Here is a 49,975-nt window from a genome sequence, read left to right on the forward strand (position 1 = left end):
GCCGCACCTGATCTGCCGACAGAAATTGCGCTTCATCCACCAGCACACAACTGACCTTGGGTGTTTCTGCCAAAAAATCAAAATGGCTATCAAAGACGTCAGCCTGTCTTTGTGGCCCCAGTCGCGAAGTCACTTTGCCTGCGCCGTAACGGTTGTCGATGGCAGCTGTGTAGAGAAGAACTTTTTGTCCCTGCTCTTCATAATTGTGTGCCACTTGTAAAAGCGCTGTGGATTTCCCTGCGTTCATTGCTGAATATCTGAAGTAAAGCTTGGCCATGCCTGTTTCCTGTTGGTTCCTGATGACTGTTGCCGACCTGGCATATGTTGCTGGTGAGAACAGTCGCTGTTATTAATTTTATTGAAGTAAAAAAAATTTTATTTTTGGGTCTTGAAACTCTTTGAGCCAGTACCATTTTCTACTCAGCAGATGCTCAAACGTGAGGTCTGCGAAAGAAGGTAAAAAGCAATAGTTTTAAAAAATAGTTTCTAAACATTTAATTTATATCGCTTCAATTTATAAGGATATTATCATGCGTAATTTTGACTTCGCTCCTCTGTACCGTTCCGCTATCGGTTTTGACCGTCTCGCACAATTGTTCGATGATGCACAACGTACAGAAAATGCACCCAGCTATCCCCCTTACAATATTGAGTTGATCGCCGAAGATAAATATGCGATCACCATGGCAGTTGCCGGTTTTGACCGCAGCGAAATCGACATCGAAACCGAACGCGATACACTGAAAATTGTAGGTCGCCGCCAAAAGGCTGAAGGCACACGCAATTTCCTGCACCGTGGTATTGCCTCACGTGATTTTGAACACCGTTTCCGTCTGGCAGATCATGTCAAAGTCGTCAGCGCCCGTCTCGATAACGGCTTGCTGAATATCGAACTGGTACGTGAAATTCCAGAAGCACACAAACCACGCCGCATCCTGATTGATGGCGATAATCTGCAACTGGTAGAGTCACAAAACCAGGCGCAAAATCAATTGCAACGTCAGGTCGCTTAAGCAATATCAAGCAGTATCAAGCAATAAGTTTTGCCCATGCGTACACATGGGCCAGTCATCCAAAAATGAAGTAAAAAAGCATGGGTTTGCCCATGCTTTTTTTATTGCCAAAAAACTGCTGGCTTGCAAAAGAGCTTTTCAATATTTATAAAATTTTTATGTGGCAAGTCTACTCTTTTTGGGTAAAATAGCGCCAAAAATCAGTGACTTAACTCATTTCAGCAGCAATAATCATTCACGAGTTTATTACTTGCTGATGACCCGCTGATGCCCTGAATAATTTTATAGAGCTGCCTATGAGAAAGACCCTGAAGTCTGGCATTTTCTCGATGGGACTGCTGCTATGTCTGAACTGTGCCATGCATATACCCGCTCATGCAGCGGAAGACGGCACCGACTTGAATCTGACTACCCTCACCGGCGACTGGAATGGCCAGCGCCAGGCCTGGCTGGACCAGGGTATCAGTCTGGATTTCACGCATCGTAGCGACATCGTACGCAATCAAGATGGTGGTATCGCCACCGGCACCAGATGGCTATCTTATACCGATGCCAGGATACGCCTCGACCTGAACAAGTTAGCGGGATGGGAAGGCTGGACTGCCTATACCCAATACCATAGCGAACTCGGCGGCAAACCAAACCTGCAAAAAACCGGCAGTTTAATCGGCGTTGATAATATTGAAGTCAGGACCAATACCGCTCAGTTTTCGGCATTATGGCTGGAAAAGAGCATGCTTGATGACAGGCTGGCTATGCTGGTCGGCCTGTACGCCATCGATTCAGAATTTTATGTGACCGACAGTTCTGGCGTATTTCTGCAACCTGCCATGGGCATGAATATTTCTGTTGGGCAGACTGGCAAGAATGGGCCGCCCATCTACCCCATGGCGTCTTTTGGTACGCGCCTGCGCTACAAATCGGCGGACAAAAATACTTATGTCCAAATGGCCTTGCTCGACGGTGTGCCGGGTGACCCGGCCAACCCACGTGGCAGCCATATCAAGTTTGATAAAGGTGATGGCGTCTTGCTCATGGCCGAGGCCGGGCATTATGGCGAAAAACCTGGTGGCGATGAAAAGGCCATCAACAAAACTGCCATAGGCATGTGGCGCTACAGCGCCAGCTTTGATGACCTCATCAGCCTGGATGCCAATGGCAAGCCAGTGCAACGCAAGAATTTTGGCTGGTATATCCTGACAGAACGTACGTTGCTGCCAAAAGCCGGGCATCCTGGCCAGGGCTTGCAAGGCTTCTTGCGTTTTGGTACGGCGCAGAAAGATATCAACCAGTCTGACTGGTCAGTGAACATGGGCTTGAATTATGTTGGGCTTTTCGATGGACGTGGCGAGGATCAACTGGCGCTGGGGATGACCTATGCCCATGCCAGTGAAAAATATCGCAAGCTCAACAAGGCCGATAATTTTGAATCTGTAGTCGAGGCGACTTATAAAATGCAAATACGCCCCTGGCTGGTGATACAGCCAGTGGTGCAATGCGTGTTCAATCCGAATATGGATACGAAGCTGAAAAAAAGCCTGGGTGCTAAGTTTGAGAACGGAAGTGGCGTTTTAAGAATTTAGGAAAATTTAGGGCAAGATGATGCTGGACTTGTTCACTTCACGTATATCCTTAGTCCCCGTCAAAGCCATGCTGACATCCAGTTCACTCTGTAAGATTTCCAGCATTTTAGTGACGCCTGCTTCACCCATGGCACCCAGGCTATACAAAAAGGCACGCCCTATCATGCTGCCCTTTGCACCCAGGGCAGTGGCCTTGAGTATGTCTTGTCCTGTGCGTATACCACCGTCAAACCAGACTTCGGTCTGGTGACCCACCGCATCGACGATTGCTGGCAAAGCCTGTATCGATGACATCGCACCATCAAGCTGGCGGCCACCGTGGTTGCTGACGACAATGGCGTCAGCACCGGCGGCCACCGCCAGCCTGGCATCCTCGACATCGAGTATGCCTTTGAGTATCAGCTTGCCGCCCCATTCTTTCTTGATCCAGGCGACATCGTCCCAGCTCAGCGTAGGGTCAAACTGGCTGGCCGTCCATTGACTCAGCGTGACTATGCCATCGCCACCTTTGACGTGGCCGACGAGATTGCCGAAAGTCTTGCGGCCAGTCAAAGCGCGCAGTGCCCAGGCTGGTTTGGTAGCGAGATCAATGACATTCGCCAGGGTCAGCTTGGGCGGCACCGACATGCCGTTTTTCAAGTCTTTATGGCGCTGCCCCAAAATTTGCAAATCCAGGGTGAGTACCAGGGCCGAGCATTTGGCATTCTTTGCCCTTTGTATAAGTTCTTTGACAAAGCCGCGGTCACGCATGACATATAGCTGGAACCAGAAAGGCTTGCTGGTGACGCTGGCCACATCTTCTATCGAACAGATGCTCATGGTCGATAAGGTAAAGGGGATGCCGAATTTTTCTGCCGCAATCGCCCCCAGCATTTCACCATTGGCCCATTGCATGCCAGTCAGGCCGGTAGGTGCTATCGCCACTGGCATGGCAACTTCCTGGCCTATCATGGTAGTGCGGGTAGTGCGGTGCTCTACATTGATGGCAACCCGCTGTCTCAGTTTGATGGATGCCAGGTCGTTAGTATTGGCCTTGTAAGTCGCTTCTGTGTAAGAGCCGCTGTCCGCATAATCATAAAATGCTTTTGGTACGCGTTTTTTCGCCAGCAGGCGCAAATCTTCTACACAGGTGATCACAGGCATGAGGGATTACTCCAGCTAGTTAAATAATATAGGTCTAGTGTAGGGGATAAGCACACTTGCATGGCAGAAAAGCTTTCAGACTTTGCATGAAGGATTTTCAGCAGTGCGGGATATTATTCAAGGAAGCGTGCAGAGATCAGACCACGCAGCCACTGATTACCGGCATCCTGGTTGTAGCGTCTGTGCCAGAACATATTGGTTTGCAGAGCAGGCAGGCGCAAAGGCGGTTTGACATAGCGCAAGCCAAAGGGCGCGGCGGCACGCTCGGCCAGCTTTTGCGGCACGGTCACCAGCAAATCATTGCAACTGACTATGTAGGGAACGGCAACAAAATGGGGGACGCGCAAATGGGCGGCTGCGATGATGCCCGCTTTTTCCAGGCTTTGGTTGACTTTCGCATAAGGGTTTTCATTTGAAGCAACAATCAAATGACGTGCCGCCAGAAAATCCTTCATCTCCAGTCTGTCTGCCGCCAGCGGGTGGCTTTGCCTGAACATACAGACATAGTTTTGCCGGAACAGGCGGCGCTGGTACCAGGCATCTGATAAATGATCAAACGCACCTATGGCCAGATCAACCCTGCCTGATTCCATTTCTGTTTTCAAATCAATATCACTGGCACGTACGGTCGATAATTGCACCTGTGGTGCCTGGGTATGCAGAAATTCTGCCAGTATGGGCATGAAATACACTTCCCCCACATCCGTCATGGCGATCGTGAAATGGCGCTTGCTGCTGGCGGGGTCAAAGTTTTCCTGACGGTTCAGGGCCTGAGTGATATGGGTCAGTGCCAGTGCCACAGGCTCGGCCAGTTGTTCTGCTAGCGCCGTGGGTTGCATGCCCGTTGCTGTACGTACAAATAATTCATCATCAAAACTGCGCCGCAAGCGCGCCAGAGCGTTGCTGACTGCTGGCTGAGACAAGCCCAGCTTGCGGGCGACAGAGGATATCTGGCGGTCTTGATACACTTCCTGGAAGACCACCAGCAGGTTTAAGTCTATGTCTTTGGGTTCCAGCATAATATTCCACCATTATTGATCTTATGAATGTAGTACATTTTTGTATTTATATCGTAAAACACAGCACTTTGCATTAAAGTTCAGGTCTGTTCAAACACGAATGGCAGGATCAGCGATGAGCAAGCATGACGCAAGAGAAGTTCAACTTCAGTACCAGACTGGTTTTGCGAATGAATTCGCGACCGAGGCATTGCCAGATGCCTTGCCCAAGAGCCAGAATTCCCCACAGAAATGCGCCTATGGCCTGTATGCCGAGCAAATCTCGGGCACGGCCTTTACCGCCCCGCGCCATGTGAACCGCCGTTCCTGGGTATATCGCATACGCCCGGCTGCCATGCACCAGCCTTTCCAGCAAGCCAGCAATGGCCGCATGACTAACGATTTTGGTGCAACACCAACAACACCAAATCAATTGCGCTGGGACCCCATGCCGATACCGGCAGAAGCAACTGATTTCATCGCTGGCTGGATGACCATGGCAGGCAATGGTTCTGCCGATGCCCAGACCGGCTGTGCCATCCATATCTACACCGCCAACCGTGACATGACGACGCGGTTTTATTACAACGCTGACGCTGAACTGCTCATCATTCCCCAGCAAGGTCGCCTGCATATCCGCACCGAAATGGGTTTGATTGATATAGAGCCGCAAGAAATCGCCGTGATACCGCGTGGTGTACGCTTCCAGGTGCACCTGCCAGATGGTGAAGCCCGTGGCTATGTCTGTGAAAACTTTGGTTCCATTTTGAAGTTGCCAGACCTTGGCGTCATCGGCTCTAACGGTCTGGCCAATCCGCGTGATTTCCAGACCCCGGTTGCCTGGTATGAAGACAAGGAAGGTGATTTTGAATTGCTGGCCAAGTTCAGCGGTAATCTGTGGTCGGCAAAGATAGGTCATTCACCTCTGGATGTGGTGGCATGGCATGGCAATTTCGCGCCTTACAAATATGATTTGCGCCACTTCAATACCATAGGCTCCATCAGCTATGACCATCCTGATCCGTCTATCTTCCTGGTCTTGCAGGCAGCCAGCGATACGCCAGGTGTGGATACCATAGACTTTGTGATTTTCCCGCCACGCTGGCTGGCGGCAGAAAACACTTTCCGCCCACCCTGGTTCCACCGCAATATCGCCAGTGAATTCATGGGCCTTATCCATGGTCAGTATGATGCCAAGTCAACCGGTTTTCGCCCTGGTGGTGCCAGCCTGCATAATTGCATGAGCGGTCATGGCCCCGATGCACCGACCTTTGACAAGGCATCTGCAGCAGATACCAGCAAGCCACATAAAGTCGATGATACGATGGCCTTCATGATAGAAACGCGCAATATCATCAAACCTACCCGCGCTGCCATGGAAGCCACGCAATTGCAGGCTGACTATTTCCAGTGCTGGCAGGGTATCAAGAAAAATTTCAATCCGGAGCAAAAATAAATGACGGTACAACTCAACGAAACCCATGATGCCAGCTTGCGCAGCTGGGTCACCACGGCTAATCAGGCAGGCACCGATTTCCCCCTGCAAAACCTGCCGTATGGCGTGTTCCGTCGCCAGGGCAGTAACCAGGCATTCCGTATCGGTGTTGCCATTGGCGACCAGGTGCTGGACCTGGCGGCAGCCCACGCAGCCCATGCTTTTGCCGGTTATACCGAATTGCAGGGCGGGCATTTCACCAGTGCCGTCAATGCCAGCAACCTGAATGCTCTGATGGGCCTGGGTACACCAGTCTGGTCAGCCCTGCGTCTGGCATTGTCACGCGTTTTGCGTGAAGGTGCGAGCCAGCAAGGTGCATTGCAAGCCTGCCTGCTGGCGCAAACGGTGGCAGAATTTGCCCTGCCTGCACATATTGGTGATTACACCGACTTTTATACTTCTGTTCATCATGCGACAGCGGTTGGCAAATTATTTCGCCCGGATAATCCTTTGCTGCCAAACTACAAATGGGTACCTATTGGCTACCATGGCCGCGCATCTTCGATAGGCGTATCCGGCCAGCAATTCCGCCGTCCGGTAGGTCAGACCAAACCGCCAACATCCGAGACCCCAGTTTTTGGTCCAGCCAAGCGCATGGATTATGAAATGGAAATCGGCATCTTCATCGGGCCCGGCAATGCGCTTGGCGATGTCATTAATATGGACAAGGCAGAATCCCATATCTTTGGTCTGTGCCTGTTGAATGACTGGTCAGCCCGTGATGTGCAGGCATGGGAATACCAGCCTCTGGGCCCTTTCCTGGCGAAGAATTTTGCTTCCACTATTTCCCCCTGGGTAGTGACACTGGAAGCCCTGGCACCTTACCGCCTCGCCTGGACACGCGATGCAGAAGACCCGCAACCCATGGCTTATCTGGATGCACCAGATTTGCGTGAAAGCGGTGCCTTCGATATACAACTGGAAGTCTTGTTGCAGACAGAAAAAATGCGCACTGAAGGTGCGCCGGCAGAACGTTTGTCGCTGTCCAACTTCCGCCATTCTTACTGGACGATAGCGCAACTGGTCACCCATCATACGGTCAATGGCTGCAATCTCAACCCGGGTGATTTGCTGGGCTCAGGTACGCAATCCGGCCCATTGGCAGAAGAGGCAGGTTCACTGCTGGAACTGACTGAGGGTGGCAAGAAGCCACTGACTTTCAGCAATGGCGAACAACGTGTTTTCATGGAAGATGGAGACGCCATCATCATGCGCGGCTGGACGCAAAAAGATGGTTGGGCACGTATCGGCTTTGGTGAGGTTGTGGGCACTTTGTTGCCAGCCAGGACTTGATGCTGGATTCCGCCGACAGGAATCGAAGCTGTATCTTATCAAACGGGACCGATGGTCCCGTTTTTTTTCGTCATATTTCCTCAAACCTGCTGTGATGGCTTTGTATGTTTTTTTACCGCATGATCCGGTCATGCTCAATTCAGTTTTTGAGATCATGCTGCTAAAAGCAAACGAAGAAAATCATCCTCCAAAGTCTGTAGCAATGATGCTGCCATTGCCCACCAGTTTTACCATGAAATCCCCGGCATCGACTGCACTCAAGTTAGTGCCTATGTTTTCAAAAGCATAGTTACCGGCGGCTGTGCCTGAATAAATCGTAATGTAAAGAGCCTGGCTTGCAGCGCTCAAGGGAATGCCAGCGCTGGCAGCCGCGTCAGCAATGAGGCCGGCTAATTGTGCGGTATCGGCTGTAGCGATAGCGATACTGTTCAGGCTGCCAGCCTTGACACCCGTCCAGAATCTATCGGCCCCAACGGCCTTGAAATTGAATATCGTATCTGGTGTGCCATCACCAAATAAGGAACCTTTGGCCATGATTGTTTCTACACCAGCCCCAACGGCAGAGAGTTTGATGGTATCTGCAGACGTGCTGCCCATAATGTTGACATGGCTGCTACCGGTCCCCAGCAGATTAAGGGTTTGTCCACCACTACCGAGCTGGATAACTCTCAAGCTGACATCCTTGTTGAAATTCAGCGTGATTCCGGCACCATCTGCATTGACAAACGAGTCACCACCACCGCCGTTGACGATGATGGTTTCAATATTGCGTACCTTGTTAAGGTTTCTGCTGCCAGTCAATACGCCCAGATCCAGTGTGTCCGCACCAGCGCCGCCATCGATTGTGGTGCTCATGGCATATTGTGCATCTGTAATGTGAAAGACATCGTCCCCTGGACCACCTGCCAGGCTGACATCGCCTTTGAAAAAATGTGTACCCTGAGCGAAATCCAGGCGCAGGACATTAATCAGGTCGCGTCCGTAGCCCCCTGGGACATTGGCTAAATCAGTCACGATGGAATGTGTATATCCACTCAATAAGCTGGCTGTTGCAGGGCTGCTTACCAGGCTCAGAAAATCTCTGCCTATACTTGAGCCGGATATTCCTGCGACATCGTGTTGGTAAACAACCAGTAGTTCAACTGTCGTCAGCTCAGCAGTAAATGACTCTGCCATGCTGTTTTTGCTGGCAAGCGTAATGGCATCAGCGCCGATTGCGCCATTGGCAATGGCCAGTGCGGCCTGACCCAGGCTGACTACGCCGCTACTGATCTTTCCGCTCCAGTAAGCCAGGCCAGCAGCATCGGCATCGTGTGAGAACAGGTTTTTATACATCAGCTTAAGCGTTTCTTCTATGGTGTGGCCTCCAAAATATCTTTGGTATTCAGCTTGCTGCGCAAAGCTATCAGCGATCTGTGTCAGCGAGAAATTTTGCTTCATCCAATAATCCAGACCGATAGGATCTGCTGGCCTGCCGAAGTAGGCAGTGTATATTTTTTGTATATCCGGAGCTGTGTTGGCCATGAATTTTCCTTTTGAAAAAATGCGGTGAGGAAGTCTGCAATAAATGCATAGTCATATCACTTCCAAATTCTGGCCGGATATTAGCACTTGAAATCATGCAGTGTTGTGATGCGTGTCACAACATTTTGATGAACATAAAAAGGAAAATAAATAGGGTGGAACTTCAGCTCAATAACAGCGCGGAAAGAAAATTTTTGGTGAAATATACATGCCATCAACGCTGGCCAAGCACTTGTTTGCCAGCATTAAACAGTGTGAATCTATATCGAAATATGAATGAAGAATTCATTGATTTCAACATGCAGTAATGCAGATTTTTTTGGTGAAAAAGTGGTGTTAGACCAGAACAGAAAATCTTTCGCATGCGCGGCATTTATTTCTGTTTCCACTGCTACAGTCTGTAGCAACATGCCCTGCTAACTCTCCGTTATCAGGGCATGTCATTTCAGATGTGGGATATGCTAAATTTGTACCCAGTTACCTTTGAATATAATCGGTCCGGATGGTTTTTCAGGATTACCCGATCCACCTTTTGGTTCCAGCGTCACTGCCAGCAAAGGTACGCTGTCTGCAGTCATGTCCTTGGGCATAGGCAAAGTGATGATACCTTTGTCGGCGACCAGACCCAGCGATTTGACTTTGCCATCTTTGCCCACTGCCCATAATTCCAGGCTCTTGTCAGCAGCGATGTTTTGCGCTGTCACCATACGTATCTGTAACTGGCCGCGTTTGCTGTCGCCAGTAATCACTGCGATAGCCTGTGCCTTGTCATCCGACAAAGTGGCGACATAATTGGTTTGTGGTGTCGCCTGTTGATCCGCCTGTTTGCTCAGCAAGACAGATACCAGTATCACGGCGGCGGTAGTTGAGAACATGCCCAGGCCACGCCAGAAAGCCAGGTCTTCGCGCAGCTTGCCCCAGTTGCGCCAGTAGGCCCATGGGTCTCTGGTGGTGCTCAGGTTCAGGCGTTTTTCCAGCGCTGGCCAGACTGTTGCCGGTGCTGTGACAGCTGGTGAAAATTCAGCCATCGGGACGAGATGTGCTTCCCATTGGCCTACCACCTGGCGCAAGGCTGCATCCTGTTTCAGCCACGCGTCAAAACGACGGCGTGCGCCACCGCGTAAGGTACCCAGCACATATTCAGAAGCCAGTTTTTCCTGCAAAGCCGGATTGCTTTTGATTTGGTGTAAGTTCATCATGCCTCCAGACGTGTGAGGCAGGTACGCAACTTGTCGAGTCCGCGCCTGATCCAGGTCTTGACCGTCCCTATCGGCAATTTCATGTGATCTGCTACCTCGCTATGTGAGAGATCATGGAAAAATGCCATCGCCATTGCCTGCCTGTGCAAACCTTCCAGGCGTGACATGCAGGAGGCCAGTGCTTTGGCATCCTCAGTCATTTCCAGCGCCCGTGCCGGTGTAGTTTCAGTGCTTTCCATGGCTTGCATGATTCCCATATCAAAATTGTCAGCATCGATTTCCACATCGTGATCCACACGACGCAAGAGATCAAAAGCGCGATTGCGTACGATAGTTGTCATCCAGGTCATGGGTGCTGCCAGACCGGCCTGATAACTGCCCGCGTTATTCCAGATGTTGACAAAACTCTCTTGTAAAACCTCTTCTGCCAACTCACGCTTAACTAATATACGCAGCGCGAAGCCAAACAGTTTCGCTGAAGTAGCGTCATACAGAAATTTAAATGCCTGAGCGTCTTTGCGGGCGACGGCGGCTAGCCAGTTTTGTAACTGGCTGGTATCCAGAGCGGCAGTGGGCAATTGCTTATCCAATCTTGGCTGGGTTATGGAGCTGAATTTGGCAGGGCAAGGCTGATTTTAGTCGATTTTGCATGTATCAATACTTATTGCTTTTCTGTATGCATGAACAGAGAAGGGTGTTGTTCGGCATATTCACGCAAGAGGTTCCAGACCACGCGCACCCTTTGCAGGCGGTACAGGTCGCTCGGTGCGGCCAGCCAGTAGGAACGCTCGGTAAAAAAGCTGTCTTGCAAAACAGGCACCAGGCTGCCGCTGGCCGGGATGGCATAGGGTGGAGCCATGATCAGGCCCATGCCAGCCGCTGCGGCCTCACACTGCGCCATCATGCCTGTACAGCACAAGCGCCGTTTCGGTGTGAAGCCCAGTTTGTCGAGAAAATTGAGTTCGCTGCTGGCCAGGCGGTCTTGTACATAATCGACAAATTCATGATTGGCCAGATCGGCTTCTGTTCGTATCGGCGGGTGGCGTGCCAGATAATCTGGCGACGCATACAGGTTAAGCCTGAAAGTCACCAGACGGGTGAATACATAGCGCCCGGTATTCGGTGGGTCCAGCATGACACCCAGGTCGGCCTCACGGGTTGCCAGATTGGCGAAGCGTGGCTGCACCAGCAAATCTACACTCAGATCGGGGTGGTCTTTTAACAGATGCACCAATAGTGGGGCAATCACCAGAGTGCCCAGCATTTCTGGTACACCCAGGCGCACCACGCCATGGGCTGAGACACTGGCAGCGCCCAGTTGATCGGTGGCTGTCAGGGCCGCGCTTTCCATGGCTTCTGCGTGCGGCAGCAGGGCATGGCCCATTTCGGTCAGCTCATAGCCTTCCCGGCTGCGGTCAAACAGGGTGGAGCCCAGTTGTGTCTCCAGCCGGTCTATGCGACGTGCCACAGTGGTATGTTCCACCGCCAGGCGGCGCGACGCACCAGACAGCGTGCCCGCACGGGCAAGCTCCAGGAAGTAACGCAGGTCAGTCCATTCAGGCATGCTATTCATGGGTCAATTGTGCGGTAAAGCACATATGCCAGCAAGATTTAATCCATTTCTTCTTTGCAAGAATGAAAGAATTGGGGGTTTTGCACAACAACTGAGCAGTTTTAAGCGGTTTCAATTACCACGCCTTCACTCTGATGTGCATTTATGCACAAAGGGTGGGCGTGCATGCGCTTTCTAGGTTTTTTCTTTCCGTGCACACTGCCTGCCATGCGACATACAACATGTAAGAACGTGTTTGCGATCTTACTGCGCAAGCGTGATCGGGGCTCATGCGCTGCTCAAAATGCTCATGTACTTAAGTACATTCCGCTTTTTGCGCTGCGTTTTTGTTACCCTCAACCCCGCTGACGCTGGCTCGCTATAGATCGTAAACGCGTTCTAAAAGGCGCACATAAAAAATACAGGAGACAGAAATGAACCAGAGCAAGAGAAGGCAGAAATTCTTACGTCGGTCCGCCGCAGCATTGCTGGTCGCATCAGGCACAGTGGCAGGCAGCGGCATGAGCCAGGCACAAACCACGGCACCGGCAACGAATGAAGCCGCTAATGCCGAACCGACTACGGTAGTCGTGACTGCCCGCCGCCGTGAAGAATCCCTGCAAGATGTGCCGGTCTCCGTCACTGCCTACTCTGCTGAGCAGCTCTCCAAAACCGCTGTGCCAGACATCATCGGTCTGGTACAGAGTTTACCCAATACCACCATGAAAGCCTCGCGTGCGACCAACTCCACGCTGACGGCCTTTATCCGCGGTGTTGGCCAGCAAGATCCGTTGGCTGGTTTTGAAGCCGGTGTCGGTATTTATCTCGATGATGTCTACATCGCACGCCCGCAAGGTGCCGTGGCTGATATCTACGATGTAGAACGCATAGAAGTCTTGCGTGGTCCGCAGGGCACCTTGTATGGCCGTAATACCATAGGTGGTGCGGTCAAATATGTGACACGCAAACTGCGGCCGGAAACCGATGTACGCCTGAAAGCGACTGTCGGTACTTATGGCCAGACCGATGCGGTACTGACCGCCAGCACACCAGTATCCGATACGGTCAGAGTCGGTGCCAGCCTGGCAAAATTCAAGCGCAATGGCTATGGCAAGAACCTGCTGACGGGTGCTGAGAACTATGACAAGGACGTTGCCGCCGCCCGCCTCAGTGCAGAATTTACGCCAACTTCCAGCCTGTTCATCCGCCTCTCTGCCGATACCAGCCAGGATGATTCCAGCCCCAAGAATGGTCACCGCCTGACCGTGGGTAATGCCAGCAAGGCACCGGTGCTCGACAATGTATTTGATACCCGCGCCAATCTGACGACGGCGCTGGGCCATTTGCAACAGGTGAAGCAGACAGGCGCTTCTGCCCTGGTGGAATGGCAGATCAACAATGAACTGACTTTGAAATCCATCACCGCCAGCCGTCGCGATACATCTTATGCACCTATCGACTTTGACTCTTTGCCTACCGTCGATCTGGAAGCACCAGCCGTTTACAAGAATCGCCAGTTCAGCCAGGAATTGCAACTCAGTTATAGCGGAAAAACCATACAGGGTGTGGCTGGTGTCTACTACATCGATGCCAATGCCTATAATAAATTCGATACGCTCCTGAATGGTGCCCTGCCTTTGTCGGTGTACACCATGGGTGATGTAGATACCAAGGCATGGGCCGTGTTTGCCGATGGCAGCATGAGCCTGACAGACACTGTCAGCGTTTCTGCCGGTGGTCGCTATACCTCGGACACGCGCCAGGCCGCAGTCTTGCGCCAGTTGTATCTGGGCACCAAGGGCTCGCCAGAACTGGGCAACCCTGGCGCGGTATTGTTCCGCACCGATACCAATCTGAGCAAGGCTGATCTTGACCGCACTGATACCAAGTTCACCCCGCGCCTGTCTTTGAACTGGAAAGCCAATGCCGATAACAATGTCTATGCATCCTGGTCGCAAGGTTTCAAGGGCGGTGGCTTTGATCCACGCATGAATGTGGTTGGCACCAAGATCAGTCTGGCCAAGGCAAAAAGTGGTTACGAGCCTGAAGAAATTGAAACCGTGGAACTGGGCCTGAAGTCACAATTCGACAAGGGCCGCATCATGACCAATGCCGCCCTGTTCTTCAGTAACTACAAGAACGTACAGATACCCGGCTCAGTCGCCGTCGATACGGATGGTGACGGCAAGGACGATAATTTCGCCGGTGTGACCACCAATGCAGGCAAGGCCCGCATCAGGGGTTTTGAGCTGGAAGCAACAGCGCGCATCACTGACGCCTTCCGCTTGTCTGGTATGTTCAGCTATATCGATGCCAAGTACACGCAATTCATTGTCGCCGGTGTCGATGTCGCCAGCCAGAAAGTATTCCAGAATACACCCAAGCAATCTGCCAACCTGACTGCCAGCTATGATTGGCCACTGAGCATGATAGGCAAGAACGGCACGCTGTCACTGATCTCCAGCTATTCCTATCGTGGCGCGACCAATCAGTTCGAGACACCAAATGCACTGCTGGATCAGGATGCCTATTCGCTGTGGGATGCCAGCCTGGTCTGGACCAGCACCGACAAGCGTCTGCGTGCTGGCCTGCATAGCAAGAACCTCAGCAATACCAGGTACAAGGTAGCTGGTTATTTGTTCCCGACCTTGGGCCTGGAAGGCAGCACGACAGCTTTCTATGGCAATCCAAGAACAGTCTCGGCTACGGTGGAATACCGTTTCTAGTCCGGTGACAGCGAGAGGATAATGCGTGACTACTTTCACTGACATCAGCTTTACCAGTACAGATGGCCTGCAATTGTATGCGCGGGATTATCCATCGCAAGGTGGGCAGGCCAAATGTGCAGTCATCTGCATCCACGGCCTGACCCGCAATTCTGGCGACTTTGAAGAGCTGGCACCGTGGATAGCAGAACAGGGCAGGCGCGTGATTGCGGTCGATGTCCGGGGGCGCGGACGTTCCCAGCATGACGCTGACCCCGAGCATTACAACACCGTCACTTATGCCAATGATGTCATCAAGCTGGCCCGTGACCTGGGTATAGGCCGGGCGGTATTCATAGGCACTTCCATGGGTGGCCTCATCACCATGACAGTGGCAGCACGCAAATTGAATCTGATTGCGGCTGCTGTCCTCAATGATGTAGGCCCGGCTTTGTCACCCAAGGGATTGGGCAGGATCGCTGGCTTTGCTGGCAAGGCTGTAGAAGTGAATGACTGGGAAGAGGCCACGCTCTACATACGCCAGGTCAACCTGTCTGCCTTCCCGCAAAACAGCATGGAAGAATGGGCCAAGTGGGCCAGGCGGGCTTTTGGTGAAACCATCAATGGCAAACTGGCGCTGCAATATGATCCTAACATTGCCCGCCCATTGCAAACCGGCCAATTGAAAAGCAAATCCTGGGTCGCCAATTTTGCCTTTCGCCGTCTCGCCAGAAACCGGCCCACATTGCTGATACGTGGTGATCTGTCAGACCTGGTTGAGCCTGAACAGCTCGCCTATATGCAAGACCTGGCACCCAATATGCAATATGCAGAGGTAAATGGCGTAGGCCATGCACCCATGCTGATGGAAGCGCAGGCACAAAAAGCCATCAGGGAATTTTTAGCCACAGTAGATTAAGCGAATTGCAGTATGCTTATGCACACAGTCAAAAAGAGCATGGGAAATGCCGCTGACAAAATGCATGCAGTTCCACAACGTAAAATTAGCAGGAGACAAAATGCAAGCAAGAAAAAATTTTAAACTCGTCTGTCTGGCCCTGGCAATGACAGGCGCATTCAGCTCTGCCAGCAGCTTCGCACAGGATCTGAAAATCGCCCTCATTGCAGGCAAGACCGGCGCACTCGAAGCCTACGCCAAGGAAACCGAAACCGGCTTCATGATGGGCCTGGAATACCTGACTGGCGGCAAGATGGAAATCAATGGCCGCAAGGTCAAGGTCATCGTCAAGGACGATCAGGGAAAGCCAGATCTTGGCCGCACCATGCTGGCAGAAGCCTTTGGTGATGACAAGGCAGATATCGCAGTTGGTACCACTTCTTCCGGCTCAGCGGTTGCCATGCTGCCCGTGGCAGAAGAATATAAAAAAGTACTCATCGTTGAGCCCGCAGTGGCAGATGCGATTACTGGCGAAAAATGGAACCGCTACATCTTCCGCACCAGTCGCAATTCTACCCAGGATGGCCTGGCTGGTGCCAGCACCATCAAGGCTGGCGGCAGTATTGCTTTCCTGGCGCAGGATTACGCTTTTGGCCGTGACGGGGTCAAGGCCGCCAAGGATGCACTGGGCACGGTTGGTGCCAAGGCCAAGGTAGTTCATGAGGAATATGCAGCGCAAAACACCACCGACTTTACAGCTGCTGCGCAACGCATTTTTGATGTGCTCAAAGACAAGCCAGAGCCGCGCATATTGCAAATCATCTGGTCTGGTGCCAGTCCCATGAACAAGCTGGCTGACATGAAGCCAGAACGTTTTGGCATTACCCTGGCACCTGGCGGCAATATCCTGCCCATCATGAAAAACTGGAAAACCTATGCAGGTACTCAGGGCGCTATTTATTACTACTACGATTTCCCAAAAAACAAGATAAATGACTGGTTTGTGGCTGAGCATAATAAACGCTACAAGGCACCGCCTGACTTCTTTACTGCCGGCGGCTTCGCTGCTGCCAGTGCCGTCTACACAGCCATCAGCAAAGCTAAATCCACAGATACTGAAAAGCTCATCACGGCCATGGAAGGCATGGAGTTTGATACGCCTAAAGGCAAGATGAATTTCCGCAAGGAAGATCACCAGGCCATGCAATCCATGTACCATTTCAAGATCAAGAAAGATCAAAAAAATGAATGGGATTTGCTGGAACTGGTCAGGGAAATACCGGCCAGTGATTTGCCAGTTCCACTCAAGAACAAGCGCTGATGATGGCAGGCGAAGCTATGAGTGCTGCACCCTCGCTATGTACCCGCGAGCTGAGTATCAGGTTTGGCGGCCATGTGGCCGTCAACCAGGTTACGGCAGACTTTTATCCCGGTACCCTGACTGTCATCGTTGGCCCTAATGGTGCAGGTAAAACTACTTACTTCAACTTGATATCTGGGCAACTGCCTGCCAGTGCGGGTAGCGTGCATTTGTTTGGTGTGGATATTACAGCCAAGGGTGCGGCTGAACGTACGCGCAGGGGCATAGGCCGGGCATTTCAGTTGACCAATCTCTTTCCGAATTTGTCCGTCATGGAAAATGTCAGGCTGGCAGTACAGAGCAGGGCAGGCCTGGGTTTGAATATTTTTTCTCTATGGTCATCCCATGCCAGCCTGTTAAAGCGGGCAGAACATTATCTCGATAAGGTTGCGCTGGCAGACCGTAGGTCAGACAAGGTATCTGCATTGTCACATGGTGACAAGCGTAAATTGGAAGTTGCGATCCTGCTGGCACTGGAACCAGAAATCATGATGTTCGATGAACCCACGGCAGGCATGAGTGTCGATGAAGTGCCGGTAGTGCTGGACCTGATTCATCAGGTCAAGGCAGAGCGCAAGAAAACCATCTTGCTGGTTGAGCACAAGATGGATGTCGTGCGTTCACTGGCTGATCGCATCATCGTCTTGCATAATGGTGCGCTGGTGGCTGATGGTGAACCGGTCAGCGTCATGGCATCAGCCATCGTGCAGGAAGCTTATCTGGGCGTTGCCCCGGAAACCAGGGAAGAGCAACATGTCTGACACCATACTGACATTGGCTGGTGTACACACCCATATCGGTGAATACCATATCCTGCAAGGTGTGGACATGCAGGTGCCACGCGGTGGCCTCTCGGTTTTGCTTGGCCGCAATGGTGCAGGCAAGACCACGACCCTGCGTACCATCATGGGCCTGTGGAAAGCCAGCAAGGGCAAGATACATTTCGATGGCCGCGATATCACTGCCATGGCAACGCCAGATATCGCCCAACTGGGCATTGCCTATGTACCAGAAAGCATGGCGATATTCTCAGACCTGACAGTCAAGGAAAACCTGCTGCTGGCTGCACGCAATGGCCCGCTTGATAATAGCCGCGTTGAATGGATATGCGGCTTTTTTCCGGCATTGAAAAAATTCTGGAACTACCCGGCAGGTAATTTGTCCGGTGGCCAAAAGCAAATGGTTGCGATTGCCCGCGCCATCGTCGAACCGCGCAAATTAATATTGGTGGATGAACCGACCAAGGGTCTGGCACCTGCCATCATCCTTAGCCTCATGGCTGCCTTCAATGAATTGAAAGCCAGCGACACCACCATCTTGCTGGTCGAGCAGAATTTCAATTTCGTGCGCAAGCTGGGCGATACGGTGGCCGTCATGGATGATGGCCGTGTCGTCCATACCGGTGGCATGCAGGCACTGGCCGAAGACAATGACCTGCAACAGCATTTGCTGGGCCTGTCACTGGCAGCGCATCAATAAAGCAAGAGGAAGAATAATGACAGATACTGTTCTGGATAATACCGCCAAGCCAGAAGTCGCCAGCCTGCCGACAGCGCCACGCGATATCTGGCCGCTGATACTCGTGCCAGCCCTGGCCTTGCTGATGCTGCCGCTGGTCGGCAGCTTTCCAACCTGGATCACCCTGACCGTCGCTGGCCTGGCCATGGGCATGATGATCTTTATCATGGCCAGTGGCCTGACCCTGATCTTTGGCTTGATGGATGTATTGAATTTTGGACACGGTGCTTTTGTGTCCGTTGGTGCCTTTGTCGCCACGCTGGTGTTATTACCCATGCATGGCTGGATGGAGGCGGATTCATTGCTCATGAACCTGGCAGCACTGGGCCTGGCTATCCTGCTGGCGATGCTGGCAACCGGCTTACTGGGCTGGGCTTTCGAGCGTGTCATCATCATGCCTGTATATGGCCAGCATCTGAAGCAAATCCTCATCACCATGGGCGGCATGATCGTTGCCGAACAAATGATCAATGTCATCTGGGGTGCAGAGCAAATCCCGCTGCCGCTGCCGACCAGCTTGCGCGGTTCCATCCTGCTCGGTGATGCCGCCATAGAAAAATACCGTCTGATCGCCGTCGTGGTTGGCTTACTGGTATTCATCGCGATGTTCCTGGTGCTGAACCGCAGCAAGCTGGGTTTGCTGATACGTGCCGGGGTAGAAAATGGCGAGATGGTGGAAGCACTCGGTTATCGCATACGCAGACTGTTCGTGCTGGTGTTTGCTGCCGGTTCGGCCCTGGCTGGCCTTGGCGGTGTCATGTGGGGCTTATACAAAGAGAGCCTGACTGCAGCCATGGGCGGTGACATCATGGTCATGGTGTTTATCGTCATCATCATCGGTGGCCTGGGTTCGGTAGGTGGCTGTTTTATCGGTGCCCTGCTGATGGCGCTGGTCGCCAATTACGCCGGTTTCCTGGTGCCAAAACTGGCGCTGGTGTCGAATATCCTGCTGATGATCGCCGTGCTGCTGTGGCGCCCGACGGGCTTGTACACTGTGGTAAGGCGTTAAGACATGAATGCAATGAAACAAATCCTGTCGGATGATTTTCCGCGTAACCGCTGGCTGGGGCTGATCCTGGTGGCGATATTTTTTGGGCTGGCTTTTGCCCCCTTCATCACCAGCGGCGCACGGCCTTTGAACACCGCTGCCACCATTTGTGTTTACATCGTTCTGGTAGCATCGTATGACCTGTTACTCGGTTATACCGGCATAGTCTCATTTGCCCACACCATGTTTTTTGGCATAGGTGCCTATGGTATAGGTCTGGCACTCGCCAGTGGCACGCCATCGTGGGGACTGGCTGCTGTGGGCATGCTGGCAGCATTATTGGTGACGCTGGTACTGGCCCTGATCGTCGGCCTGTTTGCCTTGCGTGTAAGGGCAATTTTCTATGCCATGATCACGCTGGCGGTGGCTTCATCCTTTGCTGTGCTGGCATCGCAATTATCAGATTTTACGGGTGGCGAAGACGGCAAGACTTTCAGCGTGCCTGCTTTGCTGTCACCTGCTTATCGCTTGTTTGAAGCCGAGATATTTGGCCGCGTTGTCGATGGCAAGGTGATTACCTATTACATTGTATTCATAAGCTGCGCCCTGTTATTCCTGTTCTTGCTGCGCGTCGTCAATTCGCCTTTTGGCCGTGTCTTGCAGGCGATACGCGAAAATGATTTTCGTGCCGAGGCCCTGGGTTACCGCACCGTGTATTACCGCATCCTGGCGAATTGCATTGCTGCGCTGGTTGCAGCAATGGCGGGCGCCTTGATGGCCTTGTGGCTGCGTTATGTCGGGCCCAAGACCATGCTGAGTTTTGAAGTCATGACAGACATTTTATTGATCGTCGTGATAGGTGGTATGGGGACCATGTATGGGGCAGTGGTGGGGGCGACCTTGTTCATACTGGCGCAGAATTATCTGAAGAGTTTGATGGCTGTGGCATCGTCGTCTCTGGCGGATGTGCCGTTGCTGGCGAGTGCCTTGCATCCGGATCGGTGGATGTTGTGGTTGGGGGTATTGTTTGTGGTGTCGATTTATTTTTTTCCGGTGGGGATAGTGGGGAAATTGAGAGGTAGTGGGAAGAGGGATTGATTAATCGCGTGGTATGTCGATAAGCGGTAATCAATATGCTGTCGCTCCAGCGCAGGCTGGAGCCTAGTGGCGTTCGTTGCATTGCCGTACTTTGATTCAAACGATTGCCCTTCGTAGAACCAGGCCGGGTCTCGGCCCGGCGGCCGAATCCCTTTCTTTGCTTCGCCAAAGAAAGGAATCAAAGAAAGGCGACCCAGGCGTAGCCGCCCCCTGAAGGGGGTTCCCGTTTGTGCAGTACAAAAAATGGGAAGGCCCGAAACTCGCTTCGCTCAAACAGCGGTCTTTCTTAATCCATTTTCTGTACAGCACAAACGGCGTCTACACATGGGAACTGCGAAAAGTCAAAAGCAACGTCAAACCCAACAGCAACGTCAAACCCAACAGCAACACCACCGCTCTACGTAATTTTATCCCTTAGCTTTTTGCAAGCGGCAGGCCATCTGCGTACTCCCCATACAAAGCCTGGCCTGCCGTCCTTGCAAATCAGCGGCTATCCTGTTTCGAACCAAACTCCCTGTCCAGCAAGGAATAGCATTTAAGATCAATATAGCGTCCATGCTTGTATTCGCACTCACGCAAGACACCTTCGAGCTGGAAACCCAGTTTTTCTATCAAACGCCAGCTTGCTATGTTTTCTGGCTCAACCATGGCTTGCAAGCGGTGCAGGCCGAGGTGTTTAAAGCAGTGATTAATGATGACATTCATGCATTCAGGTATCACAGCCTTGCCCCAGTGGTCGGGCGAAAGCCAGAAGCCGGTTTCGGCACAATGGTGTTCCTGTTCCCATTCATGCAGGCCGCAAGTGCCTATCAATTGTTCAGGTTTCTCTTTGCTGCAAATGCCCCACCACAGGCCTGTGCCGTCCAGCCACACCTGTTCATACCAGTCCATTTGCTCCTGGCTTGATGCCAGGGTGTCATAGCTGATGCCATAATATTCAGTGACGCGCGGGTCGGATAAACCACGAAAAACGGCGGGCATATCGGCAGCGACGATGCGGCGTAGTTGATAGTTTGCGGTCTCAAGCACAGGGAAGGGTTTGGTTTCAGACATATAAGCTTTGCAATAACAGGTAACAATCAGACATTCTAATGCTTGTAGAAGCATGGGGTTGCGCTGTTCTGCAACTCCTTAACTGAGCAAAATCTGGGATAATCCGTCTGCTCGCTATCAGCGAGTGAATTGATTAACAATATTGAAGAAATAATGAGCCCAGAGCAACGCAAAGAAGCTTCCGAACTGGAATTGCATAAACGTGGTATCCGCATCAATGTGCAATTGCATGTGATTGAGTCTGATGAAGAAGTGGAACTGCGCACGCCTGTGGAATTGATGCAGCGCATGCTGGTCTTGTGGGTGGTGACTGCAGTAGCTGCTGGTGGTGATGTTGCACACTATCGCTCGTATCTGGAGACGCATGGTCTGAAGGCCTGTTTGTCAGCGCAGGAGCAGGCATTTTTGTTTGCTGATGACATCACTGAAGAATTGCGTACACAATTTCTGCAAAGGCAGGAAGCACTGTATTTCCTCGCCTGGGCTGCGGGTTTAACCGACAAGCTGGCGGTTCCTACACAAGCAGCTAACCTCAAGCAAATCCTGAAATTATTTCCGCATGCAATGGAAGCACCCGAGCGTTTGCAGGCAGCCCTGAAGCCGCGTCGCAAAGGGCAAGTGCTGGACTGGTCGGATCTATTGTACCGTCTGCACTGGGCAGTTCGTCATGCGCATATTACTGGCCGCGATGCACCGGGTAATCTGAATGCAGATGCGGTGCGCGAATGGCATCAGGCAGCCAACTGGCTGTGTCAGTATGAAGAAGAAAATGACTGGGACAAGGTCAGTACCGAAACTTGAATCAGCTCAGTGAAAAAATAGTCAGAAAGACTTGATACTTATACGTCCAGTCTTGCAATCATTGACTTCTTCCAGCATCTTCTGGCAGCGCGGGCCTGAGAATTCAGCCTGCAGGGCGTCGAGAAAAACCCGTGTTCTGGCTGGCATCAGACGGCGTCCCGGGAATACTGCCCAGACAGTGACTTCAGGTAGTTTCCAGTCTTCCAGCAAGGGTACCAGTTCACCCTTGTGCACATGCTGACCGGCAAAGTGGTCCGCCAGCATGGTGATGCCTTTGCCGCGTACTGCCAGGCGCGTCAGCAATTCCGGTGAGTTGGCACTGGCCCGGCCAGGGGGTATGCCTTCCCAGACTGCGCCATCTTTTTCCATGCGCCAGACCGAGGCTTCGCCATTGCGGGTATTCAGTCGCAGGCAGTCGTGTTCCATCAAGGCTTCTGGCTCTGCTGGCGCACCATGCAGTTTCAGGTAGGCAGGTGACGCGTACAAACCCACACTGAAACGTACCAGCCCACGGGCCGCGAGTGAGGCATCGTCCGGCAAGTCGCCAACGCGTATGGCCACATCAAAATTCTCACCGATCAAATCCACCCGGCGCGGTGACAGATCCAGTTCCAGGTTCACCGCAGGGTATTTGCTGATAAAATCAGATAACAACTCACCCATCTGATGATTACCAAAATCGCCAGGCATGGATACTTTCAGCTTGCCATTCGGTTCCACCTGCCTGTGCTGGGTCAGGGCCAGCGTGGCATTCACTTCTTCCTGCACATGTTGGGCATGCAGCAAGACATTCTGACCCAGGTCAGTCACCGTCAGCTTGCGGGTAGTGCGCAAGATCAGGCGTTCGCCTAGCTGGGCTTCAAGGGCAGATATACGGCGTGACAAGGTCGATTTGGGTACGCCCAGCTTCTCTGCCGCCTTGCTGAAGCTGCCTTCTTCAACCACGCGGGCAAATAGCAAAAGGTCATTGGCTTCGAGGGTCATGATCCTGCCTCCATACTATTTTCCTATTTTTGGAACAATGATATCCATTTTAACGCCTTCCGGATTGTTTTTGGAACGATTAAAGTACGTCCATCAAACTTTATCTGAAAGGAACACAAAATGAACATCCTGCAAATCAACTCCAGCGCCCGTGCCCAAGCTTCTCATTCCACTCAACTGGCAAATAGCCTGGTTGAGGCTTTACTGGAAACATCTTCCGGTGCCACCGTGAATGTACGTGATCTGGGTAGCAATCCTCACCCCATACTTGATGAAACAGCACTGCAAGCCCTGTTCACCCCGGCAGACCAGCGCACGACAGAACAGCAAGCACGTGTTGCCCTGGATGATGCCCTGATTGCAGAAATCCAGTCCGCAGATGTAGTCGTACTCGGCGCACCGATGTACAACTTTGGTATCTCGGCCCAATTGAAAAACTGGATAGATGCGATTTCCCGCGCCCAGGTGACTTTCCGCTATACCGCCAATGGCCCTGAAGGCCTGTTGACTGGCAAGAAAGTGTATGTGGTACTGACACGTGGCGGCCTGTATCGCAATACGCCAAACGACACGCAAATGCCTTACCTGAAAACCTTCTTTGGCTTCCTGGGCATGACCGATGTAGAGTTTGTCTACGCAGAAGGTCTGGCCATGGGCCCGGATGCAGAAAAAGCATCTCTGGCTTCAGCACACCAGCAAATTAATGATTTACTGCCTGCTTAATCGACAACTAACCGACAACATTAACGGGCCAATTACGAGGACGACGGATCATGGAAACGACAGATGTAGTTGCAAGCAACACAGTTCAACAGGCTGAAAGCGTGAGCAAATCGCGCACGGTGGAACAACTGGTCGCCGGGCAACCTACTTCAGATGGTGCCGGTGTCAAGCTGACACGGGTATTGACGCAGCCACTGCAATACCGGCTGGACCCCTTCCTCATGCTGGATGCGTTCGGCAGTGATGAGGCAGGCGACTACATCGCCGGTTTCCCCAGCCATCCGCATCGTGGTTTTGAAACCATCACCTATATGCTGGCTGGACGTATGCGCCACCGTGACAGTGCCGGTAATGAAGGCTTGTTGCAAAACGGCGGTGTGCAATGGATGACAGCAGGTCGTGGCGTGATTCACTCCGAAATGCCTGAGCAGGAAGAAGGCCGCATGGCAGGCTTCCAGTTATGGCTGAACCTGCCAGCAAAAGACAAGATGATCGCGCCCTGGTACCGCGATATACAGAGCGACACCATCCCTGAATTGCTGACAACAACCGGTGTCAAAGTGCGCATCATCGCCGGTAGCAGCCATGGCGTGGCAGGTGCCGTGCAGCGTGAAGTGACCCAGCCCTTGTATCTGGATATACATATGCCAGCCGGTAGCAGTTTCAGCCACAGCCTGCCTGCCAGTTTCAATGCCTTTGTGTACGTCTATGAAGGTGAAGTACAGATAGGCGAACGTGAAGTGCCTGTGCAACGCATGGCGATATTGAAAAAATCAGCGGATGCAGATGGGGTGGCGATTGATGCCAAGGTGGATAGCCGCTTGTTGTTGATTGCCGGTCAGCCTTTGGGTGAAACGATAGTTCAGTATGGGCCGTTTGTGATGAATAGTCAGGCGGAAATTTTTAAAGCGATAAGTGATTTTCGCGAAGGCAAGTTGGTGAGCACTGATTGAGCTACTGCGCGGCGCGATTTTGAGCCTGCGATGCTCGTCGTACTAAGGTACGACTGCGCGTCCGAGTTTCAACTTCGTCAAACTAGCGCCGCTCGCTACGCTCATTCAGCACTCACGAAGCATTTGGTTTTCGAGAACAAAAAATCAGTTGTAGGTTGGGCTACGTCTTATCAGCCCAACACTGGGCCTCTGCAAACGTGTACGTCATTTAAACGCCGAGTGTTGGGCTGATGAAGCGTAGCCCAACCTACGAAGCCAGGCTCTCACTACAGATAATCAAAATCTACATGTAAGGAAAACAAAATGAAACAAACAGAAACCATAGGACCCGTCTTCGGCTCTTTCATCGCCCGCGTCCTGATCGCCCTGATCTTCGTGGCATCCGGTGCCAGCAAGATATCCGGGTTTGAACAAACCGTAGGTTATATCGCCAGCAAGGGCCTGCCTTTGCCAGCGCTGGGCGCAATTGCCGCCATCGTGGTTGAACTGGGTGGTGGCCTCATGGTCATCGTTGGCTGGCGTGCACGCTGGGCCGCGGCAGCAATGATCCTTTTCACATTGGCAGCAGCTTTCATCTTCCATAATTTCTGGGGTGTGCCAGCAGATGCAGCGCAAAACCAGATGATACATTTCATGAAAAATATCTCCATGGCAGGTGGCTTGCTGTATGTCCTGATACATGGCAGTGGTGGCTGGAGTCTGGATGGCCGCAAAGCTTAGCCTGATCAGGAATATCTTGCCCGGCTACAATAGATGAAAACAGCGGATTTGTCTGACGGCAAATCCGTTATTTTTTTGTGTGGGAATGTCGTCGTTTCATCGTCCTGTAATCTTGCCTTCATACGCCTGACATATTTTTGTCCAATACTCCCGTGGATTAGCTCAATTGTCCAGCCGGGGTAAATGCGATGAAGATAGAAATCAATGGTATTTCCAAAACCTTTAAAGGTGGCTATCAGGCGCTGGATAATATAGAGCTGACTTTCAAGCCAGGTGAAATGGTTGCGCTCATCGGTGCATCCGGTTCTGGCAAGTCAACTTTATTGCGCCATATCTCTGGCCTGATCACGGCCAATGCAGACAAGAATGATATCCGCCTTGGCGAGCAAGTCTTGCAGGCGAATGGCGTGGTTGGCAAACAGATACGTCACCTGCGTTCGCAAATTGGTTTTGTCTTCCAGCAATTCAACCTGGTCGGACGTTTGCCTGTACTGACCAATGTACTCACTGGTGGTATCGCCCGCATCCCGCTGTGGCGTAGTTGTTTCCGTATTTTTACCCAGGAAGAAAAAGCCCTGGGCCTGGCTGCACTGGCACGTGTGGGTATTGCTGAACATGCTTATAAACGTGCATCCGCTTTATCTGGCGGCCAGCAACAGCGCGCGGCAATTGCTCGCACCATCGTGCAACAAGCCAAGGTCATCCTGGCTGATGAACCGATAGCCTCGCTGGATCCTGAATCTGCCCGCCGCGTCATGCAGACCCTGGCTGATTTGAATCGTCAGGATGGTACGACGGTAGTGGTATCCCTGCACCAGGTCGACGTAGCTTTTCGTTTTTGCCCGCGCACTGTTGCACTCTCGCGTGGGCGTGTCGTCTATGACGGCCCTTCCAGCGAACTGACAGTCGCCATGTTGCGCGACCTGTATGGTGCAGAGGCAGAAGAATTGCTCAATCCCGCGCCAGTCAATACGGCAAATGCCACACCTGCTGCCGACACCCTCTCTTTACCCACTCTCGCGGCTGCCGCCTGAGTCTTTTTACCCTTCAGGAGTATTTCCATGTTTCGTCAATTCGCGCGCAGTCTGACCCTGGGCCTGGTGATGGCCGCAACTGCCACTGCTGTCATGGCAGAAGATGCAGTCAAGACTTTAAACTTTGGCATCATCTCTACCGAGTCTTCACAAAACCTGAAACAGGACTGGCAGCCAGTGCTGGATGACATGAGCAAAAAACTGGGCATCAAGATCACTGCCTTTTTCGCGCCTGACTACGCAGGTGTGATTGAAGGCATGCGCTTCAATAAAGTGCAGTTTGCCTGGGTGGGAAATAAATCAGCAATTGAAGCTGTAGACCGCGCCAACTCTGAAGTGTTTGCACAGATTGTCAATGCAGATAATACCCTTGGTTACTACAGCATGATCAGTGTACACAAAGACAGTCCTTACCAGACTGTAGAAGATGTCTTGAAAAATGCCAAGAACCTCAATTTCGGCATAGGTGACCCTAATTCCACTTCCGGCTTCCTGGTGCCTAGCTACTATGTGTTCGCACAAAACAATGTGAACCCGAAAACGGCGTTCAAGACTGTGCGTGGTGCCAACCATGAAACCAATATCCTGGCCGTTGCCAACAAACAGGTTGATGCAGCCGTGCATAGCTCTGATGTGCTTGACCGCGTCAAGGCACGTCAGCCAGAAACCGCCAGCCAGTTGCGTCAGGTATGGAAATCACCCCTGATCGCTTCTGATCCCCTGGTATGGCGTAAAGACTTGCCAGCTGATGTCAAAACCAAGATCAAGGATTTCTTTATCAGCTATGGCAAGACTGGCCCGGACGTGGCACGTGAAAAAGCACAGCTGAACAAGCTGACCTTGAGTGGCTTCCAGGATTCTACCAATGCACAGTTGAAACCAATACGCCAACTGGAATTGTTCAAGGAAAAAGTCAAGATAGAAGCAGACGTGGCCCTGAATGCCGATGAAAAGAAAATCAAGCTGGACGACATCAACCGCAAACTGAACGATATCGCCAAGTCTTGATAGCATGAACACTACACCAACAGCCCGCCCGCAAGTCGTCCTGAATTTGCCGGAAGCACCCAAGCGTGATACCGGCAAATTATTGGTCTGGGGCATAGTCCTCGCCATCCTTGCCATGTCATGGAAGGGGGCAGATATGCGCCCCCTGGAATTGCTGCGCGACAGTGGCAATATGCTGACTTATGCTGCCAGTTTTTTTCCGCCAGATTTTCATGAGTGGCGCATCTACTTGCAAGAGCTGTTGGTGACTTTACAGATCGCTGCCTGGGGCACTGCCCTGGCGGTAGTCTGCTCCATTCCCCTGGGCTTGCTGAGCTCGTCGAATATCGCACCCGCCTGGGTCAGCCAGCCTGTGCGTCGATTGATGGATGCTGCACGCGCCATCAATGAGATGGTGTTTGCCATGCTGTTTGTAGTAGCAGTTGGCCTTGGCCCTTTTGCCGGTGTGCTGGCCCTGTTTGTACATACGACCGGTATCTTGTCCAAGCTGTTTTCTGAAGCGGTGGAGGCGATAGACCCGCAACCGGTAGAAGGTATACGTGCCACTGGCGCGCATGCGCTGGAAGAAATAGTCTACGGTGTCCTGCCGCAAGTCATGCCGCTGTGGGTATCGTTCGCCCTGTACCGCTTTGAATCAAATGTGCGTTCTGCCACTGTCGTTGGCATGGTCGGTGCCGGTGGCATAGGAGTGATCCTGTGGGAAGTCATACGTGCCTTCCAGTATGCGCAAACCTGTGCCGTTTTATTGATGATCGTGCTGACAGTCAGCATGATAGATGTGATTTCTTCCCGTCTCAGAAAAGTTTTTATCTGATATGCAAACACAAAAACGTCAAGTTGTTCAAGGGATCAAGCTCCCGCAAGTTATAGACTGGTTGCAAAACCGTGCTGGCGGTCTGTATGGCGGCGAAGCCATCACCCAACTGGAGCATGCCCTGCAATGCGCCAGCCTGGCCATGGAAGAAGGCGCAAGCGATGCCCTGGTCATCGCTGCACTCTTGCATGACCTGGCGCATATGGCTGACGATGAAACGGATGAGACCTTCCCGCATGGCGAGTTGGCGGCACTCTTGTTGGCGGAGTTGTTTGACCGGGATGTGACTGAACCCATACGCATGCATGTCGATGCCAAACGCTATCTGTGTGCGGCAGACCCATTGTACTGGTCAGGCTTGTCCCATGCATCACAACGCAGCCTGATCTGGCAGGGTGGCCCGTTTTCAGTGACGCAAGCGACTGAATTCATAGATCAGGATTACGCTGAAGATGCAGTCAGATTGCGTCAGTGGGATGACGCGGCAAAAGTGGTTGGCGCAAAGACTGTGGACTTGCAAGTCTTTGTCGTGATGATGGAAAAACTGAGTCTGGAATTTGCCCAGGCAGTAACCGTGTAAAGCAAATATGTGCACCCATCTTGGCTGCACATGATGCTGTAACAACAGCATTCTTCTAATCTTTAGCAAATATCTTTAACAGTTTTTGCCCGGCAATGTGTATAGGCCCGCTATTGTCTATGCAGATAATATCCTGGTCCTCAGGCACGGTAAATTTCATACCCCGGTCAAGACGATTCAACAGTGCTGCACCAGACTCACGCTGGCGTTTTTCCATGCGCTGCCTGATTTGCTCCGGGTCAGCCATGATCCAGATGATGCGCGCATCGGGGAATAACTGGCGTAGTTGTGGCAGGTATTCACGCGAGCCATTGACGATGACATCCTGGCCACATTTGAGCTTGGCCTCGATATTCCTGCGTATGCCATAACACAGGCCATTGGCTTGCCACTGCATGCAAAAGTGGCCGGCAGCGGCAGCTTGCCAGTAAGCTTCCTGGTTCAGGACTTCATGCGCTTCACTGTCATGGGCGGGGCGGGTGATGGCCCGTTGCGCAAACTCCAGTGCCGCATTGGCGGGCAGGTTTTCTTTGACCCAATGCAGCAGGGTATCCTTGCCAGCGCCTGAAGGACCGACGACGAAATACAGGCGGCCAGTAGCGGGCAGGGATTTTTGTTGCACTCTGGCCTGGAAAGGGAAACGCATCCAGAAGTTAAAAGGCACACCGGGACGCTCTTCACGGAATATCGTCAGCGCATCTATATTGAGTGGTGTATTGTCCAGCAAGCGCGAGAATTGCTGTTCTGCTGCCTTGCGCAAGGCATACTGCGCATCGGCATCCACGTCCAGCAAATCGTCGCTGAGTGTCAGGTGGAAGCGATATTCTTCTTCTGTGTATGGGTAACCCCATTGCTGTAATAGCGCTTCCTGCCTGGCACTGAGGCCAGCATGACGGCGCTTGGCCAGATAAGTTGCATCAGGCGCGCGGCGCAATAAATCAAAATAACTGACGCAGCGCATGGCCAGGGCATTGATTTCGGCTTCATCACCCTGCGGGCGCAGTGCCAGGAAGTTACCCATCATGCGCACCTGCATTTCCCTGATGCTGATGACAGGCTGCACCTGGGCAAAGGCGCTGGCCATCTGTATCAGGTCTGCTTCCTGAAAACCTTCAAGCAAGTTGAACGGGGCTTTCAGCGTTGCATGAAAACCATAACGACGGGCTTCGCTGGTGAGCTGGCTGAGCAGGATATCTGGCACGCCAGTAATATGGGTTTGCGGTATTTTTCCTGTGTGCATGGGGTCGCGCCCCAGCCAGCTGGCACCGGCCTGCCACCATGGGCTGTCCGGTACTGGGGAAAAGTAGAGGGCATAGCGCATCAGGCTGCCAGTTCCAGGCTTTGCTGATATTGCAGGCGTTGCGGCTCGGCGCAAAATACCAGCTTGCCAGCGGCGATGGTGGCAATGAGGCGCGGGCTGCCATCAGCTTGCTTCTCTATCATGAGAATGTCGGCACGCTGGCCAGCAGCGATATTGCCCCTGTCATGCAAGCCCAGTACACGGGCAGGATTCAGCGACACCAGTTGCCAGGCCTGTGCCAGACTGCAAATATCTTCCTGCTCCAGACGGAAAGGTGCATGCAATAAGGCGGGGTAATAATAATCAGATGCCAGCGTGTCACACAGACCACGGCGCACTGCATCGCTGGCTGACAAACCGCCACAGTGGCTGCCACCGAGCAAGACATTTGGCGCACCCATGACGACATGGTTACCTAATGCCTTGGCTGCCTGCAAGGCTTCTTCCGTCTTGGGGAATTCACTGACATCGACGCCCAGTTCCTGGAAGCGTTCCCTGTCCATACGGGTTTCATCATCATGCGATGCCATGGCGATACCGCGCTGGCGGCACGCTGCAGCCAGCTGGCTGATCGCCTGTGCTACTTTGGGTGAGCGGGATTGCGCCTTATGCAGACGTTCCAGAAAACCGGCAACATCGCAACGTGCACGTTCAGCGTAGGCGACCAGCTTTTCTGGCGATGCACTTTTCTTCAGGATGGAGGGCAGGTGTTCGTTGAAGGCAAAGAAGGCAATCAGACCAGATTCTATCCAGTTCAGTGCATCATGCAAGCCATCGAGATGGTGGTTCTCAAAACGCAAATGTATCAGGTGATCGGCATGTACACGGGATTTTTGTGCCGCTACCTGCTCCAGTGTTGCCAGTGCTGCTTCACGTCCGCGCAAGCCACCTTCCCATGAAAAAGTCAGGCCATGACAGGCTGTAGTAATGCCATTGCTGATCAGTTGCCTGTCGGTATCGGCGAAGGCGATATCGTAGGCAAAACTGGTGGCCGGGCGCGGTTGCAACTGGCGCTCAAAGGCGTCACCATGGATATCAACCAGGCCAGGCAGTATCAGCAAACCTGTAGCATCAAAAAACTGTTGCTTGCCATTGTGCTGGAAGTGATTGCCGCCTGCGCTGGCGATGTGCAGGCCATGCAGATACAGGCTCTCTTCAGACCAGCCAGGATGACCGTTCTGGTCTTGTTGCAGATACTTGCCACCCTGTATTGCGATATGCGTTTCCATCCTGATCCCCTTGGTCGCGATGACAAATCATAAACCTGAAATGTGACTGGAAATTGACAAAAAAATTCTACAGTACATGTCATCAAGACTTCATTTTCGCCTGTTGTAATGTGAGGCTATGAATGCTGATCACACCCCCAACTCTGCCCAGCAAGAGCGTGTCCGCTGGATGTCCATACTGGCGAAAGCGCCTGCATCAGAACTGGCTGTCAGTGTGCGCCAGTTCGGTGAACTGCCTTCCTATTTATGGTTAAGAAAACCCGAGACAGGTCTTGCGATGGTGCGTGCCAGAACCGGTGGCAGTGGCAGCCAGTTCAACCTCGGTGAAATGTCCGTGACACGCTGTGCCTTGCGCCTGGCTACGGGTGAAACTGGCGTGGCCTATGTAGCTGGCCGCGACGAGCGTCATGCAGAATGGGCAGCGATTTTTGATGCGCTGATGCAAGGTGAGCACAGGTCAGTGGTCGAAGAAAATATCATCAGGCCATTGGAGTTGTTGTTGCAACAGAAGCGTGAACAATTACAGGCTGAAGCGCAAGCCACCAGGGTGGAATTCATGACCATGGTCAGAGGAGAAGATGCATGACATATTCACCGGATAATACAGCCGCATCCATGCAGCAACTTTTGCCCGCGTGGGAAGATACGGTACATGATGCGCAGACTGTCTTTCGTAGTTTGCTGAAAGCCTTGTCCGAACCTGGCACTATCCAGCGCATCAGGGTAAACCTGCAGGCACCTGCACCCTTGCATATGGCTACAGCCGCCGCCTGCCTGGCACTGATGGATTATGAAACCACAGCCTGGTTGGCAGATGAATTCGATAATGATGCCGTGCGCACATATCTGCGTTTCCATTGCGGCCTGCCGCTGGTGAGTGAAAAATCCTCTGCAAATTTTGCGGTACTGAGTAGCTCATTGCAGCAACTGGATTTGCAGGGCTTTGCTCAGGGCAGCATGACTTACCCTGACAAGTCTTCCACTTTGCTGATACAAGTCGATGATTTTTCTAGTGGCACTGAATATCAACTTACAGGCCCTGGCATCAAGGACAAGCGCAGCATATACATCAGTGGCTTGCCTGCGGATTTTGTCAGCAAGTGGCAAGTCAATCATACCGCTTTCCCGCAAGGTGTGGATGTGATTTTTTGCAGTGGCGACGCAGTACTCGGCTTACCGCGCACCAGCAAGATAGCAGAAGTGCAGTCTGAGGAGTTGCCATGTACGTAGCCGTCAAAGGTGGCGAGAAAGCCATTGCCCAGTCCTATGACGCGCTGGCAAAAATGCGCCGTGGTGATACTACCGTACCAGAACTCAGCATCGCCCAGATACGCGAGCAAATGTCGCTGGCCGTGGCCCGCGTCATGGGTGAAGCTTCGCTGTATGACAAAGACCTGGCGGCACTCGCCATCAAGCAAGCCAGTGGTGATTTGATAGAAGCTATCTTCCTGCTGCGCGCCTACCGCACCACCTTGCCGCGCCTGATGGCAACCGTGCCGGTAGATACCGCCAATATGCTGATACAAAGACGCATCTCGGCGACCTTCAAGGATGTACCGGGTGGCCAGGTATTGGGGGCGACTTATGATTATACTCAGCGCCTGCTGGATTTTTCACTGGCGGCAGAAGCCATGAGTAGTGGCGATACTGAACCAGTTGCCCATGGTAATACAGAAGCAGAAGCTTGCCCGCGCGTACTCGACTTTTTGAATGCAGAAGGCTTGATCGAGCCTGAACTGATACCTGAAGATGATCCCGAGCCTTTTGACCTGACACGTGAACCTCTGCAATTCCCTGCCAGCCGCGCCCTGCGTCTGCAAAGCCTGGCCCGTGGTGATGAAGGTTTCTTGCTGGCATTGGCCTATTCCACTCAGCGCGGTTATGCCCGCAACCATCCCTTTGCTGGTGAGATACGTTATGGCAGGGTCAGTGTGCAAGTCGTGCCTGAAGAACTTGGTTTTGCCATAGACATAGGCGAGATCGATATCACTGAATGCCAGATGGTGAACCAATTCGTCGGCTCACAAAATGAAGCACCGAAATTTACCCGTGGCTATGGCCTGGGTTTTGGTCATTGCGAGCGCAAGACCATGGCCATGGGTGTCGTGGATCGCGCCTTGCGTGCCAGTGAGTTGAAAGAAGAAATCACTGCACCAGCTCAGATGGAAGAATTCGTGCTCTACCATGCCGACAATGTAGAAGCATCTGGCTTTTTGCAGCATCTCAAGCTGCCTCACTATGTGGATTTCCAGGCTGAACTCAGCCTCTTGCGTGGCATACGTGCAAGCATTGATGCCAAGGCTGCTGAAGCTGGCAAGCTGGAAACAGCAGATGAACAAGCAGATGAAGCAGCCGCTGAAAAATCAGGCAAGAAGGCAGCATGATGATGGAGATGGACACCATGGAAACTCAGGAATATCAAGAGACCACTGCGCAAGCCGCGCCTGCCAGGACTGAGCCTGAAGCTGGCTATAATTTTGCCTATCTCGATGAGCAAACCAAGCGCATGATCAGGCGTGCCATTTTGAAAGCAGTTGCCATACCCGGTTACCAGGTGCCATTCGGTGGGCGCGAAATGCCCCTGCCTTATGGCTGGGGTACAGGTGGCATACAAGTCACTGCCGCCATCATAGGCCAGGATGATGTCCTCAAAGTCATTGATCAGGGATCTGACGATACCACCAATGCAGTCAATATACGTCGCTTCTTCCGTCGCACCACCGGTGTGGCAACAACGGAAAAAACCATTGCAGCGACCGTCATACAAACCCGCCACCGCATCCCGGAAACCCCCTTGGCTGAAGGGCAGATCATGGTGTATCAGGTGCCTATCCCTGAACCCCTGCGCTGGCTGGAACCCAGCGAAACAGAAACACGCAAATACCATGCGATGGCCGATTATGGCCTCATGAGCGTCAAGCTGTATGAAGATATCGCCAGGCTGGGCAAGATAGAAACTGCTTATGATTATCCCGTCATCGTCAATGAGCGCTATCTGATGCGCCCTTCACCGATACCCAAGTTTGATAACCCCAAGATGGATAAAAATCCCGCCCTGCAATTATTTGGTGCCGGACGTGAAAAACGCATCTATGCCGTGCCACCGTATACACCAGTGAAGAGCCTGGATTTTGAAGACTATCCTTTCGAAATAGAACACTGGGATCACCGCTGTGCCATGTGCGATGCGAACGACAGCTTCCTCGATGAAGTCATCGTCGATGACCAGGGTTCACGCATGTTTGTTTGCAGCGATACTGATTATTGCCGCACTCGCAGGGAAGAGCAGGTATGAGCAATAACAATGTCAACAATACTTTGCCTTTGCTACAGGCACGCAATGTCAGCAAGTTTTATGGTGGCAAGACGGCGTGCGAACAAGTCAACCTGAGCCTGTATCCAGGTGAGGTGCTGGGTATAGTCGGCGAATCCGGCTCTGGTAAATCTACTTTATTGAATTGCCTGGCAGGTCAGCTACAGCCAGAGCAGGGCGAAGTCCTGTTCAATACCCGGGATGAAGGCATGGTCGAGTTGTTCACCATCAGCGAGGCACGCCGCCGTTTGCTGGCACGCACGGACTGGGGCTTTGTCCACCAGAGTGCCAGGGATGGCTTGCGGGTAGAAGTCTCTGCCGGTGCCAATGTCGGCGAACGCCTCATGGCCGTTGGTGCCCGTCATTATGGCCAGATACGTGCCGAGGCGCAGGACTGGTTGCACAGGGTGGAAATTGATGCGGCGCGTATTGATGATTTGCCGCGCGATTTCTCTGGTGGCATGCAACAGCGTTTGCAGATTGCCCGTAACCTGGTGACCAAACCGCGCCTGATTTTCATGGATGAGCCTACCGCCAGCCTCGACGTTTCCGTCCAGGCCCGTCTGCTGGACTTATTGCGTCAACTGGTTTCGCAATTACAGGTAGCCGCCGTCATCGTCACCCACGACCTGGCGGTGGCGCGTTTGCTGGCTCACCGCCTCATGGTCATGCGTCAGGGGCAGGTAGTCGAAGAGGGTTTGACTGATCAGGTACTTGATGATCCGCAACATCCCTATACCCAGTTGCTGGTGTCATCTGTCTTGCAGGCTTGAGGAACACATGTTGAAACGTATCGTTGTTGAAGGCTTGTCCAAAGACTTTACCCTGCATCTGCAAGGTGGACAGGAAATGTCCATACTCTCCAAAATAGACATGCAGGTGGATGCTGGTGAATGCGTTGTCATCCATGCACCCTCAGGTGCAGGCAAGAGTACCCTGCTGCGCTGCCTTTATGCCAATTACCGTGCCAGCAGTGGCAGCGTAAATATCTGGCACAAGAGTGATGCAGATGACGGCGGCTGGGTCGATGTGCAATCTGCACCTGCACAGCAGGTGCTGGCAGTCAGGCATAGCACCCTGGGTTTCGTGACCCAGTTCCTGCGTGTGATACCACGTATCAGTACACTGGACCTGGTAGCAGAACCCTTGCTCATGCGCGGCGTGGAAAAGCAGGCAGCTTATGAACAGGCAGAAGAATTATTGTCACGCCTGCGCATACCCAAGCGCCTGTGGCAAATTCCGCCTGCGACTTTTTCTGGCGGTGAACAACAGCGCGTGAATATTGCCCGCACCATGATTTGCGATTACCCCATACTCTTGCTTGATGAGCCCACTGCCTCACTGGATGAAGCCAATCGCGCCACCGTCATCGACATGATCAATGCTGCGCGTGAGCGCGGTGCTGCTGTCGTTGGCATCTTCCATGATGAAGTGGTGCGCCAGGCGCTGGCGACCAGAATTTTTTCCATCCCCGCAGCAGTCTCTTTGGTGGCAGCATGATGAACAGAATCGAAAACGCACAAATTGTTTTGGCCGATGAAGTCATCAGCGGCTCCATGCTGGTAGAGCAGGGCAGGATAGCTGATTTGACAGAAGCCACGCGTGCTTCCAGTGTCACAGGTACAGATGACTGGCAGGGTGATTATCTTTTGCCCGGCATGGTAGAACTGCATACCGACAATCTGGAAAAACACTTGATGCCACGCCCCAAGGTAGTCTGGCCTACGTTACCTGCTATTTTGGCGCATGATGCCCAGATCGCTGCGTCCGGCATCACGACTGTGCTTGATGCAATTTCGGTCGGTGATATCGATTCTGACAGCCTGCGCAATGACAGCCTCGAATCATGCACCCAAGGTTTGCGCATGGCCGCAGACTCAGGCATCTTGCGGGCAGATCACTTCCTGCACATGCGCCTGGAACTGGCAGAAGAAGGCTTGCTGGACATGTTCGCCCCTTATCTGCATGACGAGCGCCTGAAGCTGGTTTCGCTGATGGACCATACGCCCGGCCAAAGACAGTGGACAGACCTGACGCATTACCGTGTCTATGTATCCGGCAAGCGCGGCTGGAGTGAAGAAAAAGTCGATTCCATGCTGGAGCGTTTGCTGCTCAGGCAAGTTGCCTATGCCGCCTCCAACCGCCGCGCCATTGTCGCCAGTTGCCGTGAACTGGATGTGCCAGTCCCACTGGCTACGCATGATGATACGACAGTAGAACATGTGGCTGAGGGTGTCGATGATGGAGTGACAATATCTGAATTCCCCACCACCGTTGCTGCTGCCAGGGCTGCCCGTGAACAGGGCCTGGGCATCATCATGGGTGCACCGAATATGGTGCGCGGTGGTTCACATTCCGGCAATGTCTCTGCAGCAGAACTGGCCAGACTGGATTTGCTGGATGTGCTGTCGTCAGACTATGTACCTGCCAGCCTTTTGCATGCGGCTTTCCTGTTGCAAAATGAAGGCTTTAACTTGCCCAAGGCAGTGGCGACCGTGACGCGTAATCCGGCGCACATGATAGGTCTGCATGACAGAGGTGAGATTGCCGTGGGATTACGGGCTGACTATATGCGCGTGCGCGTGGTCAGTGGTATCCCTGTGGTCATGGGAGTATGGAAAGCTGGTAACAGAATAGCTTGAGCTAGCCTTGGTTTTTGTAGGAGCGGCTTCAGCCGCGAAGACCCTGCCGTATCGATCATTCGCGGCTGAAGCCGCTCCTACAAGATATGCAATGAATTTTGATTCAATCCTGATCCAGATGCAAAGAAATCACACCCGCAGCAGGTGTTGCACAAGGTTCATCATCAAAAGCGATGTCACCATTCGGATTCGCCTCACCATCGATTTTCAAATCCGTGAAATTGAACAAATTCTTGTCCATCAGATGTGAAGGTGCGACGGTGGACAGGGATGCAAAAATATTGTCCACGCGGCCAGGGAATTTTTTGTCCCATTCACGCATCAGCCCCTTGATTTGCTTGCGCTGCAGATTCTCTTGCGAGCCGCATAAATCGCAGGGGATGATGGGGAAGTTTTTGACTTCGGCATAACGTTCAGTATCAGACTCTTTGACATAGGCCAGGGGGCGGATGACGATGTGTTTGCCATCGTCGGATTGCAGCTTGGCTGGCATGCCCTTGAGTTTTCCACCAAAGAACATATTCAGGAAAAAAGTTTCCAGGATATCGTCACGGTGATGGCCGAGCGCGATCTTGGTTGCGCCCAGTTCATCGGCCACACGATACAAAATACCACGGCGCAGGCGTGAACACAGTGAGCAAGTTGTCTTGCCCTCAGGGATCAGGCGCTTGACTATGCTATAGGTATCCTGGTTTTCTATATGGTAGGGTATGCCCAGTTTTTCCAGATAGGCTGGCAGGATATGGTCAGGGAAGTTTGGTTGCTTTTGATCGAGATTAACCGCGACAATATCGAAATTGATGGGCGCACGTTCACGCAGGGTCATCAGGATATCCAGGAGGGCATAGCTGTCCTTGCCACCAGACAGGCACACCATGACCTTGTCGCCTTCTTCTATCATATTGAAATCACCAATCGCCTGGCCAACCAGGCGGCATAAGCGCTTGTGCAGTTTATTGTTTTCGTAGGTGATTTTTTCTTGTGACTTGGCGGTAGTGGTGGCCGTGGCTTTTACTTCTGCCGGGGCATCCATCAATGTTTCAGTGAGTGTTTCATTAAGAGCGTGCATGATAATGTTTAGATGTCAGTTTTGATCTTGAATACTTCTACGCCTACGCCTTCGCAATCTGGATAGACATCCGGCTTCATGGTAGAGATGCGCACAGCGCGTACTTTTGGGTGTGCCAGCATGATAGTCGCGACATCATCACACAGGGTTTCCTGCAGGTGGACATGGCCTTTGGAAATACGGTCGGCTATCGTGCAGCGCATGAAATCATAATCGACGACTTCTTCCAGCTGATCATCTTTTGGTGTAGACAGGGCCAGCGGGATATACAGGTCCACATTGAAGAGCACGCGTTGCTCGCCCTTTTTCTCGAACTCATGCACGCCGATGTTGATGGAAATTTCATAATTGCGCAAGAACAGGCGGCGGCAGTCTGAGAGCTGGGGGTGGTGCAGGATGGATAACATGGTGGTCCCGGGATTAAGGTGAAATAGATTGGTTTGCAGTCGCCAGGAACATGACATCGCGCTGCAAGGGAATAAGGTGCTGGCCGCCATCAACGAGGATAGTAGTGCCGGTCATGGCAGGGCTGTCCGCCAGAAAACAGACTGTGCGGGCAATATCTTCAGGTGTGCTTGACCTGCCCAGCGGTGTGACCTGGTGCGCCTGCTGGAAATCTGCCGTGCTTTGATGGCCCGATTCCATGGTGATGCCGGGTGCAACGCCAACTACGCGCACTTTAGGGGCCAGTGCCTGCGCCAGTGTTGTCGTCGCACATTGCAGTGCTGCCTTGGACAGGGTGTAAGACAAAAAATCGGGGTTCAGGTTATACAGCTTCTGATCCAGCAGATTGATGACGCAGGTTTGTTCGCCATCTGCTGTTGCCGCATGCAGAGCTTGCGCCAGTATCACAGGGGCCGCCAGATTGGCATGCATATGCCTGACCAGGCTGGCGTGGCTGAAGCTGTGCACATCATCTTCTGCAAATAGCGAGGCATTATTGACGATGCAATCTATCTTGCCCATGGCGGCTATCGCTGCAGGCAGCAAGGCACGTGTTGCTGTTTCATTCGCGAGGTCGGCCTGTAAGGCAAGTGCACGACGCCCCATTGCCTGGATTTCTGTCACCAGGGTCTGTGCTTCTGCTGCTGAATTGCCATAATGGACAAGAATATCCCAACCCTGCCGCGCCATATGCAGGGCGATATGCCGCCCTATGCGTTTGGCGGCACCGGTGATCAGTGCTGTGCGGTTTGTGTGCTTATTGTTCATATCTTGATGCTGCTTATACGTCGCTCATGGAAATTCTTGACAAGGATTACTGTGTTTTCAATACAATGCGGCTATGCATAAATTATCTCTACCTGTGCCTGGCGATGATGCGCTGGCCGCTTCATCTGCCTTGCAACAACTGATTATCGACGACATCCATCAACATCAGGGCTGGATACCGTTTTCGCGCTACATGGAACTGGCGCTGTATGCGCCTGACCTAGGCTATTACAGCGGCGGTGCCACAAAATTAGGCAAAGACGGTGATTTTACAACCGCGCCGGAAATGTCGCCGCTATTTGGAGCCACCCTGGCCAGGCTGGCAAGTCAGTTATTCAGCCAAACTGCCGCCGAAGTCATGGAGTTCGGTGCAGGCACGGGCAAGCTCGCCCTGGATTTTTTGTCGGAATGTCAATTGTCTGGAATCGCGATAGAACGCTATTTTATCGTGGAATTGTCCGGCGAACTGCGTGCACGTCAGGAAGAATTGCTGAAAGGCTTTCCACAAGTGCAATGGTTGCAAAAAATGCCAGACTCTTTTTCTGGCATAGTACTGGGAAATGAGGTTCTGGATGCCATGCCGGTTGACCTGGTTATCAAGACGGCAGATGGCTGGCATGAGGTCGGCGTGGCGGTGGTCGATGAAGATAGTGCGCCCAGACTGATTTTCCGTGAACAGCCACAGGCATGCAGTTCAGACAAGATTGCGCAAATTCCTTATGCAGATGAATTGCCGGTCGGTTATCTGACGGAAGTCCATGCGATCGCCAGTGGTTTCATGCACAGCCTGGCATCCATGCTGCTCGCCAGCGGCAAGCCAGCAGCGGCGATACTGATAGATTATGGTTTCCCGGCGGCCGAGTATTATCATCCACAGCGCCAGCAAGGCAGCCTGATGTGCCATTACCGCCATCATGCCCACCCTGATCCCTTTTACTTGCCAGGTTTGCAGGACATCACCGCCCATGTTGACTTTACCGCCATGGCCAGGGCAGGTTTGTCGGCAGGGCTGGAGTTATTGAATTACACCAGCCAGGCCAGCTTTTTGACAGCGGCTGGCATAGCCGATGTGCTGGCGCGTACCTCACCAGAGCAAGTCATGGATTACCTGCCACAGGCTAATGCGCTGCAAAAGCTGGTGTCGCCAGCGGAAATGGGAGAGTTGTTCAAAGTGCTGGTCATGGGGCAGGGCGTGGAATTGCCCGAAAATTTATTACGCCTGGACCGCAGTCACCGCTTATGATGGCTGGGGATTTGATTTACATTGAAAAATTTCCTCGAGGTAACTTAAACGGGAGCAGGCTTTGTTACGCTGGGTATTAACCATCTTTATCGCCGTCGTGGTGTTTTCCAGCCTGCTGCCCTGGCTGGAAAAGCTGGGCATAGGCCGTTTACCGGGCGATGTGCGTTTTAAACTGTTTGGCCGCAATTTCTCCTTCCCTTTTGCCTCCACCATCCTGATTTCCCTGTTTGTCCTTTTGCTGGCGCGGATATTCAAATAAGAGGCTATTTCAACGCTAATATGACTTGGCGTCCCCGGCTAGGCGTCATCAACGCAGACAGTACTTTAGTACCCAGGTGAGGTTTGGGAGATGCAACGACGCCAGATTAGCGTTGAAACAGCATCGAATGCGTTAAATATGTTAAAGCCTTGCAACATTGTTGCCGCATAGGGGTAAAGTTTCCATATTAATGCGCCGTCACTTCAATATAATGAAATGATCATTTAAGCCAAATCAGGCTTAACGGGGTTTGCCGGCCGGGGATGACAGGTTGGCACGCACTACAGCGAGATCAACAATAAATTACGCCAAAGGTAGAAATGAGCGAACTCAGCGACATCAGGGCATTGCTCGTTGAACCGCATGCAGGCATGCGGGTCAGTTTGCACAATATGCTGAATCTGTGCGGCATTACCAAGATAGAACACGGGCTTTCTGCCGGTACGGCTGTGCGCACCATACAAGCCAAGGTGTTTGACCTGATCTTGTGCGAATACGACCTGGGTGTGGGCCAGGATGGTCAGCAACTGCTGGAAGACATGCGCCACCATAAGCTGGCTCCCTTGTCTACCATCTTCATCATGGTGACGGCTGAGCGTTCTTACGCCAAGGTAGTCAGTGCTGCCGAGCTGGCTCCTTCCGATTACCTGCTCAAACCCTTTACTGCCGACATGCTGCTGGAGCGCGTCATTCGTGCGCTGGAAAAGCGCAAAGCCTTTGTGGATGTTCATCAGCTCATGGAGCAGGGCCAGATCCCTGAAGCCATCATGGCTTGCCATCATGGTGAGCGTGATTACCCTAAATATGCCATTGACTTCATGCGTCTGCGTGCCGAGTTGCATGTGATACAGGGAGAGGCTGCCGAAGCTGAAGAATTATATAAATATTTATTTGAATTAAAAGCCGTCGCCTGGGCCCGCCTGGGTCTGGCGAAAACCCTGTTCATGCAGGGCAAATACCAGGAAGCGGAAGATATACTGAAAAACCTGGTGGCAGAAAACAATAAATACATGGATGCCTATGACTGGCTGGCCAAGACCCATGAAATGGTGGGTGAGTTGCCTGAGGCAAAAGAGGTGCTGGATGTTGCTGTCAGTGTCTCACCCCATGCAGTCAGGCGTTTGCGCAAGCTGGGCAAGATCGCACTGGAAACCGGTGATATAGAAACGGCAGAGAGCGTCTTGAAGAAAGTAGTCAGCAAGGCCAAGTTTTCAGAATTCCGCGACCCTGAAGATCATTTGAACCTGGTCGATGCCCTGGTCAAAAAAGGTGATATGGAACAAGCCAAGTCGGTAGTGCGTGACCTGGAAAAGAATATGTCCGGCCTCAAGAAAACTGCGGCAGTGCGTGCCATTTCTGCGGCCATGATCCATGCCAAGACTGGCGATGCCAGGCTGGGCGAGGAACTTGGTAATGCCGTGGCGGCTTCCCGCGAAGACATAGGCTTGTCTACCGATGCCAAGCTGGGCCTGGCGAAAAGTTGTCTTGAACATGATCAGGAAGATAATGCTTCCGAGATCATTCTCGATGTCATGAAAAATGCCAGTAACCAGCAAGTCATGAATAAGGCCATGGGCGTATTTGAGAGCGCCGGTAAAGGTCACCTGGGTAAAGAGCTGGCACAACGCAGTCAGAAAGAGGTCATGGACCTGGTTGCCATGGGGGTGCAAAAAGCCAAACAAGGCGATTTCCGTGGCTCGGTAGAATTGATGGCAGCAGCGGCACGCAAGTCACCTGACAATCCGCAAGTGGTCTTGAATGCGGCACTGGCTGCCTTGAAATGCCTGGAAAACATGGGCTGGGACCATGCTACGGGTGAACTGGCGCGCAGTCTGATTGAATCTGCCCGTCGTCTTGATCCTATGAATCCACGTCTGAAAGCAATACGCGGTTTGCATGATGAATTGCAGAAAAAATACGGTATCAATGCTGCCCGTGTGGCCAAGTAAAAATGAGGCAGCCTGACTTCAGAATGGCTTGTTAAGAAAATAAGTAGTTGCGGAGACCATGACTATCCAAGCTTCTGTACATCTGGACCAGCACGCACCAGAATTGCCGCGTGATCGCCTGATCAAGCAAATCAACGAAGAGAGCAGTCTGCCGACTTTGGGCGTCTCAATAAGCAAAGTTGTTGAAATTACTTCATCGAGTGAAGACCCGGTTGCCAAGCTAGCGCATTTTGTGCTGGCCGATGTCGCCCTGACACAAAAAATCCTCAGGTTATCCAATACCATCCACTACCGCACCAGTTCCGGCGCACCTGTCACCACCATCTCAAGGGCGATATTCTTGCTGGGTTTTAACAGCATCAAGACCAGTGCCATGGCGATGTTGCTGGTCGATTGCTTCAAGGATAAAAGCCATGCCAATAGTGTCAGGCGTGAACTGGTACAGGCCTTGTGCGCAAGTATCGTTGGTCGTGAAATGGCTGCGCGCGGGCGCTTTCAGGATGGCGAAGAAGCGGCGGTGGCGGCCTTGTTCAAAAATGTCGGCAAGATACTCGTGGCATCCTATGACCATCCCTTGTATAGCCGCATACAGGCTATGCTGCAGACAGGAAAAACCACATCCCAGGATGCCAGTTCCACGCTGCTGGGTTGCAGCTATGAGCGCTTTGGTGAAATGGCTTTGCAGGAATGGAAGATCCCCGACACCATCATACAATCGCTGATCCCCTTGCCTGGCGGCGAATTGAAAAAGGTGAATACTCGCGCCGAGTGGTTGCGTCAGGTGGCCAGTTTCAGTGATGCGCTGGCAACCACCATCATGAGTGCCGGTGTTGGCACCCTCAGTGAAAAAGCCAAGCCCTTGTTGCAAAAATATGGCAAGGCACTGGATTTTGACCAGGCCATACTCGATGATATGCTCATCAAGGTAGAGACTGAGACCAGGCAATTGGCCAAGAGCATGGATATTGCCATGGGCGATATTCATATCGGTGACGCCGATGACAACACCACCAATGGTGTGCCAAATGATCTCTTGTTGCAGAATTACGAAGCTGGAGAAATCCAGAATGATGAGCGGCATCCCAGCGGCAAGCCCAAGCACGCACGCGATCTTTTATTGGCCGGCGTGCAGGATGTGACGCAAATGCTGGCATCTGACAGCTTTAAACTGAATGACCTGATTTTGCTGGTGCTGGAAACCTTGTACAGCAGCATGGGCTTTCGCTTTGCCACGGTCTGTCTGCGCGACTTGCAAACCGTGCGCTACGTCGCACGCCTGGCGATAGGTGAAAATTACCAGGAAAGACAAAGAGGCTTTGCCTTCAGCGGCAAGCCTGACCAGAATTTATTTCATCTGGCGATGAGCAATAATGTCGATCTGATGATATCCGATGCCTCGGTTCCCAAGATACAAAACCTGCTACCGGACTGGCATAAGCAGCTATTGCCAGATGCCCGCAGCTTCATCATCCTGCCACTGGTCATACAGAAAAAGTCACTCGGCCTGTTTTATGCTGACAGGGATGTCAATGCTGATGAAGGTGTGCCGCCAGATGAAACCGCGCTCATAAAAACACTGAAGAGCCAGTTGCTGGCAGCCATGATGCGCGGCTAAATTCAGCATTGAGGATATAAGTGCTAGTACTGACTGCGAGGATGATGCCTTGGGGTTACAATGATCTGACCTTATCTTGGCGGGACGAATCTCATGCACTTTACTACCTGGCTTACTTTCTTCTTTGCTGCTTGTGTTATCGCCGTTTCACCCGGCTCCGGTGCTGTTTTGTCGATGTCCCATGGTCTCAACTATGGTGTCAAAAAAACCAGTGGCACTATCATGGGTTTGCAAGCTGGCCTCTTGTTGATACTGGCTATCGCTGGTGCCGGTGTAGGCTCCATCCTCATGGCTTCAGAATTTGCTTTTAGTGTGGTCAAAACTGTTGGTGCGCTTTACCTGATTTATCTGGGTATCAATCAATGGCGAGCCAGGGTAGACGTGGTGACTGACAACGATACGGCGAGCGTCAGCACGCAGGTACCCAGCATGTCCAGAAGGTTTTTGACCGGCTTTCTGACGAACGCCACTAACCCCAAGGGCATCATCTTCATGGTGGCTGTATTGCCGCAGTTTATTTCGCATGATGCACCTCTGTTACCTCAGTTATTGATACTGGGGGTGACCATGTGCCTGATTGACCTGGTAGTCATGCATGGCTATGCTTTTGCAGCATCGAGCATGCAGCGTTACTTCCGCGACCCCAAGTGGTTGAAGAGCCAGAACCGTTTTTTTGGTGGAGTATTGATGGCAATAGGCACGGCCTTATTCTTCGTCAAGCGCAGCCCATCCAGCTAAGTTATTAAGACATTAAAAAATCCCGCCGTGAATTCAATAAATTCACGGCGGGATTTTTTTGATCAGTCTTTTCAGGCCAGAGGAATTTGCTGTTTCTTGGCCAGTGCATCCATGTCTTGCCATATCGTCATTTGATTCAGCAAACGTGTTGCAGGGTCCAGCATGGGATTCAGGTTAAAGAAGCGTTCCAGGAAAGTTTCGTCAAAGCTGCTATGCTGGGAAAAATTAATGCGTCCATACTGTTTGCGGAAAGCATGCAATAAGTCTGCTGGCGTATCCTTGTGCCAGGATTGCATGAGTCCACCTACCATCAGTGCAGTGTCGGTCGTTTGTTCCAGTGAGCGCGGGCTGCGTGAGCTGGCGACATCGCGATAATCCAGCAGGCGCGGGAAATAAAATTTCTTGATCCATGTAGCTGGTATGCCGCCATCGCGTAACAAGCTACCGCTGCGCCACAGCTTCCAGCTTTTTTCTGCTTCATTGTCTGAGACAAAGTGGGTATCTGCCATCAATACACAGTCTTCTTCCAGTTCAATTTCCAGTATTACCGGCAAGCCTGCACCGACCGCAATATTTTCCAGTTCCGGCATCTGTGGCTTTTCACCGAGCTGGCTTTGCAGGGCATTCACAAATTCACCCAGCACTTGTTGATGCTCATGATGCAGTTTGCTGGTGGCCTTGCAAAATGCTGCACAGGCAGCAAAATAAGCCATGAGTTCGCCGACCATGATGCCATGAGCGGCTGGTTCTTCTTCCTGGAAATTCTGGCGTGGCATATTTGCTGCGAGGCCGTTGCGCAGGATGGGATACAACTGGGTGGAAATACAACCAAATTTGACGTGGCTGCCAGCGGCAAGTTTGAATTCTGACATGGCGGCTCAGGCTTTCTTGAAAAGAGAGAGGACGTGTTCCGGCGGACGTCCTATTGCCGCTTTATTCTGGTAAGTGACTATCGGCCTTTGCAATAAATGCGGGTGGGCAGCGATGGCAGACAGGGCGCTTGCCACATCTGCCTTTGCCAGTTCAAGGCTGGCATATTCTGGCTCGTTGTTGCGCAGCATGGCTTGCACATCGTCGGTGCCCAGGGCTGTCAGCAGGCTTTGCAATTCAGCAAAATTCAAAGGCGCTTTTTGATAGTCAATGACTTGCAAGGCCAACTGGTTTTCATCCGCATGTGCCTGCACCAGCGCCAGCGTTTCGCGCGACTTTGAACAACGCGGATTGTGGTAAATCGTAATCATGTCTGTATCATCATTCTATGGTCTTGCCATGTCAACATGGCTATTTACATTTGCATTCAAAACTTGAATTCCATACCCAGTAAAACCAGCAGGCCCAGTATGGCAAAAACTGCCGCAGCACACCAGCGCACGTATTTGAAGGGAAAGTTTGGTGCTGCTATCTTACCCAGAAATACTGCTGGTACGTCAGCAATCAACATGCCCAGGGTGGTGCCAGCGATGACCATGGTCAGGTCAGAATATTTTGCTGCCAGCGCAACTGTCGCCAACTGGGTCTTGTCGCCAATTTCAGCGATGAAGAAAGTCACGCAAGTCAGCAAGAAAACGCCGTACCGGCTTTCATTGATACCGCCATCGTCCATTTCATCCGGTTTCAGCGTCCAGGCAGCAATAGCCAGGAAAGACAGGCCCAGCAGATAGCGCATGACTGTGGCATCGATATGTGTAGCGACCAGTTGCCCTATCAGGCCAGCAAGAGTATGGTTGGCCAGTGTTGCGACCAGGATGCCCAGTACGATAGGGCCGGGCTTTTTATAGCGGGCAGCCAATAACAGGGCCAGCAATTGTGTTTTGTCACCAATTTCACCAACAGTGACAGCTAGTGCAGAGACGAGGAAAGCTTCCATGAGAATAGGCGGGATGGGGCAATTGTCCAATGACAGCTATATCCCGCCCCATCCCTGGTCAGCGGAAACATAACTATCAAAGGTCTTGCCAGATACAATCAGTGCGTTCATCTATTTGCCGCTGACTGAACCAAACGCACCATGACCGGATGGCCAAGTATGTTGATGCGTTTTCTCCGGATTTAACCGGAGCAGGCTACTCCCCAATGAAAGAGAATCCGGATTATAACGCATCCTGAGCCGCAAGTCAGTCTGCCCGAGTGTGAGTCGTTGCCAGATGGCGATCTGACATCAGTTTGATGCCGCATTTGACGATGTTTTACTGGTTCAGCCAGGCTTCGATTGCTACACTATCAACATACAATTTAGCCAATAAGGCGCACTTATGACCCAATCTTTTTCAAGCTATTTCATGAGCTTCTGGTCTGCGGCTGAATTGCATGCCAATGCGATCATCTTCCTGAATCTGACTGGTGCCATGCTGCTGGGCTTTGTAGTTGGCTATGAGCGTTCTTACCATGGCCGTGCTGCCGGCATGCGTACTTATGGCCTGGTGTGCATGGCTTCTGCTGCCCTGGTGGTGATTTCCGGCTACCCTGATTTCTGGTTTGGTTCGCGCGCACTTTATCCCGTCAATCTCGACCCTTCGCGCACCATACAGGGCATAGTCACCGGCATAGGTTTTCTTGGTGCAGGCGTCATCATGCGCGAAGGTTTTACCATTAGCGGTTTGACCACCGCCGCCTCCTTGTGGGCCTCTTCTGCCATAGGCGTGATGGTGGGGGTGGGCTTTTATGCGGCGGCAATTTTGCTGGCATTTTTATCCGCTGCCTGCATGATCTGGGTGTCCAGGCTGGAAGCCTGGTTGCCATCCAGGCCAGCAGTGGCGATCACTATGCAGTTTCGCCGGGGTTTTTTGCCGACAGAAGATGCCATGCGCAAAATGGCGCTGGCACGCGGTTATGAAATTGCTACCGGTACCCTGAACATCAGTTGCAAGGATGGCCGCACAGAATGGCGCTTTGTTGCCGTCGGTTTAAGCCGCAAACTGGCAACGAGGATCAGTGAGCTTTCAGTGGAACTGAATGCATTTGAAGGCGTGGAGTTTTACCAGATCGCCCATGCCAGGAATTAGCTATCGCATTTGATGACAGGCACACCCAGCATGCCCTGCATGAAAATTTGCGTGACCAATGTGGCGAAATCAGCGTAGGAAATTTTATCGGCGTCCTGTTGTGGTTTAAGCCAGGTGAAGGTCCAGTTGATCATGCCAAACAGCAGCATGGTGATGGCACTGCGGTTTTGCGCCGTAGTCCGTTCAGGAAAGCTGCGCTGTATGGCGGCGGCAAACAAGTCGACGATTTTTCTCTGGGCATCGAGTATCAACTGGCGCTGCGGTGCCTCCAGGAACTTCACGTCATTCAGCAAAGCGATATGACGGGTCTGGGAATGCTCATATTCTGCCAGGAAGGCGGCAATCAGGGCGGGCAAGTCCTGATGACTTTCTGCCAGGGTAATCAGGACTCTGGTGTAACGGTCCAGCAAATCGAACAGGATTGCCTCTTTGCTGGGATAGTAGTGGTACAGTCTGGCCTTGGAAGTACCGCAGGTCTGTGCCAGTACACTCATGGACGTGCCTGGGTAGCTGTGGTTGGCAAAAGCAGTTGCTGCCTTTTCCAGGATATCGTCGCGCTGCAGTTGGTGATCAGATGCGAGGGTGCGGGCCATGGCAAAAGTTTTCGATATGTTGCCTGCATCATAGCCTGATCTGATGAGCGGCGGCGGAGATGGTGGTGGTCATGACGAAAATTACAACAAAGTCCTGAGCGCAACGTGAATCGATTTCCACAAAGATGAAAATTTAAATGATATGCTTAAAACATATCGTTTTGTTAATTTCAAATAAAATCAACTACTTAGCCTGGTTTTTGGCGATTGCATCCTTTCCCGTGAGAAGGAATTTGCAAATAGGTGTTGACAGATGGGGAGAGTATCTCCATAATCCGGGGTTCCCTGCGGAGAGGTGGCCGAGTGGTTAAAGGCGACAGACTGTAAATCTGTTCTCTCTGAGTACGCTGGTTCGAATCCAGCCCTCTCCACCACAGGTAAAGAATTGAATTTAGAAATTAGCGGCTGAAGTGGTGGCCTTTGCGGGTGTAGCTCAATGGTAGAGCTGAAGCCTTCCAAGCTTATGACGAGGGTTCGATTCCCTTCACCCGCTCCAGTTTTACTTGCGCGGGGTTTTGCGCAGCAAGCTGCCCTTGTAGCTCAGTGGTAGAGCACTCCCTTGGTAAGGGAGAGGCCACGTGTTCAATCCACGTCAAGGGCACCAAGGTTAGTCTGGTGTTTTCAAGTCTGATTTGTCGGGCGCGTGCCTGAGCATTCTCATCAAAATCGTTAGGAGTCCAAAATGGCAAAAGGTAAGTTCGAGCGCACCAAGCCGCACGTAAACGTCGGTACAATTGGCCACGTTGATCACGGCAAAACCACACTGACAGCAGC

General features: G+C 52.2%; 51 protein-coding genes, 3 tRNA genes and 1 riboswitch. Of the genes, 36 read left to right on the forward strand and 18 right to left on the reverse strand.

The window, feature by feature from the left end:
- Positions 1–277: thymidine kinase (locus DFR42_RS10645; RefSeq protein WP_425450874.1), on the reverse strand; the 277-nt coding region annotated here is incomplete at its 3' end.
- A 253-nt stretch (positions 278–530) separates the two neighbouring features.
- On the opposite strand from DFR42_RS10645, the gene DFR42_RS10650 reads away from it, so the two are divergent.
- Positions 531–1,013 carry an Hsp20 family protein gene (locus tag DFR42_RS10650; RefSeq protein ID WP_110254916.1) on the forward strand — a complete coding sequence of 161 codons (483 nt, stop codon included), beginning with the start codon at positions 531–533 and terminating at the stop codon, positions 1,011–1,013.
- 296 nt (positions 1,014–1,309) lie between these two features.
- Entirely contained in the window at positions 1,310–2,596 is a 1,287-nt protein-coding gene (locus tag DFR42_RS10655; RefSeq protein ID WP_110254917.1) for a carbohydrate porin, read from the forward strand.
- A 6-nt stretch (positions 2,597–2,602) separates the two neighbouring features.
- On the opposite strand, the gene DFR42_RS10660 is transcribed toward DFR42_RS10655, so the two are convergent.
- Positions 2,603–3,739, reverse strand: coding sequence for an alpha-hydroxy acid oxidase (locus DFR42_RS10660; RefSeq protein WP_110254918.1), 1,137 nt, complete (start codon positions 3,737–3,739; stop codon positions 2,603–2,605).
- A gap of 113 nt (positions 3,740–3,852) precedes the next feature.
- The gene (locus DFR42_RS10665) at positions 3,853–4,758 is read right to left on the reverse strand and encodes a LysR family transcriptional regulator (protein ID WP_110254919.1); all 906 of its coding nucleotides are present in this window, start codon (positions 4,756–4,758) and stop codon (positions 3,853–3,855) included.
- 115 nt (positions 4,759–4,873) lie between these two features.
- Between DFR42_RS10665 and hmgA the strand changes: the two genes are divergently transcribed.
- Positions 4,874–6,193, forward strand: coding sequence for a homogentisate 1,2-dioxygenase (gene hmgA / locus DFR42_RS10670; RefSeq protein WP_110255026.1), 1,320 nt, complete (start codon positions 4,874–4,876; stop codon positions 6,191–6,193).
- The gene (fahA, locus tag DFR42_RS10675; protein WP_110254920.1) at positions 6,194–7,525 is read left to right on the forward strand and encodes a fumarylacetoacetase; all 1,332 of its coding nucleotides are present in this window, start codon (positions 6,194–6,196) and stop codon (positions 7,523–7,525) included.
- Positions 7,526–7,705: 180 nt separating this feature from the next.
- Here the strand turns inward: fahA and DFR42_RS10680 are convergent, their stop codons facing one another.
- The 4 genes from DFR42_RS10680 to DFR42_RS10695 all read right to left on the reverse strand — a co-directional run bounded on the left by DFR42_RS10680 (position 7,706) and on the right by DFR42_RS10695 (position 11,821).
- On the reverse strand, positions 7,706–9,049 hold the full coding sequence (locus DFR42_RS10680) for a DUF4214 domain-containing protein (RefSeq protein WP_110254921.1): 1,344 nt from the start codon (positions 9,047–9,049) through the stop codon (positions 7,706–7,708).
- Between the two features lie 461 nt (positions 9,050–9,510).
- Entirely contained in the window at positions 9,511–10,245 is a 735-nt protein-coding gene (locus DFR42_RS10685) for an anti-sigma factor (protein WP_110254922.1), read from the reverse strand.
- Positions 10,245–10,826: a sigma-70 family RNA polymerase sigma factor gene (locus tag DFR42_RS10690; RefSeq protein ID WP_110255027.1), complete on the reverse strand. Its 582-nt coding sequence runs from the start codon at positions 10,824–10,826 to the stop codon at positions 10,245–10,247. Before DFR42_RS10690 ends, DFR42_RS10685 begins: the two co-directional genes overlap by 1 nt.
- Before the next feature lie 83 nt (positions 10,827–10,909).
- Positions 10,910–11,821, reverse strand: a complete 912-nt coding sequence (locus DFR42_RS10695; RefSeq protein WP_110254923.1) for a LysR family transcriptional regulator — start codon at positions 11,819–11,821, stop codon at positions 10,910–10,912.
- Positions 11,822–12,234: 413 nt separating this feature from the next.
- Between DFR42_RS10695 and DFR42_RS10700 the strand changes: the two genes are divergently transcribed.
- The 7 genes from DFR42_RS10700 to DFR42_RS10730 all read left to right on the forward strand — a co-directional run bounded on the left by DFR42_RS10700 (position 12,235) and on the right by DFR42_RS10730 (position 20,367).
- Complete coding sequence (locus DFR42_RS10700) at positions 12,235–14,526, forward strand: TonB-dependent receptor (protein WP_110254924.1); 2,292 nt, start codon at positions 12,235–12,237, stop codon at positions 14,524–14,526.
- 25 nt (positions 14,527–14,551) lie between these two features.
- On the forward strand, positions 14,552–15,424 hold the full coding sequence (locus DFR42_RS10705) for an alpha/beta fold hydrolase (protein ID WP_110254925.1): 873 nt from the start codon (positions 14,552–14,554) through the stop codon (positions 15,422–15,424).
- A gap of 100 nt (positions 15,425–15,524) precedes the next feature.
- Entirely contained in the window at positions 15,525–16,724 is a 1,200-nt protein-coding gene (locus DFR42_RS10710; RefSeq protein WP_110254926.1) for a substrate-binding domain-containing protein, read from the forward strand.
- Between the two features lie 17 nt (positions 16,725–16,741).
- Positions 16,742–17,524 carry an ABC transporter ATP-binding protein gene (locus tag DFR42_RS10715; RefSeq protein ID WP_110255028.1) on the forward strand — a complete coding sequence of 261 codons (783 nt, stop codon included), beginning with the start codon at positions 16,742–16,744 and terminating at the stop codon, positions 17,522–17,524.
- On the forward strand, positions 17,517–18,242 hold the full coding sequence (locus DFR42_RS10720) for an ABC transporter ATP-binding protein (protein ID WP_110254927.1): 726 nt from the start codon (positions 17,517–17,519) through the stop codon (positions 18,240–18,242). Before DFR42_RS10715 ends, DFR42_RS10720 begins: the two co-directional genes overlap by 8 nt.
- A 16-nt stretch (positions 18,243–18,258) precedes the next feature.
- Positions 18,259–19,290, forward strand: a complete 1,032-nt coding sequence (locus tag DFR42_RS10725) for a branched-chain amino acid ABC transporter permease (RefSeq protein ID WP_110254928.1) — start codon at positions 18,259–18,261, stop codon at positions 19,288–19,290.
- Between the two features lie 12 nt (positions 19,291–19,302).
- Positions 19,303–20,367 carry a branched-chain amino acid ABC transporter permease gene (locus DFR42_RS10730; protein ID WP_110255029.1) on the forward strand — a complete coding sequence of 355 codons (1,065 nt, stop codon included), beginning with the start codon at positions 19,303–19,305 and terminating at the stop codon, positions 20,365–20,367.
- 483 nt (positions 20,368–20,850) lie between these two features.
- Here the strand turns inward: DFR42_RS10730 and DFR42_RS10735 are convergent, their stop codons facing one another.
- Positions 20,851–21,420: a GNAT family N-acetyltransferase gene (locus DFR42_RS10735; RefSeq protein ID WP_170133482.1), complete on the reverse strand. Its 570-nt coding sequence runs from the start codon at positions 21,418–21,420 to the stop codon at positions 20,851–20,853.
- Positions 21,421–21,573: 153 nt separating this feature from the next.
- Here DFR42_RS10735 and DFR42_RS10740 point away from each other — a divergent pair, with 153 nt between their 5' ends.
- On the forward strand, positions 21,574–22,221 hold the full coding sequence (locus DFR42_RS10740) for a DUF4272 domain-containing protein (RefSeq protein WP_110254930.1): 648 nt from the start codon (positions 21,574–21,576) through the stop codon (positions 22,219–22,221).
- Between the two features lie 21 nt (positions 22,222–22,242).
- Here DFR42_RS10740 and DFR42_RS10745 read toward each other — a convergent pair whose 3' ends face one another.
- Complete coding sequence (locus DFR42_RS10745) at positions 22,243–23,205, reverse strand: LysR family transcriptional regulator (protein ID WP_110254931.1); 963 nt, start codon at positions 23,203–23,205, stop codon at positions 22,243–22,245.
- Positions 23,206–23,325: 120 nt separating this feature from the next.
- Between DFR42_RS10745 and DFR42_RS10750 the strand changes: the two genes are divergently transcribed.
- The 7 genes from DFR42_RS10750 to DFR42_RS10780 all read left to right on the forward strand — a co-directional run bounded on the left by DFR42_RS10750 (position 23,326) and on the right by DFR42_RS10780 (position 29,037).
- Entirely contained in the window at positions 23,326–23,928 is a 603-nt protein-coding gene (locus DFR42_RS10750; RefSeq protein ID WP_110254932.1) for an FMN-dependent NADH-azoreductase, read from the forward strand.
- Positions 23,929–23,978: 50 nt separating this feature from the next.
- Positions 23,979–24,881, forward strand: coding sequence for a pirin family protein (locus DFR42_RS10755; protein ID WP_110254933.1), 903 nt, complete (start codon positions 23,979–23,981; stop codon positions 24,879–24,881).
- A 303-nt stretch (positions 24,882–25,184) separates the two neighbouring features.
- Entirely contained in the window at positions 25,185–25,601 is a 417-nt protein-coding gene (locus tag DFR42_RS10760) for a DoxX family protein (RefSeq protein ID WP_110254934.1), read from the forward strand.
- 188 nt (positions 25,602–25,789) lie between these two features.
- Positions 25,790–26,635 carry a phosphonate ABC transporter ATP-binding protein gene (gene phnC, locus DFR42_RS10765; RefSeq protein WP_110254935.1) on the forward strand — a complete coding sequence of 282 codons (846 nt, stop codon included), beginning with the start codon at positions 25,790–25,792 and terminating at the stop codon, positions 26,633–26,635.
- A 27-nt stretch (positions 26,636–26,662) separates the two neighbouring features.
- Complete coding sequence (phnD, locus tag DFR42_RS10770) at positions 26,663–27,643, forward strand: phosphonate ABC transporter substrate-binding protein (RefSeq protein WP_110254936.1); 981 nt, start codon at positions 26,663–26,665, stop codon at positions 27,641–27,643.
- A 4-nt stretch (positions 27,644–27,647) separates the two neighbouring features.
- Complete coding sequence (phnE, locus tag DFR42_RS10775; RefSeq protein ID WP_110254937.1) at positions 27,648–28,457, forward strand: phosphonate ABC transporter, permease protein PhnE; 810 nt, start codon at positions 27,648–27,650, stop codon at positions 28,455–28,457.
- Between the two features lies 1 nt (position 28,458).
- Positions 28,459–29,037 carry an HD domain-containing protein gene (locus DFR42_RS10780; protein ID WP_110254938.1) on the forward strand — a complete coding sequence of 193 codons (579 nt, stop codon included), beginning with the start codon at positions 28,459–28,461 and terminating at the stop codon, positions 29,035–29,037.
- Positions 29,038–29,092: 55 nt separating this feature from the next.
- Here DFR42_RS10780 and phnN read toward each other — a convergent pair whose 3' ends face one another.
- Together phnN and DFR42_RS10790 are read right to left on the reverse strand one after the other, a co-directional pair.
- Positions 29,093–30,358 (reverse strand): phosphonate metabolism protein/1,5-bisphosphokinase (PRPP-forming) PhnN, encoded by a 1,266-nt coding sequence (gene phnN / locus DFR42_RS10785; protein ID WP_110254939.1) that lies wholly within the window; start codon positions 30,356–30,358, stop codon positions 29,093–29,095.
- Positions 30,358–31,566: an alpha-D-ribose 1-methylphosphonate 5-triphosphate diphosphatase gene (locus DFR42_RS10790; RefSeq protein ID WP_110254940.1), complete on the reverse strand. Its 1,209-nt coding sequence runs from the start codon at positions 31,564–31,566 to the stop codon at positions 30,358–30,360. The genes phnN and DFR42_RS10790 overlap by 1 nt, the downstream gene beginning before the upstream one ends.
- Positions 31,567–31,684: 118 nt before the next feature.
- On the opposite strand from DFR42_RS10790, the gene phnG reads away from it, so the two are divergent.
- The 7 genes from phnG to DFR42_RS10825 are packed head-to-tail and all read left to right on the forward strand — an operon-like array spanning position 31,685 to position 37,521.
- Positions 31,685–32,152: a phosphonate C-P lyase system protein PhnG gene (gene phnG, locus DFR42_RS10795; protein ID WP_110254941.1), complete on the forward strand. Its 468-nt coding sequence runs from the start codon at positions 31,685–31,687 to the stop codon at positions 32,150–32,152.
- On the forward strand, positions 32,149–32,796 hold the full coding sequence (gene phnH / locus DFR42_RS10800; RefSeq protein WP_110254942.1) for a phosphonate C-P lyase system protein PhnH: 648 nt from the start codon (positions 32,149–32,151) through the stop codon (positions 32,794–32,796). Before phnG ends, phnH begins: the two co-directional genes overlap by 4 nt.
- On the forward strand, positions 32,787–33,950 hold the full coding sequence (locus tag DFR42_RS10805; RefSeq protein WP_110254943.1) for a carbon-phosphorus lyase complex subunit: 1,164 nt from the start codon (positions 32,787–32,789) through the stop codon (positions 33,948–33,950). The genes phnH and DFR42_RS10805 overlap by 10 nt, the downstream gene beginning before the upstream one ends.
- On the forward strand, positions 33,950–34,861 hold the full coding sequence (locus tag DFR42_RS10810; protein WP_425450875.1) for an alpha-D-ribose 1-methylphosphonate 5-phosphate C-P-lyase PhnJ: 912 nt from the start codon (positions 33,950–33,952) through the stop codon (positions 34,859–34,861). Before DFR42_RS10805 ends, DFR42_RS10810 begins: the two co-directional genes overlap by 1 nt.
- Complete coding sequence (gene phnK / locus DFR42_RS10815; protein ID WP_110254944.1) at positions 34,858–35,652, forward strand: phosphonate C-P lyase system protein PhnK; 795 nt, start codon at positions 34,858–34,860, stop codon at positions 35,650–35,652. Before DFR42_RS10810 ends, phnK begins: the two co-directional genes overlap by 4 nt.
- Before the next feature lie 7 nt (positions 35,653–35,659).
- Positions 35,660–36,379 (forward strand): phosphonate C-P lyase system protein PhnL, encoded by a 720-nt coding sequence (gene phnL, locus DFR42_RS10820; RefSeq protein WP_110254945.1) that lies wholly within the window; start codon positions 35,660–35,662, stop codon positions 36,377–36,379.
- Positions 36,376–37,521, forward strand: coding sequence for an alpha-D-ribose 1-methylphosphonate 5-triphosphate diphosphatase (locus DFR42_RS10825; protein ID WP_110254946.1), 1,146 nt, complete (start codon positions 36,376–36,378; stop codon positions 37,519–37,521). The genes phnL and DFR42_RS10825 overlap by 4 nt, the downstream gene beginning before the upstream one ends.
- A gap of 103 nt (positions 37,522–37,624) precedes the next feature.
- Here DFR42_RS10825 and ttcA read toward each other — a convergent pair whose 3' ends face one another.
- From ttcA to DFR42_RS10840, 3 genes are read right to left on the reverse strand one after another with little or no spacing between them, the layout of a single operon-like run.
- Positions 37,625–38,554: a tRNA 2-thiocytidine(32) synthetase TtcA gene (ttcA, locus tag DFR42_RS10830; RefSeq protein WP_110254947.1), complete on the reverse strand. Its 930-nt coding sequence runs from the start codon at positions 38,552–38,554 to the stop codon at positions 37,625–37,627.
- 44 nt (positions 38,555–38,598) lie between these two features.
- Positions 38,599–38,997 carry a dihydroneopterin aldolase gene (locus DFR42_RS10835; RefSeq protein ID WP_110254948.1) on the reverse strand — a complete coding sequence of 133 codons (399 nt, stop codon included), beginning with the start codon at positions 38,995–38,997 and terminating at the stop codon, positions 38,599–38,601.
- Between the two features lie 13 nt (positions 38,998–39,010).
- The gene (locus DFR42_RS10840; protein WP_110254949.1) at positions 39,011–39,802 is read right to left on the reverse strand and encodes an SDR family oxidoreductase; all 792 of its coding nucleotides are present in this window, start codon (positions 39,800–39,802) and stop codon (positions 39,011–39,013) included.
- Positions 39,803–39,875: 73 nt separating this feature from the next.
- On the opposite strand from DFR42_RS10840, the gene DFR42_RS10845 reads away from it, so the two are divergent.
- The 5 genes from DFR42_RS10845 to DFR42_RS10865 all read left to right on the forward strand — a co-directional run bounded on the left by DFR42_RS10845 (position 39,876) and on the right by DFR42_RS10865 (position 45,606).
- Entirely contained in the window at positions 39,876–41,045 is a 1,170-nt protein-coding gene (locus DFR42_RS10845; protein ID WP_110254950.1) for a class I SAM-dependent methyltransferase, read from the forward strand.
- A 61-nt stretch (positions 41,046–41,106) separates the two neighbouring features.
- Entirely contained in the window at positions 41,107–41,304 is a 198-nt protein-coding gene (locus tag DFR42_RS10850) for a DUF2905 domain-containing protein (protein WP_110254951.1), read from the forward strand.
- Between the two features lie 320 nt (positions 41,305–41,624).
- A complete protein-coding gene (locus DFR42_RS10855) occupies positions 41,625–43,253 on the forward strand; it encodes a tetratricopeptide repeat-containing response regulator (protein ID WP_110254952.1) in 1,629 nt (542 codons plus the stop codon).
- Between the two features lie 58 nt (positions 43,254–43,311).
- Positions 43,312–44,868 carry an HDOD domain-containing protein gene (locus tag DFR42_RS10860; protein WP_110254953.1) on the forward strand — a complete coding sequence of 519 codons (1,557 nt, stop codon included), beginning with the start codon at positions 43,312–43,314 and terminating at the stop codon, positions 44,866–44,868.
- Positions 44,869–44,961: 93 nt separating this feature from the next.
- Positions 44,962–45,606: a LysE family transporter gene (locus DFR42_RS10865; RefSeq protein WP_110254954.1), complete on the forward strand. Its 645-nt coding sequence runs from the start codon at positions 44,962–44,964 to the stop codon at positions 45,604–45,606.
- A gap of 71 nt (positions 45,607–45,677) precedes the next feature.
- Here DFR42_RS10865 and DFR42_RS10870 read toward each other — a convergent pair whose 3' ends face one another.
- Genes DFR42_RS10870 through DFR42_RS10880 form a run of 3 tightly spaced genes read right to left on the reverse strand, consistent with a single transcriptional unit; the run spans position 45,678 to position 47,473 of the window.
- The gene (locus DFR42_RS10870; protein ID WP_110254955.1) at positions 45,678–46,478 is read right to left on the reverse strand and encodes a hypothetical protein; all 801 of its coding nucleotides are present in this window, start codon (positions 46,476–46,478) and stop codon (positions 45,678–45,680) included.
- Between the two features lie 6 nt (positions 46,479–46,484).
- Complete coding sequence (gene arsC / locus DFR42_RS10875) at positions 46,485–46,847, reverse strand: arsenate reductase (glutaredoxin) (protein ID WP_110254956.1); 363 nt, start codon at positions 46,845–46,847, stop codon at positions 46,485–46,487.
- 56 nt (positions 46,848–46,903) lie between these two features.
- Entirely contained in the window at positions 46,904–47,473 is a 570-nt protein-coding gene (locus tag DFR42_RS10880; protein WP_110254957.1) for a TMEM165/GDT1 family protein, read from the reverse strand.
- Positions 47,474–47,552: 79 nt separating this feature from the next.
- Positions 47,553–47,690: riboswitch (yybP-ykoY riboswitch) on the reverse strand.
- A gap of 168 nt (positions 47,691–47,858) precedes the next feature.
- Between DFR42_RS10880 and DFR42_RS10885 the strand changes: the two genes are divergently transcribed.
- Complete coding sequence (locus tag DFR42_RS10885) at positions 47,859–48,608, forward strand: MgtC/SapB family protein (RefSeq protein ID WP_110254958.1); 750 nt, start codon at positions 47,859–47,861, stop codon at positions 48,606–48,608.
- On the opposite strand, the gene DFR42_RS10890 is transcribed toward DFR42_RS10885, so the two are convergent.
- Positions 48,605–49,201, reverse strand: a complete 597-nt coding sequence (locus tag DFR42_RS10890; RefSeq protein WP_110254959.1) for a TetR/AcrR family transcriptional regulator — start codon at positions 49,199–49,201, stop codon at positions 48,605–48,607. The genes DFR42_RS10885 and DFR42_RS10890 overlap by 4 nt on opposite strands.
- 289 nt (positions 49,202–49,490) lie before the next feature.
- Here DFR42_RS10890 and DFR42_RS10895 point away from each other — a divergent pair.
- The 4 genes from DFR42_RS10895 to DFR42_RS10910 all read left to right on the forward strand — a co-directional run.
- Positions 49,491–49,575: transfer RNA gene (locus tag DFR42_RS10895), tRNA-Tyr, on the forward strand.
- Between the two features lie 48 nt (positions 49,576–49,623).
- Positions 49,624–49,697, forward strand: a tRNA-Gly gene (locus DFR42_RS10900).
- 33 nt (positions 49,698–49,730) lie between these two features.
- Positions 49,731–49,805, forward strand: a tRNA-Thr gene (locus DFR42_RS10905).
- A 78-nt stretch (positions 49,806–49,883) separates the two neighbouring features.
- The coding region (locus DFR42_RS10910) for a GTP-binding protein (RefSeq protein ID WP_005434227.1) at positions 49,884–49,975 on the forward strand (92 nt) is incomplete at its 3' end.

The organism is Undibacterium pigrum (genome assembly GCF_003201815.1).
Classification (GTDB): Bacteria; Pseudomonadota; Gammaproteobacteria; order Burkholderiales; family Burkholderiaceae_D; genus Undibacterium; species Undibacterium pigrum.

Excerpts from the sequence above, each read along its gene's own strand:
- DFR42_RS10650 (WP_110254916.1), top strand. The coding sequence starts at position 531 with ATGCGTAATTTTGACTTCGCTCCTCTGTACCGTTCCGCTATCGGTTTT.
- DFR42_RS10655 (WP_110254917.1), top strand. The coding sequence starts at position 1,310 with ATGAGAAAGACCCTGAAGTCTGGCATTTTCTCGATGGGACTGCTGCTA.
- DFR42_RS10660 (WP_110254918.1), bottom strand. The coding sequence starts at position 3,739 with ATGCCTGTGATCACCTGTGTAGAAGATTTGCGCCTGCTGGCGAAAAAA.
- DFR42_RS10665 (WP_110254919.1), bottom strand. The coding sequence starts at position 4,758 with ATGCTGGAACCCAAAGACATAGACTTAAACCTGCTGGTGGTCTTCCAG.
- hmgA (WP_110255026.1), top strand. The coding sequence starts at position 4,874 with ATGAGCAAGCATGACGCAAGAGAAGTTCAACTTCAGTACCAGACTGGT.
- fahA (WP_110254920.1), top strand. The coding sequence starts at position 6,194 with ATGACGGTACAACTCAACGAAACCCATGATGCCAGCTTGCGCAGCTGG.
- DFR42_RS10680 (WP_110254921.1), bottom strand. The coding sequence starts at position 9,049 with ATGGCCAACACAGCTCCGGATATACAAAAAATATACACTGCCTACTTC.
- DFR42_RS10685 (WP_110254922.1), bottom strand. The coding sequence starts at position 10,245 with ATGAACTTACACCAAATCAAAAGCAATCCGGCTTTGCAGGAAAAACTG.
- DFR42_RS10695 (WP_110254923.1), bottom strand. The coding sequence starts at position 11,821 with ATGAATAGCATGCCTGAATGGACTGACCTGCGTTACTTCCTGGAGCTT.
- DFR42_RS10700 (WP_110254924.1), top strand. The coding sequence starts at position 12,235 with ATGAACCAGAGCAAGAGAAGGCAGAAATTCTTACGTCGGTCCGCCGCA.
- DFR42_RS10710 (WP_110254926.1), top strand. The coding sequence starts at position 15,525 with ATGCAAGCAAGAAAAAATTTTAAACTCGTCTGTCTGGCCCTGGCAATG.
- DFR42_RS10715 (WP_110255028.1), top strand. The coding sequence starts at position 16,742 with ATGAGTGCTGCACCCTCGCTATGTACCCGCGAGCTGAGTATCAGGTTT.
- DFR42_RS10720 (WP_110254927.1), top strand. The coding sequence starts at position 17,517 with ATGTCTGACACCATACTGACATTGGCTGGTGTACACACCCATATCGGT.
- DFR42_RS10725 (WP_110254928.1), top strand. The coding sequence starts at position 18,259 with ATGACAGATACTGTTCTGGATAATACCGCCAAGCCAGAAGTCGCCAGC.
- DFR42_RS10730 (WP_110255029.1), top strand. The coding sequence starts at position 19,303 with ATGAAACAAATCCTGTCGGATGATTTTCCGCGTAACCGCTGGCTGGGG.
- DFR42_RS10735 (WP_170133482.1), bottom strand. The coding sequence starts at position 21,420 with ATGTCTGAAACCAAACCCTTCCCTGTGCTTGAGACCGCAAACTATCAA.
- DFR42_RS10740 (WP_110254930.1), top strand. The coding sequence starts at position 21,574 with ATGAGCCCAGAGCAACGCAAAGAAGCTTCCGAACTGGAATTGCATAAA.
- DFR42_RS10745 (WP_110254931.1), bottom strand. The coding sequence starts at position 23,205 with ATGACCCTCGAAGCCAATGACCTTTTGCTATTTGCCCGCGTGGTTGAA.
- DFR42_RS10750 (WP_110254932.1), top strand. The coding sequence starts at position 23,326 with ATGAACATCCTGCAAATCAACTCCAGCGCCCGTGCCCAAGCTTCTCAT.
- DFR42_RS10755 (WP_110254933.1), top strand. The coding sequence starts at position 23,979 with ATGGAAACGACAGATGTAGTTGCAAGCAACACAGTTCAACAGGCTGAA.
- DFR42_RS10760 (WP_110254934.1), top strand. The coding sequence starts at position 25,185 with ATGAAACAAACAGAAACCATAGGACCCGTCTTCGGCTCTTTCATCGCC.
- phnC (WP_110254935.1), top strand. The coding sequence starts at position 25,790 with ATGAAGATAGAAATCAATGGTATTTCCAAAACCTTTAAAGGTGGCTAT.
- phnD (WP_110254936.1), top strand. The coding sequence starts at position 26,663 with ATGTTTCGTCAATTCGCGCGCAGTCTGACCCTGGGCCTGGTGATGGCC.
- phnE (WP_110254937.1), top strand. The coding sequence starts at position 27,648 with ATGAACACTACACCAACAGCCCGCCCGCAAGTCGTCCTGAATTTGCCG.
- DFR42_RS10780 (WP_110254938.1), top strand. The coding sequence starts at position 28,459 with ATGCAAACACAAAAACGTCAAGTTGTTCAAGGGATCAAGCTCCCGCAA.
- phnN (WP_110254939.1), bottom strand. The coding sequence starts at position 30,358 with ATGCGCTATGCCCTCTACTTTTCCCCAGTACCGGACAGCCCATGGTGG.
- DFR42_RS10790 (WP_110254940.1), bottom strand. The coding sequence starts at position 31,566 with ATGGAAACGCATATCGCAATACAGGGTGGCAAGTATCTGCAACAAGAC.
- phnG (WP_110254941.1), top strand. The coding sequence starts at position 31,685 with ATGAATGCTGATCACACCCCCAACTCTGCCCAGCAAGAGCGTGTCCGC.
- phnH (WP_110254942.1), top strand. The coding sequence starts at position 32,149 with ATGACATATTCACCGGATAATACAGCCGCATCCATGCAGCAACTTTTG.
- DFR42_RS10805 (WP_110254943.1), top strand. The coding sequence starts at position 32,787 with ATGTACGTAGCCGTCAAAGGTGGCGAGAAAGCCATTGCCCAGTCCTAT.
- DFR42_RS10810 (WP_425450875.1), top strand. The coding sequence starts at position 33,950 with ATGATGGAGATGGACACCATGGAAACTCAGGAATATCAAGAGACCACT.
- phnK (WP_110254944.1), top strand. The coding sequence starts at position 34,858 with ATGAGCAATAACAATGTCAACAATACTTTGCCTTTGCTACAGGCACGC.
- phnL (WP_110254945.1), top strand. The coding sequence starts at position 35,660 with ATGTTGAAACGTATCGTTGTTGAAGGCTTGTCCAAAGACTTTACCCTG.
- DFR42_RS10825 (WP_110254946.1), top strand. The coding sequence starts at position 36,376 with ATGATGAACAGAATCGAAAACGCACAAATTGTTTTGGCCGATGAAGTC.
- ttcA (WP_110254947.1), bottom strand. The coding sequence starts at position 38,554 with ATGGATGCCCCGGCAGAAGTAAAAGCCACGGCCACCACTACCGCCAAG.
- DFR42_RS10835 (WP_110254948.1), bottom strand. The coding sequence starts at position 38,997 with ATGTTATCCATCCTGCACCACCCCCAGCTCTCAGACTGCCGCCGCCTG.
- DFR42_RS10840 (WP_110254949.1), bottom strand. The coding sequence starts at position 39,802 with ATGAACAATAAGCACACAAACCGCACAGCACTGATCACCGGTGCCGCC.
- DFR42_RS10845 (WP_110254950.1), top strand. The coding sequence starts at position 39,876 with ATGCATAAATTATCTCTACCTGTGCCTGGCGATGATGCGCTGGCCGCT.
- DFR42_RS10855 (WP_110254952.1), top strand. The coding sequence starts at position 41,625 with ATGAGCGAACTCAGCGACATCAGGGCATTGCTCGTTGAACCGCATGCA.
- DFR42_RS10860 (WP_110254953.1), top strand. The coding sequence starts at position 43,312 with ATGACTATCCAAGCTTCTGTACATCTGGACCAGCACGCACCAGAATTG.
- DFR42_RS10865 (WP_110254954.1), top strand. The coding sequence starts at position 44,962 with ATGCACTTTACTACCTGGCTTACTTTCTTCTTTGCTGCTTGTGTTATC.
- DFR42_RS10870 (WP_110254955.1), bottom strand. The coding sequence starts at position 46,478 with ATGTCAGAATTCAAACTTGCCGCTGGCAGCCACGTCAAATTTGGTTGT.
- arsC (WP_110254956.1), bottom strand. The coding sequence starts at position 46,847 with ATGATTACGATTTACCACAATCCGCGTTGTTCAAAGTCGCGCGAAACG.
- DFR42_RS10880 (WP_110254957.1), bottom strand. The coding sequence starts at position 47,473 with ATGGAAGCTTTCCTCGTCTCTGCACTAGCTGTCACTGTTGGTGAAATT.
- DFR42_RS10885 (WP_110254958.1), top strand. The coding sequence starts at position 47,859 with ATGACCCAATCTTTTTCAAGCTATTTCATGAGCTTCTGGTCTGCGGCT.
- DFR42_RS10890 (WP_110254959.1), bottom strand. The coding sequence starts at position 49,201 with ATGGCCCGCACCCTCGCATCTGATCACCAACTGCAGCGCGACGATATC.